This window comes from Acinetobacter sp. YH01010 (assembly GCF_013420775.1).
Classification (GTDB): domain Bacteria; phylum Pseudomonadota; class Gammaproteobacteria; order Pseudomonadales; family Moraxellaceae; genus Acinetobacter; species Acinetobacter amyesii.
The window spans coordinates 1-57,671 of record NZ_VOYF01000003.1; the positions used below are offsets into that span (position 1 = coordinate 1).

Genomic DNA, 57,671 nt, shown 5'->3' on the forward strand with positions numbered 1-57,671 from the left:
TGAAAACCTTCAAAATTCTTGCTGAGCGATATCGCAATCGAGGCAAAAGACTAGCATTAAGATTCAATCTAATTGCTGGAATTTATAACTTGGAGCTGAGTGAAAAATGACTTATGAAAGAAATCTAATACCTATATGATATAAAAGTTCAGGTGAATGACTAGAGCAAAAAATATATTTTATATTAGAATCTTCAAACAATGTTTGTGATAAGTCTATTTGTGAAGTTAAAAATAAGTGATTCTCAGGCTCTTCTAAAATCAGCAAAGGAATTTTTGATTTAATTTCTTTTCCTAAAAAATAATGCAGCATTGCATACATTATTTTTTTCTGCCTACCATCTCCAGATGCAGGGTATAAATAATCATAGTCATTTTCTATAGTATAAATTTTAAGTTGTTTATATAAGTCGTCAACTACAGACTGTGAAGTAATTTTTACTTTATAAGTTTCATCAAATAACTGTAAGTTATCATTTATTTCATCCTCAATTTTCACAACCGACGATAACTTTTGGATATTTTCATTTACTTTCTCAAAATTTTCTTTAATTTCACTACCTATTTTTAAGTCATCTTCTGTTGAAACAATATCCTTCAAAATCTCCTTTTTGATTTCATTAAATACTTTTATAGTTTCAACATGTGATGGAATATATATAACACTAAAAACATCATCTAAAATTAAATAATTTATCCCTTTCGTTTTTATTTCTTTTAAACCATTTAAATCATCTCCCCAATAAAACTCTTTTAAAATACCCTCTTCTTTTCTTTTTTCAATTTTCAACTTAATATAAAAATTTTTAGAGTCTTCCTTTGTTACAGCATCATGTGCTTTGGCTTTTAGTTTTTGTACATCCTCCTTCTCATCCTGAGAAATATCCAATCCTATAACAATTTCAATTGGTTCTTTATCATTTTTATTGTGAAAATCTGTTGAATGAATATCTTCTAGTCTCAATTTCTTATCAAAAACCCATCTTAAGGCATGTAATAAATTACTTTTACCAACATCATTCAAACCCAAAATAATATTTTTATCTTTTAGTTCTATATTAATTTCTTCAAAATTTCTAAAATTCTTTAACCGTAAACTTTTAAACATAAAATTACCAATGCACAATTTTTATACATTATTCATTTTATATTTTTATTTTTCAACAAAAAGACCCGCATTAAGCGGGTCTTTTTTAAATCAATTTAATCTATTACAGACGAACCAACTCAACAATTTTCTCAGCAACTTCTTCAGCAGACTCCACTGTATAAGTCACATCAGTACCTTCAGCTGTATCCGTAATCACAACTACACCAGTCTCACGAACCAGCGCAACTTGCTCTACAGTTAAACCTGCTTTCGCAATCGCAACCACACCTTGCTGAATCAACAAGCTTTCAATTGCTTGCGCATTTTCAAGGGCTTTAGCAGTCACAGTTACCGCAGCAGGTTTTTGACCTAAACGTGCAGCACGCGCTTCAGCAGTTACAGGCTCGTTGTGTGCAGTCCATTCAACCGCAGACTCAACCATACCCGCACCAACGGTCACGTTGCTTAAACGGTCAATAAAGATGAATGAACCTGTGTAACGGCTGTCTTGGTAACGGTCAAATACCACTGGCGCATCAAACTCAATCGTTACATCTGCAATCGCATTCAGTTCAAGCTGTTCAACTTCCGTTTTTTCCAATGTGTTTACATTGGTACGGTAGTTAATTTTAGCTACTTTCGCAGGAATAGTTTGTGTACCAAACTTCACATTATACAGTTTGCCAACTACTAAAGGCGCATCTGTCATCCATACCACAGAGGCACGTGCAGAACGTGAAATTAACGGCTGTTCGCCCGCTTTTACCAACACGTTACCGCGTGAAATATCAATTTCATCATTCAGTGTTAAAGTCACCGCTTGACCTGCAACAGCATGGTCTAAGTTACCGTCAAAAGTTACAATTTCTTTAACCGTAGACGACTTACCAGATGGTAATGCAGTAATGATATCGCCAACTTTCACTTCACCAAGTGCAATCGTACCGCAGAAGCCACGGAAATCTAGGTTCGGACGGTTAACATACTGAACTGGGAAACGGAATTCGTGCTTGCTCGTATCATGCGAAATTTCAACAGTTTCCAAAGTCTCCATTAAAGTCTGACCTTGGTACCACGGCGTATTTGGTGATTTGTTTACAACGTTATCACCATTCAACGCAGAAATAGGCGTGAAGATAATGTTCGCAGGTTTACGGTCGCCCAATTGGTTTACGAACTCATTGTACTCTGCTTGAATTTCATTGAAGCGCGCTTCAGAGAATTCAACCAAGTCCATTTTGTTCACTGCAACCACGATATTACGAATACCCAAAAGACTCGCAATAAATGAGTGACGACGAGTTTGCGTTTGAACGCCATAACGCGCATCAATCAAGATGATCGCTAAATCGGCAGTCGACGCACCAGTTGCCATGTTACGTGTGTACTGCTCATGCCCTGGGGTGTCAGCAATGATGAACTTACGTTTTTCTGTAGAGAAATAACGGTAAGCCACGTCAATGGTAATACCCTGCTCACGTTCCGCTTGCAGACCATCGACAAGTAAAGCCAAGTCAGGCGCATCACCCGTAGTACCGACTTTTTTAGAGTCACGAGTCACGGCTTGCAATTGATCTTCATAAATCAATTTTGAATCGTAAAGTAAACGACCAATTAAAGTCGATTTACCGTCATCCACGTTACCGCAAGTGAGGAAACGTAGAAGGTCTTTATTTTCGTGTTGTTTTAAATACGCCAAGATGTCTTGGCTAATTAAATCTGATTGATGAGACATTGCTCAAAGCTCCACATATTCTTTTGAAATCGGTTTCTTTTAATCCCCCTGTTCCCCCTTTATAAAAGGGGGACTTTCTCCTCTCTTTTTCAAAGATGAGCAGCACTGCTGCGCAAGGGGAGAGATTTTTTAGAAGTAACCTTCCTGCTTTTTCTTTTCCATCGAACCTGCTTCGTCATGGTCGATCATACGACCTTGACGTTCAGATGTGGTGGCTAAAAGCATCTCTTGGATAATTTCCGGTAAAGTTGTTGCAGTTGATTCAACCGCACCTGTAAGTGGGTAACAACCTAAAGTACGGAAACGCACCGATTTCATTTGTGGCACTTCACCTTCGTTCAAACGCATACGCTCATCATCAACCATGATCAGTGTACCGTTACGCTCAACCACTGGACGTTCAGCAGCCAAGTACAAAGGAACCAATTTAATATTTTCAAGGTAGATGTATTGCCAAATATCCAACTCAGTCCAGTTAGACAATGGGAACACACGAATACTTTCGCCTTTGTTCACTTTACCGTTGTAAAGATTCCAAAGTTCAGGACGTTGGTTTTTAGGGTCCCAACGGTGTTTAGTATCACGGAATGAGTAAACACGTTCTTTGGCACGAGATTTCTCTTCGTCACGACGCGCACCGCCGAAAGCCGCATCAAACTGATATTTATCAAGCGCTTGTTTTAAGCCTTGAGTTTTCATGATATCAGTATATTTTGAGCTACCGTAATCAAACGGATTCACGCCTGCGTCTTTACCTTCTTTGTTTTGATGCACGATTAAATCAAAGCCATGCTCTTTTGCCATGTTGTCACGGAAAGTAATCATGTCTTTAAATTTCCAACCCGTGTCTACATGCAGTAGTGGGAATGGAAGTTTGGCAGGATAGAATGCTTTTAAAGCAAGATGCAGCATGACCGCTGAATCTTTACCGATTGAATACAGCATGACTGGGTTTTCGAACTCAGCAGCAACTTCACGGATGATATGAATACTCTCAGCTTCAAGCTGTTTAAGATGAGTAAGTCTTTCCTCATTTAATGACATGGACAACACCAGCTTAGAATATGTGTACTTATTACACTTTTAAAGATATATATACATTATAGTGATTAAGCTTTCATAACGATTGCTTGTTTTGTGATATTGATATTCTTATTCGTCATATACAAATTGTCTGATACTGCTTATCAATTTTAATTAATTTAATACGATAGACTTATCAATTTCATTATTATTCTAGTCCGAGATCCGTAATTTTACGCAATTTTTTATCAATTAACTAATCGCTAAATCCTCTAAACAATCGGTATTCAAACTCGCTCAAAGTACCTAAAGTAGCTATATCACTCTCCAATAGTTATTGATATGCCATATAGTCACTATACGCTTGAAACCTTAAAGTCGCTGATTGAAGCCGCAGGTCTTGCTGGCTATATTTATCAGCATTCTTCACACATCCTCGTGCTCCAAGAAGCCCTAAATGATGACGGCAGCCCGCTGAATAACTTTATACAACATGAGCTGAGTGCTGACCAAATTGGCCTTCAGTTCGGCCTACGACTTTTGGACAATAAACTCGAGTTTTTGATTGGGGTGACTCACAGTAACCAAGATCGCGGCTACGAAATTGGCGCTGGCAATTTAAAGGCCGATCAACGTGCATTTAATCTGCTCTATGCTTTTTATAATTTTCCCAAAGCATTTCACTTAATCCATTTCCCGCTCGCAGCCAATAGCACCCAGTTAGAAGAAGAGATCGAAAAACAATTGTTTCAACTTGAAAGCATGGGCTTTTTAGACACTGCGATTAAAACCAATCCGATGGGCGAACAAGTGAAGTGGATGAAAACCTTTATTGTTCAAGCAGCTTTAGATATGAAAGTACGCATTCAAACTTCATTGTTATAAAAAGGGTTAAAGCCACCTAAAAAGCGCTCTATTGAACGTCAGTTCAAATCTTCATATGACATCGAAAGTCACGGCAAAGCCCTCAGCACTGCTGTGACGCTTATAAATTTACATTTCCTAACATTGTTTTCTGTGCCGTTTAACAGGCCATTTCTCTCCCTTGAGCACGACCACTTATATATCTGCAATTAGACTGAAAATTTGATTGATCACAATGACTTAAATCTTAAATGGGTAAAGTAGAAGTGCTATTCATTTTAGATTTAGATAATCCTGATTTAATTGATCAACTATTTTTAAAGAAAAACTTAGTAATAGCTCACATAAAAGCCGACTTTTTGTTAATCTGATCTGTAATTTTTTTACACAATTTCGACAGATAATGTTATTTTATTTACTGAAAAAAATTCGGCCAGAATTATTTTTTTTGATTTTTTATAAGCATAAATATAGAGATAAATATAATGTGGGAATTGTTTACTCACCCGTCTAATATCGTGTTTAGCATCAGTCTCTGCTTAATGTTCTTGTTTGGACTTTTTGAGATTGTGTTAACAATTTTAGGGGGTGGTTCTCAAGGCTTCTTAGATCAATTCCTACCTGAGGATGTTGGTCATAATGCAGAGCTAGGTGTAGATGCCGATGCAGGTATCGTGACACGTGTGCTCGATTGGTTGTATTTGGGTCGTATTCCACTGTTTGTATGGCTCATCATTTTCTTATGTGTCTATAGTTTGTTGGGCTTTGCTATTCAAGCCATCGTTAACCAAATGACCAGTATGATGTTCAGTGCATGGATTATTGCACCAGCCTGTATTTTTCTGTGCATGCCCTTCGTACGTTTTAGCGCAATGCTCATTGCCCGTATTTTACCGCAAGATGAAACAACCGCCATTTATAGTGATGAATTGATCGGTAGAACGGCCACGATCATTTTGGGTGATGCACGACCACAGTCTCCTGCTCAAGCCAAAGTCAAAGATCAACACGGATTGACCCATTATATTTTGGTTGAACCTGAACAAAATGAAATTTTCAGCCAAGGTCAATCAGTGGTTTTAACCCAAAAAACAAATGTAGGCTTCCAAGCCACCATGCTCTAAATTTTGAATGAATTGATACTCGGTCAGTTCTTCTAACACCATATAAATACATTTTACGCGTCATTCCTTCTGCAAATCTCGAAGTGATGATGAGTCAACAAAATACTGATTTTTAAATCAAACTCGTTAGCACTTTAGAGGGTTAACTTGAACTACAACAAAAGAGATAAACGTCCATGTTAGACATTATTCCAAGCGGTATCCTTGTTTCAGTCGGGATAATTTTTGCCGCACTTATTTTTATTGGTTTTATTATTGCTCGACTTTATCGTCGCTCAAGTAAAGAAATTTCATTTGTGCGTACAGGCTTCGGCGGTGAAAAAGTGATTTTAGGTGGCGGTGCTATTGTGCTTCCGGTGCTGCATGAAATTATCCCTGTCAATATGAACACCCTACGTCTTGAAGTTCGCCGTGCAGATGACCAAGCGCTGATTACACGTGACCGTATGCGTGTCGATGTGATGGCGGAGTTCTATGTCCGTGTGAAACCAACCGCAGATTCGATTGCTACAGCAGCACAAACGTTAGGTCAAAAGACCATGTCACCAAATGAGCTTAAAAATTTGGTCGAAGGTAAATTCGTTGACTCTCTACGTGCAGTTGCCGCAGAAATGGCGATGGAAGAATTGCATGAAAAACGTGTCGACTTCGTTCAAAAAGTTCAGCAAGTGGTGTCTGAAGATTTACATAAAAACGGTTTGGAACTTGAAACCGTTTCATTAACTGGCTTAGACCAAACAGGCTTTAAATACTTCAACCCACAAAATGCGTTCGATGCTGAAGGTTTAACTAAACTGACAGAAACCATTGAAGACCGTCGTCGTAAACGTAATGCGATTGAGCAAGATGCAGATCTTGCAATCAAGACCAAGAACTTAGAAGCAGAACAAGCACGTCTACAAATTTTGCGTGAAGAAGAATATGCAAAACTGCAACAAGAACGTGAAATTTCAGTTCGTCGTGCAGAACAGCTTGCAGAAATTGCATCACAAGAAGCTTCGAAAAAACGTGAAGCCGAAGAAGCGCGTATTGCTGCTGAACGTGAAGTTGACTTAAAGCGTATTACTGCTGCACGTGACGTTGAAAATCAAAATATTCAAAAGTCACAAATTATTCAGCAAGCCCAAGTGGAACAAAAGAAAACCATTGAGTTGGCTGAGCAAGACCGTGCCATTGCTATTGCAGAAAAATCTCGTGCTGAATCTGAAGCTAAAGCGCATGCCGATCAAGCCCGTGCTCAAGCGGTAAAAGCCGAAGAAGAAGTCATTACCGTTCGTCAAATCCAACAAGCTGAACGTCAAAAAGCTGTTGAATTGGTCTCTGCGAAAGAAAAAGCGGAGAAAGATGCGATTGCCATTACTGTCGCGGCAGAAGCAGGTAAACAAGCAGCAGCAGATGATGCAGAAGCGATTCGTATTGCAGCTGAAGCCGAAGCTGAAAAAGTTCGCTTAAAAGCCAAAGGTGAAGCTGACGCAAAAGTTCTCTTGGCTCAGGCGATGGAAAAACAATACCAAGTTGATGCTGAAGGTACACGTGCAGTGAACGAAGCAAACAACGTATTGTCATCTGAACAGGTTGAAATGCAAATTCGTTTAGCGATGCTGAAATACTTACCTGAAATCATTCGCGAAAGTGTGAAACCAATGGAAAACATTGATGACATTAAGATTTTGCAAGTGAATGGCCTAAATGGTGGTCATGCAGGTTCTTGCCAAGGTGATGCTCACCACGAAGGCAGCGGTAATGTTGCCTTGTCAGACCAAGTGGTGAATAGTGCCCTACGCTACCGCAGCCAGGCCCCACTGATTGATAGCTTGATGAGTGAGCTGGGTATCCAAGGTGGCGATATTAACGGTTTAACTCAGAGCTTAAAAACCAGCAAAAACTAAGTTTTTGATTGAGATAGGGCTCCATCAAATCTCTTTATTCAGAAGTGATTGCTTGAGCAACACATTCTAAATGAATTAAAAAAGCAGTGTCCGCACTGCTTTTTTTATGGCTTAGATACTTGTACTTATGGGCATACAATCTCCCAAAGAAATGAACAACATTTTCTGTCTTATCAGAGCGCTTTTAATGGTTTCTGACATTTATATTTCGCATCACAGCCTGATGTTAAATCAATGAACAAATGGCGTATTTCATAAAAATACTCATTTAGAAGCTATAGAGCAAACAGCATAAAATTATGAAACAAAATATTTAAAATCAATTAATTGATATATCCTTCTCATCTTACAGAATAAGATATTTACTTCTATATATTCAGCTCGATAACATTTTGTTCTATCTATTGTTTTTATAAAACTTGGAAATTGCTTATTAAATTAAAAATAGGGCCTAACAAGGTTTTTGCACTTCAAACCATCAACTAAAAAATAATAGCTGACTATAGATGTATATGCTCATGTAGATTTTCTTAAAAAAATTTCATCACTGAGATAGCAAATTTCACCAATTTTAAAGCTCCCCCTTCTCATATTCCTGATCTACCATCCTTTGTATAAGGCTTGAGAAAATTACAAATAAAATAATTTCTATTGAAAATATTAGGCTTCATCCAAGTAAAAAAGCTCTTTGATGATAAAGATCCATTAAAAATCTCAATTAAATTAGTTATTTTCCCTAAAATCAATATACTGCACGCTATACGAAATTATTTTTAAAAATCATAAACCTATGACCATCCCCGCAATCATCACATATTCGGATTATTATGTGTTCTTTACATTTCATAGTTATTGAACAACCAATATTCCATCCGTTTATGCAGCGTCACTGCACCCCAAAGCAGAACACATAGCCATGCCCTTATGGCTTTTGCATAGCGGCTGAAATACGCTTTTTTTTTGCGTAAAAAAAAAAAAGAGAATCCGAAGATTCTCTTTTGATGTTTAAGTATGGCGATTAAACCAAACCTTTTCCTTTCAGCACTTCGTACATGGTCGAACCTAATTCAGCAGGACTACGGGTATAAGCCATACCCGCTTTTTCAAAGGCAGCGAATTTCTCTTCAGCTGTGCCTTTACCGCCCGAAATGATTGCCCCTGCATGCCCCATACGTTTACCTTTAGGTGCAGTTACACCCGCGATATAACCAACAACAGGCTTTGTAACATTCGACTGGATATATTCAGCTGCTTCTTCTTCTGCTGTACCACCAATCTCACCAATCATGATGATCGCTTCAGTTTGCGGGTCGTCTTGGAACAGCTTTAAGCAATCAATTTGGTTCATACCCGGAATAGGGTCACCACCGATCCCAATACAGGTAGACTGACCTAGTCCCAGCTTGGTGGTTTGCGCTACAGCTTCATAGGTTAACGTCCCTGAACGCGAGATAATGCCGATTTTACCTGGTTGATGAATATGCCCCGGCATAATACCGATCTTACATTCACCTGGGGTAATAATCCCTGGACAGTTTGGCCCAATTAAGCGTGCGTTATTGCCATAGGTTTCTAGGTAACGTTTAGCTTTTAGCATATCGAGTGTCGGCACACCTTCAGTGATCACCACAATCAGCTCAACACCTGAATCAATCGATTCAATAATTGAATCTAGGACAAATGGTGCCGGTACATAAATCGAAGTTGCCGTTGCACCCGTTTCACGTACAGCTTCTTTCATGGTATTGAATACGGGCAGATTCAAATGTTGTGTGCCGCCTTTGCCCGGTGTTACACCACCAACAACTTTAGTGCCATAAGCAATCGATTGTTCTGAATGGAATGTGCCATTTTTACCAGTAAAGCCTTGTACCAATACTTTTGTGTCTTTATTTACTAATACGCTCATGATCTCTACTCCCTTAGCCTTTTACCGCAGCAACAATTTTTTCTGCAGCATCAGCCAAGCCATTTGCAGAAATCAATTTCAAACCTGATTCATCAAGTAATTTTGCACCCAACTCTGCATTGTTCCCTTCTAGACGAACAACCACAGGTACAGTCACATTTACTTCTTGAACCGCTGCAATAATTGCTTCAGCAATCATGTCACAACGTACAATCCCACCAAAAATATTAATTAATACACCTTGCACAGAACTATCCGCCAAAATGATTTTAAAGGCTTCAATTACGCGTTCTTTGGTCGCGCCACCGCCTACATCTAGGAAGTTTGCAGGTTGACCACCATAGAGTTTAATGATGTCCATGGTTGCCATCGCTAGGCCAGCACCATTGACCATACAGCCAATATTGCCTTTTAAGGCAACATAATTCAGATCAAATTCTGATGCTTTCAGCTCACGCTCATTTTCTTGCGTTTTATCGCGTAGTGCTGCGATTTCTGGTAAGCGATATAAAGCATTTGAGTCAATACCAATTTTTGCATCCACACATAAAATCTCGCCATTTTCACGTACGGATAACGGGTTAATTTCAAATAAAGCAAAATCATTTTCAATAAATGCTTGATAAGCCGCAGACATGATTTTGACAAATTGATTCACTTGACCATCTTTTAGGTTTAAAGCAAACGCCACTTCACGTGCTTGGAATGGTAACAATCCAACTAGAGGATCTACTTCAACTTTAATAATTTTTTCAGGGGTTTCTTCTGCAACTTTCTCAATTTCAACACCGCCTTCAGTCGATGCCATAAAGGTCACACGACGGCTAGAACGGTCAACTACAGCTCCTAGGTACAATTCACGCTCTACAGGATAGACATCTTCAGACACCAAAATACCACTGACTGGCTGACCTAATGCATCTGTTTGATAAGTAACTAAGCGTGAACCGACCATTTGGTTCACATAATCAGTGGCTTCTTGCGCAGATTTTACCACTTTCACGCCGCCCGCTTTACCACGACCACCTGCATGGACTTGGGCTTTTAAAACTGCAAACTTACCACCCAGTTGCTCAAAAGCTTTGACTGCTTCTTCTGCGGTTGTTACAAATACGCCTTCTTGGACTGGCATACCATATTTTTTTAATAACGCTTTAGCTTGATATTCGTGTAGATTCATTGAACAACCTTTTACTCTTTTTTCGCTTTGTTATGACCCATTAAAGCCCAGACATCCGTCAAAGCAGCTTTAACCTTTTTTAAATCTTAAAATATTTCTTATCTTTATTTTTAGATGATTATTCAAATTAAAACAACCATCAGAAACAAAAAAGAGCGGCCTAAGCCGCTCTTTTTACATCTTATTTACGTTTACGTTGAATCGCGTGAATCGCACGTCCATCGACTGCAAGCGCAGCTTCGTGAACGACTTCAGAGAATGTCGGGTGACCGAAAGTCATTAACTGAAGGTCTTCAACACTTGATACAAACTCAAGTGCAATCATACCTTGGTGTACGATATCAGACGCTGCAGGTCCAATGACATGCATACCAAGTAGACGATCCGTTTTTGCATCAGCAACAAACTTAACAAAGCCTGCGTTTTCACCAGCAGCCATTGCACGACCATTCGCAGCAAAGCCAAATTGACCAGTCTTCACTTCATGGCCTTTTTCTTTCGCTTGCTCTTCTGTTAAACCAACCCACGCCGCTTCTGGGTGTGTGTAGATTACAGAGATGATTGTGTCGTAGTTCACTTGAGCAGCGTGACCGTGCATACGTTCAACAGCCATTACGCCTTCTTCCATTGCTTTATGTGCAAGCATTGGACCACGTACCAAGTCACCAATTGCGTATACGCCTTCAACCGAAGTTGCACACCAATCGTTTACTTCAACTAGACCGCGTTCAGTGAGTTTAATGCCTGAATCTTCAGCCAATAAACCTTCTGCATATGCTTTACGGCCAACACAAACGATCAATTTATCGAAAGTTTGAGTTTTGTCTTCGCCACCTTGCGTATACTTAACAGTAACTTCACGGCCATTTACTTCTGTACCAGCAACTTTAGCGCCAACACGGATATCAAGACCTTGTTTAGTCAATACTTTTTGGTAGTCTTTTGCCAAAGCTTTATCAGCCATTGGTAAGAATGCATCCATTGCTTCAAATACAACAACTTCAGCACCTAGACGACGCCAAACAGAACCAAGCTCTAGACCAATGACACCCGCGCCAATTACGCCAAGACGTTTAGGCACTTCTGGGAACTCAAGCGCACCAGTAGAGTCAACAATAATGTCTTGGTCTACAGGAGCAACAGGAATATTTACCGGTACAGAACCCGATGCAAGGATTACATATTTAGGTTCTAAAATTTGAGTTTCACCTTCGTGAGATACAAACTCAACTTTCTTACCTGCAAGTAATTTACCTGTACCTTTTAACCATTCGATACCATTGCCTTTAAGTAGGCCATCAATACCCATCGTCAATTGGTTAACAATTTTGTCTTTACGATCAAGCAGTTTTGCAAGATCAAATTTCACTTCACCAGTTGTAATACCGTGGTCATCTAAGTGATGAACGGTATCTTCATAGCGGTGAGATGAATCAAGTAATGCTTTAGATGGGATACAACCCACGTTTAAGCAAGTACCACCTAAAGATGGTTTACCTTTATGAATACGTTTTTCAATACAAGCTACTTTAAAGCCTAATTGAGCAGCGCGGATAGCAGCCTCATAACCACCAGGACCGCCACCAATAACAACTAAATCAAATTGAGACATGTGTATCTCCAAAAATGGGCTTAGAGGATCGCTCTAAGCCCATTGCATTATTCTGAAGTATTAAAGATCAAGGATTAGCTTAGCTGGTTCTTCTAACAATTCTTTGATTGTTACAAGGAAGCCTACTGCTTCTTTACCATCGATTAGACGGTGGTCATAAGAAAGCGCTAAGTACATCATTGGCAAGATTTCAACTTGACCATTTACAGCCATAGGACGTTCTTGGATTTTATGCATACCCAAAATCGCAGTTTGTGGCGTATTTAAGATAGGTGTAGAAAGCAAAGAACCGAAAGTACCACCATTAGTAATAGTGAATGTACCGCCAGTCATATCTTCAATACCCAATTTACCATCACGCGCTTTACCAGCGTATGCACGGATACCATTTTCAACTTCAGCATAGTTCATGCGGTCAGTATCACGAAGAACTGGAACTACTAGACCACGGTCGCTTGATACAGCAACACCGATGTCGTAGAAACCGTGATAAACGATGTCATTACCATCAATCGAAGCGTTTACAGCTGGGTAGCGTTTAAGTGCTTCAGTTGCCGCTTTAACGAAGAATGACATGAAGCCAAGACGTGCACCATGACGCTTTTCAAAAGCATCTTTGTATTGCGCACGCATTTCCATGATTGGTTTCATGTTTACTTCGTTGAACGTAGTCAACATTGCAGTTTCTTGAGTTGCAGCAAGTAGACGTTCAGCAACACGCTTACGAAGACGAGTCATAGGAACACGTTTTTCGATACGTTCACCAACAGCAACGCTTAATGGCGCAGCAGCAGGAGCAGCTGGTTTAGCTTGATGGTTTGCAACATCTTCTTTAGTGATGCGACCGCCACGGCCAGTGCCAGCAACGTCAGCAGCAGCAATGCCAGACTCAGTCAATGCTTTACGCACTGCAGGAGCTTGATCAGCAACAGGTTGAGCACGTTCAACAACAGGAGCAGCGCCCGCTTGAGTTTGCGCAGCAGCTTGTTCTACTTTCTCTTCTGATTGAACAGCTTGAGTTTGAGCAGCGCCAGAAGCAGCACCTTCTTCAAAAGTCGCAATCACTTCGTTCGATAAAACTGTATCGCCTTCGTTTTTAACGATTGCAGAAATCGTACCGTCAGCAGGAGCTACAACTTCTAAAACAACTTTATCTGTTTCAATATCACAAATCACTTCGTCACGTGATACTGCTTCACCTGGTTGTTTATGCCAAGTTGCAACTGTACCGTCAGCAACTGACTCTGGGAATACCGGTGCTTTAATTTCGGTTGCCATTATTAAGAATCTCCTGTTATTCAGCTACGATAGCTAAAGCATCATTTATGAGCTGAGCTTGTTGTTTTGCGTGCAAATATGGTGAACCACAAGCCGGTGCAGCAGAAGCTTCACGACCTGCATAACTAATACGAACTTGTTTGCCCGCTTTCATCACGTCGTCATAAAGACGCGGAGCAATGAATAACCATGCACCTTGGTTCTTCGGTTCTTCTTGAGCCCAAACCAATTCTTTAACGTTTGGATATTGTGCCAGAACTTCAGCAAGACGTGCTTCTGGATACGGATACAATTGTTCAATACGAACGATTGCTGTGTTGTTCAATTCTTTTTCACGACGTTTTTCAAGTAAGTCGTAGTAAACCTTACCACCACAAAGCACTAGACGAGTTACGTCTGACTTGTTGATATTGTCGATTTCATCGATCACAGTTTGGAATGAACCATTTGCAAGTTCTTCTAATGTAGACGTTGCAAGTTTGTGACGAAGAAGAGACTTCGGTGAAGTCACGATCATTGGTTTACGGATTGGACGAAGTGCTTGACGACGCATCGCATGGTAAATCTGCGCTGGTGTAGTCGGTGTGATCACTTGCATGTTTTCTTCAGCACATAGCTGTAAGAAACGCTCTAAACGAGCTGATGAATGCTCAGGACCTTGACCTTCAAAGCCATGTGGAAGAAGCATAGTCAGACCGCATACACGTTCCCACTTAGTTTCGCCAGACGCGATGAACTGATCGATTACAACCTGTGCACAGTTTGCGAAGTCACCAAATTGCGCTTCCCAAATGACAAGGCTCTTCGGAAGAGTCGTTGCATAACCGTATTCGAATGCAAGAACCGCCATTTCTGACAATAATGAGTCATAAATAGCTGTACGTGGTTGGTTTTCTTTCAAGTTACATAATGGAATGTAAGTTGAACCATCTACTTGGTTATGAAGTTTTGCATGACGGTGTGAGAATGTACCACGACCAACGTCTTCACCTGTTAAACGAACAAGGAAACCTTCATCTAGAAGAGACGCGTAAGCTAATGTTTCAGCAGCACCCCAGTTCAATGGCATTTCACCAGTCTGCATTTTCAGACGGTCATCAATCACTTTAGCAACCTGACGTTGCATCACGAAGCCTTCTGGAAGCTCGCGCATTTTCGCACCAAGCTCTTTTAGACGTTCGATTGGGAAAGTGGTATCCCATTTGTCTGTGTATTCGTGGCCTAGGTAAGGTTTCCAGTCCACAAACATTTTTGTATTTGGCTCAAGTACCAACGCATTTGCAACGTGTTTACCTGCTTCAAGGTCAGAACGATACTGTTCAACCATTGCATCAGCAGAAGCACGATCAAGAACACCTTCTTGTACAAGCTTGTCAGCATAAAGCGTACGTGTAGTCGCTTTTTTATTGATGATTTGATACATCATTGGCTGAGTTGCAGCTGGCTCGTCGGCTTCGTTATGACCACGACGACGGTAGCAGAACATATCGATTACAACGTCTTTACGGAATGTATGACGGAAATCGTGTGCCAATTGAGAAACAAATAATACAGATTCAGGATCATCACCGTTCACATGGAAGATCGGTGCTTGGATCATTTTCGCGATGTCAGTACAGTATTCTGTAGAACGCGCATCACGTGGGTCAGACGTTGTGAAACCAACTTGGTTGTTCACGACGATATGAACTGTACCACCCACGGTATAACCGCGAGTTTGTGACATTTGGAAGGTTTCTTGGTTTACACCTTGACCTGCAAATGCAGCATCACCGTGAACGATGATTGGTAATACATCATCACCACCGATATCTTTACGACGTACTTGACGTGCGCGTACAGAACCTTCTACTACAGGTCCAACGATTTCTAAGTGTGATGGGTTAAACGCTAATGCCAAGTGAACTTCGCCACCCGGAGTCATGACGTTTGAAGAGAAACCTTGGTGGTATTTAACGTCACCAGAGCCTTTTTTATGCAGAGATTTGCCTTCGAACTCACCAAATAGATCAGCTGGGTTTTTACCCATGATGTTTACAAGAAGGTTTAAACGGCCACGGTGAGGCATACCGATAACCACTTCTTTACAACCTACCGAACCCGCACGTTGAATAAGTTCATTCACCATAGGAATGAAAGATTCACCACCTTCAACACCGAAACGTTTCGCACCAACGAATTTGTTACCAAGGTATTTTTCTAGGCCTTCAGCTGCAGTTAGACGTTCAAGGATATGTTTTTTCTGGTCTGCAGTGTAGCCAAATTGACCACGAGTACCTTCAAGGCGTTGTTGAATCCAACGTTTTTCTTTTGTATCAACAATGTGCATGTATTCAACACCAATCGAAGCAGTATAAGTTGCTTCCATTGCTTGAACCATTTCACCAAGTGTTGCTTCAGACTTACCGATTGCAAGGTTACCTGTATTAAATACAGTATCTAAGTCAGACTGAGTTAGACCGTGCGCAGCAAGATCTAAATCAGGCACGATTTCACGTTTTGCAAGACCAAGTGGATCTAATTTTGCGTTTTGATGACCACGGTTACGGTATGCAGCGATCAACTGTAATACACCGATTTGACGGCGTTCATGTTCAGAACTTACTGCACTTTGCACTACTGGCTGAACACGGCTTGAATTACGGCCTAATAATAGGAATTGCTCACGTACATTGCTGTGTGGTTGATCACCTTTCGGGAATTTATCGAAGTATTCACGCCAATCAGCCTCTACTGAGTCTGGAGCCGTTAGATACTGCTCATAAAGTTCTTCAATATACGCTGCACTGTCAGCGCTAAGTTCAGTGTCAAGACGCAGTGCGTCAGCAACTTCTTGCATGTGTGGACCCATTTCCTATTGCAAAACATTTCAGGATGCTTTTTAAGCGAACCCATGATTAGTAATGTCAAATTGGTAATATGACATTAGTCCCCATTAGGCTTAAGCCTTGAGGCGTTATCACTACATTAGGATTACCCAATGTGATTAATGAACAATAACGCCCTCAGCGGCATCATTACTCATTGAGAAATACCCGACATAAATCGGGCAATTTTTGCAAATCGTCTTAGAAAAAATAAAATTTGCACCATTATCTTTTCTAAAGCGACTTTATTAACATTTATATACCGTCTACAGCGCTTAAATTGTAGAAAAAATGTACCTAATTCAAAGTCATTTTTTACATATAGTGATGCTTTAAATGCTAACACGTTCGAGCATTTTCAATTGATTTTTTTGACACATACCTCTCATAAATTAGCGAAATACACTGTTTGTATTTTCATCTATGATATGGTGCTACATATAAAATGATCTTTCAATTAAGACAAAAGTCTACGTTCGATTTTTCCCTCATCTCATATACAAAAACAAAAGAGAGCTGACATTCCTATCCTCTCTCTTTTTACTACGTTACATAATAACATCTTCTAATCCTTTTGACAGACTTGAACGAGCGTTTCATCAATAAATAACCATTTATCTATCACTTTATACTTTTAATTCACTACGTTTCTATGAAATCCATTTATAGCACTCTGCAATGACAGCGAATAACTTTCACTATCATCATTTTTATATATGACAAAAAAAGCGCACCCAATGGTGCGCTTTTTTTTACTGCTAAATCTATTAACCAAGATCTAAAAGCATATTACGGATGTGACCGATTGCTTTAGTTGGGTTAAGACCCTTAGGACATACAGATACACAGTTCATGATACCTTTACAACGGAACAATGAGAATGGGTCGTCAAGACGAGCCAAACGCTCTTGAGTTGCTGTATCACGAGAGTCAATGATGAAGCGATATGCGTTCAACAATGCTGAAGGACCCAAGAACTTGTCTGGGTTCCACCAGAATGATGGACATGAAGTTGAACAACATGCACAAAGAATACATTCGTACAAACCATCTAAATGTTCACGCTCTTCAGGAGACTGCAAACGCTCTTTAGGAGGCGCAGGCTGATTGTTGATTAGGAACGGATGGATTTTGTTGTACTGATCGTAGAACTGATTCATATCTACAACCAAGTCTTTAATAACTGGAAGACCTGGAAGTGGACGAATTGTAATCACTTCTGGTAAGTCGTTTAGGTTCCAAAGACACGCTAAACCATTTTTACCATTGATGTTTACACCATCAGAACCACAAATACCTTCACGACATGAACGACGGAATGTTAATGATTCGTCTTGTACTTTTAATGCTAGAAGCGCATCAAGCAACATACGGTGCTTGTCAGTCAACTCTAGTTTAAAAGTTTGCATGTACGGAGCTGCATCCTTATCAGGATCGTAGCGGTAGATATTAAATGTACGAGTACCTCTACTCATCTTACTTCTCCCAATTAGAATGTACGTGGTTTAGGTGGAATAGCATCTACAGATAAAGGCTTGTAACGTACTGGTTTGTACTCAAGACGGTTATCTACAGAGAACCATAAAGTGTGTTTCATCCACTCATCATCACGACGGCCGTATGGGTAGTCAGCATGATCAGGTGGTAATTCGAAATCTACCACTGTATGCGCACCACGACATTCTTTACGTGCAGCTGCAGAAATTAATGTCGCTTTTGCAACTTCATACAAGTTTTCAACTTCTAGAGCTTCAACACGTGCTGTGTTAAATACTTTAGATTTGTCTTTCAAGTGAATGTTGCGTACACGTGGTTCGATCGCAAGAATCTGTTTCACACCTTCTTCAAGAAGTGCAGATGTACGGAATACACCAGCATGGTCTTGAACGATGTCACGGATTGCATCAGCAACTTCTTGAGCATTTTCACCAGAAGTAGATTCATCAAGATGACGAACACGATTCAAAGTGTTTTCAAGAACAGTTGTAGGTAATGGAGCGTATTCATCACCATGGTGTTTAGTTACGTAGTCAACAATATGTTCACCAGCAGCTTTACCAAATACAACCAAGTCAAGCAATGAGTTTGTACCTAGACGGTTTGCACCATGTACAGATACACATGAACATTCACCGATTGCATAAAAACCTTTCACTGGTTTAGTGAAATCACGGTCGCCCGCGTTGTGTGAGTACACATCAGTTTCTTTGTTGTAGTTCGCAACCAAAGCTTCAGTTTCACGAGAAACAGGAACAACCACTTGACCATGAATGTTTGTAGGAATACCACCCATTTGGTAATGGATTGTAGGTACTACAGGAATTGGCTCTTTAGTGATGTCAACGTTCGCGAATTTCTTACCAATCTCGAATACAGATGGAAGACGTTTCATGATTGTTTCAGCACCAAGATGCGTCATATCAAGCAAGATGTAGTCTTTCTTAGGACCACAGCCACGACCTTCTTTAATTTCTTGGTCCATAGAGCGTGATACGAAGTCACGAGGTGCCAAGTCTTTAAGTGTCGGAGCATAACGTTCCATGAACGGCTCACCAGCATCGTTACGAAGGATCGCACCTTCACCACGACAACCTTCTGTCAACAATACGCCTGCGCCCGCAACACCTGTTGGGTGGAATTGCCAGAATTCCATATCTTGTAATGGAATACCAGCACGAGCTGCCATACCAAGACCGTCACCAGTGTTGATATAAGCGTTAGTAGATGCACGGTAAACTCGACCAGCACCACCAGTAGCAAACAATGTAGCTTTACCTTGGAATACTGCAATTTTACCCGTTTCTTGGTCAATTGCTGTCACACCAAGTACATCGCCTGCTTCGTTACGGATCAAATCAAGTGCGATCCATTCTACGAAGAATTGAGTACCCATTTTCACGTTGCTTTGATAAAGCGTATGAAGAAGAGCATGACCTGTACGGTCGGCAGCAGCACATGCACGTGGAACTGGTTTTTCACCATAGTTCGCAGCATGACCACCAAACGGACGTTGGTAAATTGTACCGTCAGCATTACGGTCGAATGGCATACCTAGGTGTTCAAGCTCATATACAACTTGAGGCGCTTCACGAGTCATAAACTCAATTGCGTCTTGGTCACCTAACCAGTCAGAACCTTTAACTGTATCGTAGAAGTGGTAGTGCCAGTTATCTTCTTGCATGTTACCAAGAGATGCACCAATACCACCCTGCGCTGCAACAGTGTGTGAACGAGTTGGGAATACTTTAGTCAGTACAGCAACTTTCAAACCAGCTTGAGCAAGTTGGTAAGAAGCACGCATACCTGAACCACCACCACCAACGATGACTGCATCGAAAGTTAGGTGTGGAATATTTGTGTAATCTTCTTTAGGGGTTATAGCGCCCATGATATTTTCCTATCAATTTGCCCAAAAAATCTGGATCGCCCAGATCGCGTATGCAAATACTGCAACAATCACTGCAGAAGTCAGCACTAAACGCAGACCGTTTGCTGAAGGACCCATTTGACGAGTAGTCACATAGTCAGTGAATACTTGCCACATACCAATCCAAGCATGCGCAACAAGAGATAAGACAGACAATAAAGATAAAATCTTCATTGGTGTTGTCATCATAAAGCCATACCATTGCTCAAAAGTGAATCCGCTATTGCAAAGGATCCAGCCCAGTACAACAATAGTATAAACAGCCAATACAACGGCACTTACACGCTGGATAAACCAATCGCGAGAACCTGATCCTGTTAAACCTGTAGCACTTTTCATTAGAGAACAATCCATACAAATGCTGCAACAATACCGATTGCAGACAAGATCAATGAAATAGTAGCTGCGATACGACCACTTTGAAGTTCTTCAGCAACGCCAAGATCTGCAAATAGATGCTTGATACCACCAATAAGGTGATAAATTAAGCCGGCTACAAATACCCATACGACAAAACGCACAATAAAGCTATCAAACACAGCTTGAACTTGCGCAAAACCTTCAGGTGAAGATAAAGATTTGTCTAAAATCCAAAGAAGGACCGGTACGAGTAAAAATACGATAACACCTGATAGACGGTGTAAAATTGATGCAATAGCCACAGGGGATTTTAAGTTTACGTCTAAAACTTGACCCATGGACAAATTGACAGGTCTGTTGCTTTTCACAGCGGGCATCCTGTAAGTAAAAACTCCATCCGGAGTTTGTTGGAATTAATTCGTAGGAAAGCTAGCATAGTCAGACATTACAATATAATAAACTCTGCAGCTGTCTGATCTTATAAACGACAGGGAATTATAAAACGTGAACTTTCAAAACACAAACGAAGACAATTAGGAATTTTGCAAAATATCCTTAAATAAGAATCATTAACAATAACTTTTCTAAAAACAAATACCTTATTTATCTAAGAAAATCATACTATGTTGTTGGTTTTAATCAGTTAAATGTAAATCTCACTTATTGTTTTTGTGTGTATATGGCGATTTAAACTTTTAGACTAAAGATGAACAAATCTAAATCTTTCTTTTCCCACTACATTTTAAAATCTTCCAGCACATTCGCCAAGCCATAATCATAAAAATAAATATGCATCATTTTCTCAAATGATAAAACTGAAAGATCATGAAACGAAATAAGTACTTAGTCTGTGCATAAAAATCTCAACAACAGCAAATCTGTTTAATAAAACTCCATTTTTTACCTTTCCAATGACAAAAATGTTCATTTATTGATCTTTTAAAGGCGTTTAATTAACTATTTTTTAACCAAACGAACTTTTTTTTAAGTACGATTAAGTCGTTTTAATTATGAATAAGAAAAAAGCAATTTAGAGCCACAAATGTGTGTAAGTTACGAAAATTATAATAATTTAATGAAATAGCGGTCTTGTAATTCATATTTGTTTCAGAGTTTTTAAGAATTAAAAATTGCTTACAATTAAGGCAATAGGCTTTTTTTAATCTGCACCTCCCCTGCAAATTGACTTATTATACTGCGTCGGCACTGTGATTTTACTCATTTTTTAAGCGTATGAATTGTGCTTCATTTCAAGGAATGATCCTCAATTTATATCCATAAGTATAATTGACAAAATTTCAGTTCCCTCTAATCTTAGAGCAAATTTTTGATCTGTCTGATTCTCGCATTAAAAGATTAGTACTGAGTCAGATAAAACATTCACCAGGACAGGAGATCTATTGAATGTCTGAAGCAACTGGCAAAAAAGCCGTTTTACAGCTTGATGGCAAAGAAATTGACTTACCAATTTACAGTGGCACTCTAGGCCCAGATGTAATTGACGTTAAAGATGTGTTGGCCGCAGGTCACTTTACTTTTGATCCTGGTTTTGTCTCAACGGCTGCTTGTGAATCTAAAATCACTTTCATTGACGGCGGTAAAGGTGTTCTTCTACACCGTGGCTACCCAATCGACCAGCTTGCTACTAAAGCAGACTACTTAGAAACTTGCTACCTTCTTTTGAACGGCGAGCTTCCTACTGCTGAACAAAAACAAGAATTCGATGCTAAAGTTCGTAACCACACTATGGTTCACGATCAAGTTGGCCGTTTCTTCAATGGTTTCCGTCGTGACGCTCACCCTATGGCGATCATGTGTGGTGTTGTTGGTGCGCTTTCTGCGTTCTATCACAACGGTTTCGATGTTGAAAACATTGATCACCGCGAAATCACTGCTATTCGCTTAATCGCTAAAGTTCCTACTTTAGCTGCTTGGACTTACAAATACACAGTAGGCCAACCATTCGTTTACCCACGTAACGATTTAAGCTACGCAGAAAACTTCTTGTACATGATGTTTGCTACTCCTGCAGACCGTGATTACAAAGTTGACCCTATTCTTGCTAAAGCAATGGACCGTATTTTCACGCTTCATGCTGACCACGAACAAAACGCGTCTACTTCTACAGTACGTCTTGCTGGTTCTACTGGCGCTAACCCATACGCATGTATCGCTGCGGGTATCGCGGCTCTATGGGGACCTGCTCACGGCGGCGCGAACGAAGCTGTTCTTAAGATGCTTGATGAAATCGGCACTGTAGAAAACGTTGCTCCGTTCATGGAAAAAGTGAAAACTAAAGAAGTTAAACTTATGGGCTTCGGTCACCGAGTTTACAAAAACTTCGATCCACGTGCGAAAGTAATGAAAGAGACTTGTGACGAAGTGTTAACTGCACTTGGTATCAACGATCCACAACTTGCTTTGGCTATGGAACTTGAACGTATTGCGCTTTCTGACGAATACTTCATCAAACGTAACCTATACCCTAACGTAGACTTCTACTCAGGTATCATCCTTAAAGCGATTGGTATCCCAACAGAAATGTTTACTGTTATCTTCGCTCTTGCACGTACTGTTGGTTGGATCAGCCACTGGTTAGAAATGCACAGCGCACCTTACAAAATCGGTCGTCCTCGTCAGCTTTACACTGGCGAAACTCAACGCGATATCCAAGGTCGTTAATTCGAAAGAATTGTGCGAATCTAAAAACCGCCCCTTTAGGGCGGTTTTTTTATGCGGCTAGATTTATTTTGCACTTTAAAACAGACCCATCTGACTGAATTTTCCTGCTCAATCATTAGATAAAACGATGTCTCACAAGCTATAAAGTATGGTGTTTATTGCTGAGTGTATTTTAAATCGCCATTTTCTAGAAAATCTCACACTGTTTCATCAGATAGCGTCATAAAAAAGCCTAATTTCACGTAGAAATTAGGCTGTAAACAAAAGGCTTAAATATTGATGATGCTTTATTTTGGCTTATTGAGTTAGGCAACTTTTAATAAACAATATTTTCTAAGCAACCGTCTCATAGTCTGTCAAGTCCACCTGTTTAAGACGCTGCTTTAACTGTTTCAGTGACCACGGCCAAGCTGCAAAATTGCGCCCATTGGCATCTAAGTAATAACTCTTACAACCGCCACTATTAAAGACCGTAGTCTGTAAATGCGTCTGTACTTTTGCATTGTGATAGGCCAATACATTTGGCCCAAGCACCAAGAAGGCATTAGGTACTTGCGCGATACTGGTACCCAAAAACGCTTCAGGAGAACTGTTTTTCCAAAGTTCTGACAATAACTCCCCTTTGGCATTTTTTACACGCTGCCCAATCGGCGGATGAGAAACTTCAAAACCTGTGCCCCAAATAATGACATCGACTTCATGACGTTCACCATTTGCAGCAATAACAGTATTACCTTCTATTTCAACTAAACCATGTGGTACAAGTTCGACATTGGCTTGCTGCAAAGCAGGATAATAGTTATTGGCAAATAAAAGACGCTTACAACCAATAGAAAAGTTTGGTGTAACTTTTTCACGTAATTCAGCATCTTGAATTTGTGTTTTCAACAACTGACGACCCAAATAATTCACAGGCTCTAGTAGTGAAGGATTACGCAGCCCTAAATTAATACCATTTAATATACCGGCCACACTTTTGCGCCAAGTTTCTTGTACAGTTGGAAAGCGGGTAATGATGCCTTTCGCACGGTCATTCAGTGGCAAATCTGCTTTTGGCAATACCCATGGTGCGGTACGTTGAAACACCACCACATTTTTGGCAATAGGTTGAATCTGAGGAATAAACTGAATCGCAGATGCCCCCGTACCAATCACCGCAATACGTTTATCTTTTAAGTCATAGGCATGGTTCCATCGCGCAGAATGGAACATTTCACCTTCAAAGCTTTCAATACCTTTAATTTTTGGAATTTGAGGTTCAGTAATCGGCCCAGTGGAAAAAATTACCGTTCTCGCCGCATACTTACCTTTGCTCGTCTCTAATTGCCATTGCTTTAATTGCTCATTCCATTCCGCTGCAATTAATTCACAGTTGAACTGAATGTTGCGATACAGCGCATGCTGCTCCGCAACATCTTCTAAATAGTTCAAAATCTCAGGTTGCTTGGCAAATAAATGACTCCATTTATGACTCGGCGCAAATGAAAAAGAATACAACGCCGAAGGAACATCACATCCACAACCTGGATAGGTGTTGTCGCGCCATGTACCTCCCACGCGATTGGCTTTTTCCAAAACCACATAATCGGTATAACCTCGTTCATTCATTTGATGAGCTGCAGCTAAACCTGATATCCCTGCACCAATCACAATGGTATCGTAGACACGCACTTGATTTTCTACGCTTGGTTTTTCTAGGCTAGGCTCTGACTCTAATTGGTCTTGTGCTGCTTTTTTAGCTTTGGCAGAAGACGATGCAGGACGACGTGCAATAGTATTAGCAGTTGGCTTTTTAGTTTGAGTTTTCTCTTGATCTAAGGCTTTTACATCTTCGTCATGTAATTGTGTCGGCATGTTCATGCTTTTACTCCCGACTTTTTAATATAGTTGTTAAATATGGGATAACCCACCCCCAATAAGCGGGTATAGGTTTGCGGGGATAAACGCTTTAACCACCAAAATAATTTGGCATCAGGTTGCGGAATGGTATACAACTTCCCTGCATCTAAATTATTCAATGTCAAATTGACCACATCATGGCTCGTCGTAAATGCATGATTCATTAACAATTGATCGGCCAAGCCTGAATATCGATTAGGTAAGCGACCATTTTTCATAATATTGGTCGGCACCAAAGTTGGGCACAGCACATTCACACGGATATTTGCCGATCGCAGCTCAGCCGATAAAGTTTCAGACAATGCCAACACACTCGACTTCGTCACGTTATATGCTGTCATTTCTGGTGCAGCAGTATATGCCGCAGCAGAAGCAACATTAATAATCGCGCCACCCTGCTTATTTTGTTTCAACTTGGGTACAAAATAATGGCAGCCATGCACCACACCCCACAAATTGACATGCATACACCACTGCCAGTCGTCTAAACTCAGCTCATCAAATTTACCACCCAGCCCGACGCCTGCATTGTTGATCACTAAGGTCACAGCATGTCCCATCAACTGCTCAGCTTGCTCTGACAATGCTTTTACTTCTTCAGCCTTACCTACATCACACTGCACTGCATAAGCACTTGATGAGGTCATGGATTGAATTTGATCCACCGTTTCTTGTGCTGCCTCTAAATGAATATCGGCACAGACCACTGTTCCGCCACGACGTGCTAGCTCTAAAGCAAAGCTTCGTCCAATACCACTGCCTGCACCGGTGACCACCGCATAGGCGTTTTCACTTGGCTTGTTCTTTTTTCCAAATAGACCCATGGTTTTGTCCTTTTATCGTTTTAATGCTGGTGTAAATTCTTTGACAAAATAAGGTGTCAACACACCATCAACAGGGTTCAGCAGGCGCTTTTTGTAATATTCAAGAAATGCAGAAGTGTCATGGTCATTCGGGTGAAAACTTGGTCGTAGATAGTCAAAAATATGCCCGAGGCTGCTGCCATAAACACCATCTCTTAGCCCAAAAATCAGTTGGAAACTGCGCGGAACATCTTTCCAGTAGCTTAGGCTAATCAAATTTGATGGCTTTCTGTAGAAAGGGACAATCGATGCACCAATTGAAATCAAACCCAAAATGGTAATTAATGCAGGGAAAAAGCCAGCAATACGTAAAGCATAATTACCTGATAATTCTTGATAAACATCATAGGCAATGTCTTTGTGTTCAGACTCTTCCAACATATGCCACATCCAAATAGCGCGCTGCTTTTCATCTATTGAATTAAAAAAGATTTCTTCATGATTCATCATGTATTCCGCAAGCACTGCGGTGAAATGCTCAATTGCTGCCATTAAGGATAACTTCATTGGCTGTGGCATACGTTCAAAACCATAGGCAAAGACGTAGTGTTCTAACTTTCTAAAAAATTGCACAGGCAGATTTCTTGCGCGATACGCTTCATTCATTTCTTCATGCATACGTGAATGAATAGCCTCTTGCCCAATCAACGACGTGACACGTTGTCTTAATACAGGATCTTGAATAAAGTCGCGATGATATCGAGCAGTATCAATCACTAAATCTTCGCCACGGGTTAAGAAAATAGATAAAGATGCAAAATAGGCACTGGCCAATTCTGCATTCATATAAAATTTTGGATCAATTTTTTCTGGTTCAAAATCAAATTTCATATGACGAATAGGAACAACGGCAGACTGTTTTGTTGGGTCAAAGACAGGGCCTGCAAATACGCGTGCTAAAGTTTTTTTTATCGGTTGAAAAGCGCTCATGATTTTGCTCTCAATTTGGGTGTTTCCCCTTCATTGACTTCATGTCGATTGAAGTAAAAACACATAGATTGAGGATCAAATTAAGTGAGATAGATCACTAGGCCATTAGCAAAACCGACCTCTCGATTTGCAAAAACGCTCAAATATTTTCTTTGTCAGACAATCTTTAAAACATCGGTGTTGTATGGCTCAAAAGCTTGTCATTAAAGGTCATGGCGTATTTTGATTGAGTGATGATTATTGGATTTTTTGCACTTCACCGGTCGCAGATTGATAGACCCATTGATGATCAAACAGGCTGTCGTCTAAATGATCCAGTTTAAAATTACCAATCGCCACAGCATAGAATCCATTGCCCTGCTGCTTAAAATGTGTGATCTCTTGCATGAGTTCTTCAGTCAGTTGCCCCATGATAAAGTCTGAAATTACCACCACATCAGCATGTACAAAATTCGGTTGTTTCAACATGTCCACGGCATGATTCATCGCAGGGATAATATCCGTCCCCCCATGAAATGACTGCCCTAAAAAGTGAATGACATCATCCAAAGCACTATTATGTTGTAAATTCAGCGCGGTTAAATTGGTCGAGAAATTTACCAAATACATCGCTCGCTTTTCTTTTAACGCTCGAATGGATAAATATAGACAAATTGCTTTGGAAATCAGTTCAGGTTGTCCATTCATTGAGCCACTGGTATCTAAGCAGACAATCATCGGGCCTTTTTGTCCGACTCGACGCTGCGTATGGCGTGGGTCTTCGATCACTCGTCCCTGTTGCTGATCTTGTCGATTAAAACTCATCAGGTTAGATTCTAAATATTTCAAATCAAATAAAACCTGCAAGTCTGGATCGGCTAATAGCGCCAACTCGCTAGGTAAAGCCATACTGAGTTCTTGTGCCAATTTAATTCCAGTAATTTCCTCTTGCGCCATCGGGGTGTGAATAAGCTGCTGCGGTTCTTGTTCTAACTGAGCAGAAATCCGCTTACGTGGCATATTCGGCTGTGCGCTTCCGATCATTTGGCATAGACGTTTAAGCGCCCGATCTTGCTCGAGATAATTGGCCCATTGCTCAAAGTTTTGTAAGTCTTGCGCAGTTAATTGCCCTTTGGAATAGTCTAGAAAAATCCCAGTTTCAAACCCGACACTGTCATGGTGCTTGACCATTTTCGACAATGCTGCAAGAAAATCTTTGATTTCATCTAAAAAGGCATCGCGTTGTAAACGGAGTTGCTCAAACTCCCAATGCGCAATAGCTTCGGTCAATTTACGTTGCCATTTGCCTTTGAATAGCTCAATGTGTAATTGACGCTGCTGCTCGGTCTGCAACGACTGTTGGCTCTGTTGCCACATTTCAGTAAATTCTGGAATCCCCAAGGTTTGCATAAAGGCGGCATATTCAGTGTGGAATTGAACAAAATCGCCCTGTTCCCAATGCTTTAACGCAAGCCAATGTTCCAATTGCTGCTGCGCCACTGCATAGGGATGCTGCTGATCTAAACTCGACTTTGCCTGAAAGGCCCATTCCTGAATTTTTTGATCGAGCTTTTTTGCAACTTTATGATCATCCAACCAATGTTTTAAACTGGATTGTTTTAATTCATCATAAAGTTGTGAACTTAATTCATCGAGTGCCGATTGAGTTTGATGTCGTGTCGGTTTTAATTGCGACATAACTGTTCCAGACGCTCACAATCTTGCAACTGCAATTGATATCTTGCCAATTGCTGCTCAATAGATTGAATTAAATGTTGAATATCCTGTTCAGTGACAAAGACCGATTTAAACTGATGTTTTTGACTGTTAAAGCGTTCCGTCAACAGATCCAATTCTGTTTGAAACAGTGCTTTGAGCTGTTGAACCTCGTGTAACAGCTCATATTGGCTTTGTGCTGAAAGTGCACTGCGTGGACTGCCTTTGGTATGTTTTATATACGGCGTCACCACTTCCTCTAAGCCGTAATATCCACCTTTTAACGTACACACTCTTGAACCATTAAAATTACATACGATGCCACGCACTTCTTCACCGGTATCATCTAAGGCAAAGAAGTCCTTTTTCGTATCCATTTTATCCAGTTCGAGATACAACACTTTATCTTTATAGTGTCGATCTAGATTGGTCACTGCACGCAAGTAATCAGTGCCATGAATTAAATAACTCTCATAGACATCATCGGTATAATAAAAATGATTGAGCACCCGCTGTTCAAGTGCATCCTTCTCTGCCACATGCTGTTCGAACTGCAACCCATAATTTAAGCCATTTTCAGCCAATACGTCATCTATCTGCTGTGAAACAAAGGCAATGTCTTCAGGCTGATTCCATAAGCAATGTTTTAAAATTAATAAATCACTCAAAATCACCGATGGACGATCATTTAAAAATGCACAGGCTTTGACTAAATAAGCCACACGTTGCCAACGACGGTCAGAGACATAGACCACGTGATCTTCAAAGTTATGATTGAGTCGAGTTTTAAGTTGATCAAACAGATTTAAAATCGATTCGGGTAATTCCACCTGATAAATCTGTTCCCGCCAATCTTGCAACTCCGCTTTTTTTATTTTTAAGGTCGCATCGACTTCAACACTGACTTGACTCGGCTTGGCCTGTAATAGTGCATGAAAGTTTTCTGCAACAGCAATCGGCGGCACTTCTAAGCGCAAAATAAAACGATCATACAAGGCATCTAGACCTTGATTTGGTTCGGGAATTTCATTCGATGCACTGACCAAAACATTCAATGGAACTTTTTGGACAATGTCACCATTTTTAAAACTCCGCTCATTCACCAAGGTCAGTAAAGTATTTAAAATCGCAGGGCTGGCTTTCCAAATTTCATCTAAAAATGCAAAATCTGCCCGTGGTAAATAATGTTCTGTTTTACGAATGTATTGATCTTCTTTTAAGGCTTTGATCGATACCGGTCCAAAAATTTCTTCAGGCGTACTGAAACGATTCATCAAATATTCAAAATAGTCATGGACCTCAAAAGCAGAGGCGATTCGACGTGAAATCAAACTTTTTGCAGTGCCGGGCAAACCATATAAAAAGGTATTCATACCCGCAACACCAGCCAACAAACTCAAAGCAATAATCTGCTCACGTTCATACATATTTTTGCTGATTTCAGAAATTAAAGTATTGATCCGTGCTTGCATCTGACTATCTGTTTGACCGAAAACTAAATTGTAACGCCCTAACCGATTTTTCGCTGTAGCAGATGCAAAAATATCGCTTTTTAAATACAGCGCAACAGTGCGATATCTTTTTTTCAGGTTATAGTTAAACTGCACATCCCTTTAGAGATTTAGACACCTTTCATCATGTTGCCCTTTTTTCACACACTCATTCGACTATTAAAACTTGAAGGTTTTAAATATCGATCCCTCACGGCAGGTGAAATATCCATGTGTCGCAGTGTGTTTGGTGATTTGATTCAATATGAGCAAGTGAAAGTGATGAATCACCCTTTTTTGCCTTGGCAATCGGCGCATGTGGTCATGGCGCCTCAGGGGTATATCCATGCACGAAATTTACTGTTTAAAGCGGACTATGCCAAAGCGTCTTTAGGATATCGTGCCCTGTTTATTCATGAAATGGCCCATGTTTATCAATACCAGCAACAGATCAATGTTTTGGGTCGGGGTGCTATTTTGCAGATGGCGTATTTCTTCAGTTTTAAAAAATATAATCCATACCGCTATACCCTCAAAGCACACAAGGCATTTTTTGACTACAACATTGAGCAACAAGGTGACATTGCACGTGACATCTATTTAAAGCGAATTAAAAATATTATTTTATATCCTGAACTTGTTCATCAAATTGAGCTATAAAGCTTCCATGCTCTGTAGCGAATATTTTTAGATAAAATTGAATATCGCCTGATCATTCTATTTCACACTAGTGCTCGACCATTGACGCTATTTTGAGTACAAAAAAACAGCATTAATATTTACTTTATGGCACATAAGCTCAGCTAGGCTTTTAAAAGCTATGAATACCTCTAGTATCTCGCTTAAATTCAGATAAAATAGGCTCACCTTATTTTTTTGCTTTGCATCAAAACAAGTGAATTATCATACGATGATGGTGTTTTGTTTTCGCCTTTCGGCAGTATTTTTCGTATCTAAATACACTCGCTGAATAATCACAATAATACAAATCAGTGTGTTAAGTGTATTCACCTATAGGAATAGGATTTAGTTGGAATGAATAGTTTTAAAATTGCACTTGCTCAGTTCTCTCCGCATATTGGTAACCTAGAATCAAACGCAGCAAAAATGCTTCAACAAGCCAATGTTGCAAAAGAACAGAACGCAGATATTATTGTTTTTCCGGAACTTTCTACAGTTGGTTATCCTGCTGAAGATTTATTATTACGTCCAAGTTTAAATAAACGTACACAGCAAGCTTTTGAACAATTAGCGAGCATTAAGGACATCGTTTTAGTCTTTGGTTTTGTAAATCAAACTGAAGATGGTCAGCGCTATAACTCTGCTGCTGTCATGAAAAATGGTCAAGTTCTCGGGATTTACAATAAACAAAATCTTCCAAACTATAGCGTTTTTGATGAAAAACGTTATTTCAGTGAAGGTCATCAACACCTAGTCTTTGAATATTTAGGTCATAAGTTTGGTGTGTTGATTTGCGAAGATGTTTGGGCATTACCAACTGTTCAACAGCTTGCTCAGTTAAATGTTGAAACCGCTTTGGTGTTGAATGCTTCACCTTATGAAGTTGGTAAACCACAGCATCGCATTGAAACCATGACTGCATTGACCAAACAATTGAACATCAATCTGGTTTACTGCAACCAAGTGGGCGGTCAAGACGACCTTGTCTTTGATGGCACAAGCTTTGTGATGAACAATTCAGGTGAAGTTGCGTTGCAAGCACCAAGTTTTGTTGAAGATCTATATATCGCAGAATACGATGCTGAACAAAAAGCCTTTAAAACAGGTGCAATCACGCCTGTATTAAATACCATGGCTGAAATCTACCAAAGCCTTGTAATCGCAACCCGTGACTACGTACAACGTTCAGGCTTCCCTGGCGTGATTTTAGGTCTATCTGGTGGTATTGACTCAGCATTAACTTTAGCGATTGCTGCCGATGCGATTGGCGCCGATAAAGTTCAAGCGGTCATGATGCCATATACCTATACCGCGCAAATCAGCGTTGAAGATGCTGCTGAACAAGCCAAGAATATGGGCGTAACTTTTGGTATTGCCGAAATCAATCCAATTGTGAATGGCTTTATGCAAACCTTATTCCCTTTCTTTGGCGATGCACCGACTGATGCGACTGAAGAAAACCTACAAGCGCGTTCTCGTGGTACGTTGCTAATGGCCTTATCGAACAAGTTCGGTAATCTTGTACTTTCTACAGGGAACAAGTCTGAATTGTCTGTTGGTTACTGTACATTGTACGGTGACATGGTCGGTGGCTTTGCAGTTCTTAAAGACGTTTATAAAACGATTGTATTTGAACTAGCAAAATACCGTAACAGCATTTCAGAAACACCAGTGATCCCTGAACGTGTAATTACTCGTCCACCTTCTGCGGAACTTCGTCCAGATCAGAAAGACCAAGACTCATTACCTGAATACGAAGTATTGGATGCCATCTTATATGCGTATATCGAAGAAGACATGAGCCAAGATGACATCATTGCCAAAGGTTTTGATGCTGAAGTCGTGAAAAAAGTCATCCGTTTGGTTGATCTAAACGAATACAAACGTCGCCAAGGCGCGATCGGTCCACGTATTAGCTCACGTGCATTTAGCCGTGAACGACGCTACCCAATCGTGAATGGTTGGAAACCGGGTATCTAATTACTCAATTCAAATCAAAAAAGCCCAGTTCTATAACTGGGCTTTTTTATAGGCGCAAAAAACACAGCAGTAAATATAAAAAGTAATTGAGATGTGTATTTCAAAAGTTAGGACATCAATTCATAACATCAAAGATTTGAGTTCTCTTTTATTTCTACATTAACATCGTGAACAGATCATTTTATTAGTGCTGTAATTATTTCAATCTATTTGACTTTTTCTAGGCACAAAAAAAGAGACCAAGCTGAGAGCTTGGTCTATAAAAATGGTGGCTATGACGAGACTTGAACTTGTGACCCCCGCATTATGAGTGCGGTGCTCTAACCAACTGAGCTACATAGCCGTAAACTGTGGTGGCATTATCTAGATTTCACACATTATCGTCAAGCATTTTTGTTTGCAATTGTTCAGAGTTTAAACAAGCAAAGTTCAAGATGTTACTATTTAAGCAAATTATGCTATTTTTAGCCCTATTTACTATATTTTTTGATTAAAAATTAGAGTTTTATCATGCAATTCAATTCGATAAAAAAAGCCTGTCTGACCCTCAGCCTTGCCGTCATGACCTTAACGGGCTGCCAAATCGTCTCACCTATTTTTGTTGACTATAATGGTGTGCGACGTGATGTGGCGACTTGGATTAATAAACAGCCTTTACTGAGCATGCAACAAAAGCGCAGCATGGCTCAACTTAGCCGAGCACAGCAGCCTATCATTCGTCTCGACTTCAATGATCAGGAGAAATTAGTCAGTGTTGCTCGCGCCAATGAAGCTGCAATGTATTGTGCCAATCAGTATTTATCAGCTCAACAGATTCAACGCCTACAGAAACAGATCTTTCCTGAAGATACTTTGCATAAATTAAGCTTGCTTGAGCAACAAGCGTTGCATATTACCCTGACAGAGCAAGAGAAACGGTGTGATTGAAAATATGTCTGCTGTTGGATGAATTATCTAGGCTCAATTTTTCAGCACCAAATTGTCTTACAATCTAGACATAGCTGCTTACATTATTGAGCATTTTTGCTATCGCTAAGCATGGTGAAGACAAGTCCATATTTTTGCAATATTTTTATTACAAAATTCACAATATCCTTATGAATTTACTTGGTTTTATTCCAAAATAAAAAAGCGTATGATGAAACTATGATCAATGTAATAGCGCTTTTTTTCAGGTTTTTCCATCCAAATTCAATTGATCAGATAAGGAGAAATAAGATGGCTTTAAATAATATTTTAGTTCCAGTGGACGGTTCAGAAACTTCTTATGCTGCGGTGGCTAAAGCTGTCGAGTTTGCAAAAACTTTTGGCAGTAAAATTACTGTGGTTCAAGTACTGACGCTCGATCCATATATTGCTGCAGAGTATATTTCAGCAGCGCAAACCAATGATTTAATTGAACGTGCTCGTGCATCGATTTTAAATACACTTGAAGAAGCAAAAGCGAAATTTTCAACTGAAGGTGTCACTGTTGAAACTCGCTTACTTGAAGGTCAAGTGGTGCATACTGAACTGGTTAAAGCTGCAGAAGAAACACATGCGGACTTGATTATTATTGGTTCACATGGCCGTACAGGGATCAAAAAATTCTTCTTGGGCAGCGTAGCTCAAAGCGTACTAGGTGCTTCAGACATTCCTGTTTTGGTTGTACGCAAATAAGCCATTAGATTTATAGCGTGAAATAAAAAGCCTTCTGATCCTAGAGGGCTTTTTATTGACTACTTCATCAATTATAAAATTATAATTCTATGTTTAAGGCAAGGATTTTTTAGGGTAACCATTGATATTGTTTCAATGAGATGCGTCCATTCACCACAAAGACATTTTCAGCTGCCAATTTCAATTGCTGGATATTTTCACCTTTTTCATTGCAACGCTGCGTGCTGATTTTTCCCTGAGCATTCACCACCCGATGCCATGGGATCGTTGATGTTGTATCTAGATGCTTTAGTACATAGCCAACCAGTCGTGCATGTTTCGGTAAACCCGCTAATTTGGCAATTTGTCCGTAAGTGGCAATCTTCGCCTGCGGTATCAATTGAATGACCGACAAAATTTGCGTTGCCAATTCATCACTCTGCTTCATCTGATCTCCTTTGAGCCGCATAAAAAAGAGAACCCGAAGGTTCTCTTTGATTAATACTTAATTTTGACAGATTAGTACAGTAATTGGTTGTGATCGATTAGATCTTGTAAAGTCACATCGGTATTTTTCAAAGTGAGTAATTCAACTTTATCGACACATTTGGGCTATGACAACCATTTGTATAAATATCGCCCCTTGGTAGAGAGCGCATTTATGCAATTAAAAACATGGCGAGATATCGTATTTCTTATGCAAAAAGACAGCGTCATTTAAAGCAGAACTTCAAATAAACTTTATCATGATGTGACTAAAAGCTTCATGACGGCACACCTTACACGTCGGACTGTCTTTAAGAATTCATTTCTTCCCAAAGCCACAGTTTTTTGTCTTTTCATGGTTTCGCATTTTTTCTTTGAGGAATGACTAGAGTGCTTATAAATCTGAAATGATATGCCTACAGCATTTTGTGTCATATGCGCCATCGGTATAGCTAGAATTCATTGGCTCACTAGGTGAAATTTATGCAAGTAAGTTTTCTAGTACTTATGAACTGCTGACATTGTTGTCATGAGCTGAATTGTCCATGTTTGCAATGTTTTCAGCATCTATACCAATACGAAGTTTACGCCATTGTCGTCGACCTTCAGACTGATGTTTATTAGGTTTCGATTCACCTTCAGCTAATAACTTCAAACCTATAGAGTCAACAAGTAGATGTAGTCCATCAGAACTTTTTTGATAGCTAATCGCAATATCAATATGTTTTTATCTCCTGCTGAATGACCAGTCATAATTTCCCACATTTTGCTGTTTCATGATGGAACACAGCTAGAAATAAAAAAAGGAAATGCTCAAGCATTTCCTTTTTTTAAATCGAACAAAGCAATTTAGAAGTTTTCGGGATTTTCTAATCGACGAACTTCTTGCACTTTCTCTGGATTATGTACAGCAGCAACACCATCATCCGCTTTGGTATCTATTAATGCTTCTGGGTTATATACCGTGATGGTTTCATTACCATGTATATCTTCGCCCACGATATATTGGAAACCCTTTTTATTCATTTTATGGCACATTCTTTGATACCAACCTTTGAAACCTTTGGTTTCTTCATTCGGGTTGTAATAAAAAGCATTCATCACAGCGGGTAAACCTAGGCCACACACGAGGCCCGACATTAAGACTGCAATAAATGTATATCCAATCAAAATACTGCTGTATTCACTGAGTTCAGGAATATTGGCAACAGCAAGGATTAAGGCCAATGAAATACCGCCACGAACCCCACCCCACGATAAGATGGCAAGGCTACCGTTGTAACTTTTTTTGCGGAAACTTGGGAAGAATGCAAAAGATAAATAGTTTGCTGCAAAGCGCGATGCATGCAAAATGATAAACGCCACCATACCGCCTAAAATTAAGCTGATACTTAAATCTAAGATAAATAACTCGAGACCGATCAGGGTAAATAAGAAGGAATTGATGATTCCTTCCACGGTATGCCAGAAATGGTTCACTTCCCTGATTTCTCGGTCTTGGAGGATTTCTTTCCATTTATTCCCAACGATCAGACCACCAATAACACATGCAATTGGTGCAGATGCATGTGCGAATAAAGCGACTAGATATGAACCACTTGCCAATAATGCTGTGGTTAAAATCAAGGACTCCATTTCATGTTTACCGCGGAGTAAACGTAAAATCCCTAAACCAAATGCCCAACCAATAATGACTGCAACAACAATTTCATATAACAGTGTTTCAAGCGTACCAATGACGGTAAAATGTTCACCTTGCAAAACATTGAGTAAAGTCATAAACACAGCAATACACATGGCATCATTAAAGAGCGATTCGCCTTCTAATTTCACCATCAAATGATGTGGCGCACGCACCGAACTTAGTACACCTTTAACCCCAATCGGGTCAGTCGCACCTAAAGCAGCACCTAATAACAACAACACCAATAAATCAACATGATGACCAATTAAGAACTGATAACCATACAGAGCAACACCAAAGAACACCGCACAAAGCACCAAGGCTATACTGGCCAAAATACTGATTGGTTTCCAATGCAAACGTAAATCTGAAACTTTAAATTTCAAGGCAGAAGAGGTCAAAATAAAACAAATCACGCCATTAATTAAAAAGTCATAAAAGTCGATATGGCGAACGGCCTCTTCGATATTGTGCAAATTAATCGTCACAAATTGATTGCCATTGAGCAGGCTTGCACCCCATTGCAAAATAAAGACAAAAATTGCAGAAACAATGGGAACACCTATGGCTTGTGGAAAGCCCAAGATACGTTTATTAAAAATCGTGGTTGCAATCGAAAGTGCAAAAATAACGGTAAAAACCTGTAGAAAAAAATAATTTCCCATTTTGTTCCCAATTTTGGTGCTGTGTCGCCTACAGAGTGAGATATAGGTATTTTGAAAATAAATACTAAATTATTTAGTATTTGAAAATAAAATATTCTAACGAATTTTATCTAAATTCCGTGTATCAATTCAGTTTTTTTCACATCTTTTATCAAGATCATTTAACATAGCGAGCCTGCATAGATTTTATGCATTTTCATCATCTACATGATTTCTCCTATGCATCAGACTATTAAAACTGTTTTTCGACTCTTTTTCGCTGCTGTGATCTTTATCATTACGGCGGCCCTGATCCTCACTTGCTATAGCAAGACACAGGAAATTTTACGTGCTGAGCACTATTTTAGTCAGGCAAAAACCATCTCACTGGATTCAACGCCCAAAGAACAATTGGTTTTGGTCTCCAATAATGAATCACCCGATCGTGCGATTTTTATCATGCTGGCGAATAATGGTTATCTTGCCAAACTGAATTGTGAAAACTATGCACAAGATATTTGTCTCGATGAATTTAATCAGCAACACACTCGACAAATTCAACACCTCGATTTACTAAAAATTGGACAATTTCAATATATCCAAAATGTGAGTTTCACCAATAGCCGCACTGGACAAAAACAACAATTACGCTATAGCGATGCCCAATTAAAACAGTTCTATCAAAACGATATTTCAGGCCTTAAATATACTGTTTTTGGCGTGGCTTTATTTGCATTTGCCGCATTGTATGTCAGCTATCGTATTGTTCGAAACTTCAAATCCTTTCTCAACAAATAAGCTTCAATCTATTTTTCAATGAAAAAAGAGGATGTTTTGCATCCTCTTTTTTTACTTTAAATGGCTTGATTAAAGGTATCACAGCTGTTGATATTGCCTGATTTTAAGCCTGTCTGGAACCATTTCATACGCTGCTCACTGGTGCCATGCGTGAAGCTGTCAGGTACCACTTGCCCTGTTGCACTTTTCTGTAAATAGTCATCACCAATCTTATGCGCTGCATCCATCGCTTCTTCTACATCACCCTGCTCTAAAAATTGGGTACGCTGTTGATTATGATGGGCCCAAATACCCGCAAAACAGTCTGCTTGTAGTTCTTGCATGACCGAATAACGATTACCTTCAGCTTTAGACGCTTGTGCACGGGCCTGCTGAACTTGCTCAGAAATGCCTAAAATCGTTTGGATATGATGTCCAACTTCATGGGCAACGACATAGGCTTGCGCAAAGTCTCCCGCCTGATCTTGGCGACTCAATTCTGTTTGATTTTGTTCACCCGTGATGCCCATTTGCGTACGCATATCTTTAAAGAATGCAGTATCAATATAGACCTTCTGATCTGCTGGGCAATAAAACGGCCCCATTGCCGCTTGTGCTGTACCACAACCTGAATTGACCACACCATTAAACATAACCAATTTAGGCGCTTTATACTGAGCATTTAACTGTTCTTGAAAGACTTTATTCCACGTATCTTCCGTATCGGCCAAAACAGTGCCAACAAAATCCATCGCTTCTTGTTGTTCCGGTGTTGGATTATCCAGACCTTTGACTTCAGCCATTTGCCCCTGTGATGTCACTTGTTTGGTCGCCTGATAAGCTTGCTGCGGGTCTACACCAAAAAACTTCCACGCAACAAATGCCACAACTAAACCGAGAATACTAATACCACCCGCTTTTGCACCGCCACCACCGCGACGGTCTTCTACGTTTGAACTAACTCTTCGACCTTTCCAGCGCATAGTGATCTTCCTTATATAAAATAGTTGATATCCGTGCGTTTACAGATTAATCCTTTTGCGACTTTGGCCATACTTTTTGAACTAAAGATACGACGCACAGCACGATTAAACCTGCAATAAAACCTGTCACTAAATTGATTAAAGTCGGTGTTAATGCACCCACAATACTGCCAACTGTAGGAATATGTTCTGCATAATCTACAGAGCCTTCAATAAAATGGTGTAGCAAAGGCATACCATGGGTAATGATGCCACCACCCACTAAAAACATGGCAATCGTACCGACAATGGTCAATGTCTTCATCAACTTAGGTGCAAATGCTAACAAACCTTGTCCAACGGTCTTTTTAAATTGTGATGCTTGTTGAGTAAGATAAAGCCCTAAGTCATCAATTTTGACAATCATCGCGACAAAACCATAAACACCAACGGTCATTATAATTGCAATCACCGAAAGCACCATAACCTTAGTCCCAAATGCCGCAGTTGCAACCGTACCCAATGAAATCACCACAATTTCAGCAGATAAAATAAAATCGGTCCGGATGGCACCTTTGACTTTTTCTTTTTCAAAAGTCACCAAATCCGTTTCAATATGGGTCATCTCTTCACGAGCAACTTCTTCTGTTTTGGCTTTTTTATGATGCAAACTATGCAGGACTTTTTCCACACCCTCATAGCACAAAAACAAACCACCAATCATCAAAAGCGGTGTAATCAGCCAAGGTGCAACCACACTGATCAATAAAGCAGCCGGAACCAAAATTAATTTATTAACAAAAGATCCTTTGGCGACAGACCAAACGACAGGAAGTTCACGATCGGAACGGACACCACTGACTTGTTGTGCATTCAGTGCTAAATCATCTCCAAGGACACCCGCTGTTTTTTTGGCTGCCATCTTACTCATCACAGCAACGTCATCCAACACAGTTGCAATATCATCAAGTAAGATTAATAAGCTACTCGCCATTATTTTTATCCTTTAGGCATTTTTTAATATTCTAATTCTATTTAACGCTAAAATTGTATTTAGTTTTTTAATAATTAACAAAATATTCACCCATTTTTCAGTCAATTGTGCTGTGTCAGTAACAATCAAAAATAGAATGCCGTACAATGGGGACATTCTTTGAAAATCAGCCGTAGCTTTGACTACCACTTTGGAACAGATAATGAGTACTCAAGATAATCGTCCAGTGATTTTGACTGGCGACCGTCCGACTGGACAATTACATTTAGGTCATTTTGTAGGTTCTTTACGTTCACGTGTAGGTTTACAAGATTCGCATCATCAACATCTCCTTTTAGCTGATGCTCAAGCCTTAACTGATAATGCCGATAACTTCGAAAAAGTTCGTCGCAATATTATTGAAGTCGCAACCGATTATCTTGCTGTAGGAATTGACCCAACCAAAACCACGATTTGCGTTCAATCATGCTTACCAGCATTGAATGAATTGACCATGTTGTATTTGAACTTTGTGACGGTTTCTCGCTTAGAGCGTAATCCCACCATCAAATCTGAGATTCAAATGCGTGGATTTGAGCGTGATATTCCTGCAGGTTTCTTATGCTATCCAGTGGCTCAAGCTGCCGATATTACAGCGTTTAAAGCATCTGTCGTTCCAGTGGGCGAAGACCAAATTCCAATGATTGAACAAACCAACGAAATTGTTCGTCGTTTAAACCGTCAAATTGGTCGTGACGTACTTCCTGAATGTAAAGCTTTACTCTCTAATGTAGGCCGCTTACCAGGTTTTGATGGTAAAGCAAAAATGTCTAAATCTTTGGGCAATACCATTGTGCTTGACGCGACTGATAAAGATATCAAAAAAGCCGTAAACGCAATGTATACCGATCCAAATCATTTACGTATTGAAGATCCAGGTCAAGTGGAAGGTAACGTGGTATTTACTTACCTTGATGCATTCGACCCAGATAAAGATGCTGTTGCGGAACTGAAAGAACACTATCGTCGTGGTGGCCTAGGCGATGGTACGGTGAAAAAGCGTCTTGAAGGTGTGCTAAAAGAGCTCATCGGCCCGATCCGTGAACGCCGTTTAGAATTGCAAAAAGATCCTGACTACATCATGGATATTTTAAAAACCGGTACCGATAAATGCCGTGATATTACCCAACAAACGTTGGATGAGATTAAATCTGGACTGGGTGTATTCCACTTCTAAATTTAAAAAATTCCATAAAATTAAGCCTTTCCAATGTGAAAGGCTTTTTTATAGGCACTTTTTGTGAAAGTATTCACAAAATCTCCTTAGTTTTAACGTTAGATAACATCACTTAACGTGAACACCAATGAAATGACTGACCGTTCACTCTATTATCTATTTATGTTTTAGGAATACCTAAATTCATAACATTTCTCCTTTACCGAACCTGTGGAAACAGATTCGTTGTTATACGCAATGAACACCCCAATCATTGCGTATTTTTTTGTCTGAAAATTGGCAACTACCAATATCCAAAAGTCCACTATAAGCGGACTTTTCAATGAATACATCATTTTAAAAATGAATATAAATTAGTAACTGATGTTACGCAGTAACATCAGAAGCGCAATTTTCTTCAAATAAAAGAACGATACGCAGTAACGTCATCCGCAACTGTTCGAGGCAGGACTACTTCTAATCAAAAAAGTTTTTGCGATACTTTGAGTAATTTGACGCTAGTAAACGAGTTTTGCGGATGACAATGGTTTTGGGTACTTTTGCCGAAACAAAAGTACCTCCAGCCGAAGGCTAATCCCTTTATTCAAACCCTAGATGCAAGACTCCGTCGAATAGACTTAAAAAAATCATTTTAAAAATGCGTAATTACTTTTACGCGCGTAACATCAGTTAGTAATGAAATAAACGGTTATCTAATGGTAGTTCAATTCCAATTGACACTCCACCATCATTACCATTTAAATCTGAGTCACTTACCCAACCGTTAATTTTTAAAGGCATATCTGGACGTAAATAATGTGTCCAAGTTAAGTCTAGAGCTTTCAATTCATCTTTTTCAGGAAATGCTGCGTTATTCAAAGCAGCACGCTCTGTTTCAGAAACTTTTGCAAACAGTACACGACCATTTAGACGGTTTAGTTGATCAATACGTATATTTCCACCCACTGAAACCATTTGAGCATCACCACCTAAGGCATGACCTAGTGGATAGCCATGTTGATAGTAGCCATCTGTATATATGTGGTGGTTATAAGAAATGCCTTTAGCATCACCATTGGTTCGAGTATCGACCCATTCAGTATAGAGTTGATAAGGCATATTTTTCACACTTGAAGAATAATCAACCCCAGCAAGATACATGCTTTTTGCAGGCAAACCACCTGCTTCATCTTCACCAATATATTGGCCATACAGACTGGCTGGAACTTGCAATAATGGTTGTAAATTCAAACGCGCATCAAAACCAGCCAATTGATTTGAGGGATTTCCTTCACCCGCGCAACCCGTATCTGTACATTCATTATCTTTGCCAATGAATGCATTCCAATACGCCTTAGCACTTCCTGGTTGCCCTTCCCCATCAATTTGGAAAGTACGTGAAGCCCCTAACTCAAGATATGGTAATGGCTGTGCTGTAAGTCTAAAACCAATTAAATTCGTATCTGGAACCGCAGCATAGTCATCTAATCGACCAGCAAAAGCTTGATACTGCCAAGGGCCGATCCAAGATAACCACGGTGTTTCAAAAGCATTCTGTTCTGCACGCTGTGCAGTAAAACCATACACAGGGCGACTCGCATCACCACGGATTAAACTACCGTCATGACCAGGCCCCCAATAAGTCGGAATCTGACCTGCAATTAACCATTGGTTCCAAAGCTTCCCGGCAATGTATGTGCCTTCTACATTTACATCTTGATCATTATTAATTTGTTGTTTATCTTCAGCATTTACACGTAAACGACCATCCCAATTTTCACCACCAACGTTCAGTTCAAGTGCACCTTGATACTGCGCTTTTTGATGATCACCAAAATTTTACGGTAAATTATTTTTATCTGACTCAGCAAATAATTCGGCTTTTAATAGTGTATTTTCAGCAGTCAATTTATTTTGAATGTTTTGTAATACTTTTTGCTGTACAGATGTCGTCGCTTTTGCAGCAGATAAAGCGCGCTGTATTTCATCACCACTCATCGGCCATGTTGAGGTGCTAATTTGAATGACGCCTTGCTGATTTAACCAATTTAAATCTGCGCGTAATTCTTCATTATTTAATACAATCCCCTGAGCAAAAACAGGAACTGATAATCCAAACAGTACAGCAGCATAGAGTGACTTTCTTAAATACATGCTCTTTTTCTCAAGTTTAATTCACAGCCCACCTTAGATTTTTCAACTCATTTATTCAAGGGCGAAACTGTATCTACCCTAATTTTTTATCATTTCGATTAAAATGCTCAATAAAAGCACAAAATAAAAAACCCGCATTAAGCGGGTTTTTCATTTCAAAACTTAATTAGTTTTTATGATTAGTTTTTATGACGCATATGTGGGAACAAGATCACTTCACGAATACTTGCAGCATTGGCAAATAACATCACCAAACGGTCAATACCAATACCCTCACCCGCTGTAGGCGGTAAGCCGTATTCAAGCGCTTCAATGAAGTCTGCATCGTAATGCATTGCTTCATCATCGCCTGCATCTTTTTCAGCAACTTGTGCTTGGAAGCGTTCTGCTTGGTCAATTGGGTCATTTAACTCTGAGAAACCATTTGCAAGTTCACGACCACCAATGAAGAATTCAAAACGGTCTGTGATATGCGGGTTGTCATCGTTACGACGAGCCAATGGAGAAGTTTCCGCAGGATATTCAGTAATGAAAGTCGGTTGACGTAATTGAGTTTCAACAGTTTCTTCAAATACAATCGTTTGAAGTTTGCCTAAACCAAAACCAGGTTTTACTTGTTCTTTAAGTTCTTCACGAACAAAGTTTGCAAGGAATTCACGGTCAGCGACATTTTCAGCAGTAAAGCTTGGGTTGTGTTCAAGAATCGCATCAAACATCGAGATTTTTTTGTATGGACCTTTGAAGCTATACACTTCTTCGCCATAAGGAACATCTGTAGAACCTAAAATGTCGATTGCCAGTTTCTCAAGCATTTTTTCAGTGAGTTCCATCAAGTCTTTATAATCTGCATAAGCTTGATAGAATTCAATCATAGTGAATTCAGGGTTATGACGTGTAGAAACACCTTCGTTACGGAAGTTACGGTTAATTTCGAATACACGTTCAAAACCACCAACAACCAAACGCTTTAAATAAAGCTCAGGTGCAATACGTAAGAATAGCGGCATATCCAATGCATTATGATGTGTTTCAAATGGACGTGCAGATGCACCACCTGGAATCACATGCATCATTGGAGTTTCAACTTCCATGAAGCGTTCATTGGTTAAATATGCACGAATACCTGACACCACTTTTGCACGAATTTCAAAAGTTTTACGTGTTTCTTCGTTCATGATGAGGTCTAAATAACGCTTACGGTATTTAACTTCAGTATCAGTCAAACCATGGAATTTGTCTGGAAGAGGACGAAGTGATTTGGTTAAAAGCTCAAAATGTTCAATATGAACATACAGGTCACCTTTACCAGAACGACCAATATAACCTTCGATAGCAATAATATCGCCCAAATCGAGTGCTTTAATGGTCGCAAGAACGTCAGCATCCAACTCTTTACGTGGTACATAAAGCTGGATACGACCAGTCATATCTTGGATTACGATGAATGAACCGCGGTTCAACATCACACGACCAGCAACTTTTACATAAACCTTTTCGCCTGCTTCAATTTCTTCTTTTGATTTTTCAGCGAATTGGTCTTGTAAATCTTGTGCATAGTGTTCACGCTTAAATGTGTTAGGCCACGGGCTAACACCTGTTTCCTTGGCGTGCTCTTTGATGTGCTCTAACTTGGCATGACGCTGTGCAATTAAATCGTTTTCGGAAATGGCTTGTTCAGAAGTCGATTGAGCGTTATGTTGCGTCATCTCTGTCTCAAATAGTTAAAAAACGGAAGTTGCATAGCATAGCAGATTTCCTTTGAATTGAGCAGTAAGCAATGCGCGCATTTTTTTAATAAGTAGAAATTTATCGAAGTAAGATGTTTTTAATCGTTATACCTTCAGGTAGACATAGAACATACCTTACAGATGTGCAGTAGATAAAAATTAAATACTCAAGCTCGAAAACCTACATTTTAATGATATCAGATGATAACTAAAAGCTTTAAAATTACTTATAATTATCAATACATTAAAATATATATCAATAACTTAATTCAACCTTTTAATCTATTTTCTTTAAGACTAAAGTCTTTTAAATGCCTATAAATTAGACCAAAAGCTAAATTCTCTTTTTGACAATTCTCTCTACAATGAAGTCATAAAATTGTTGAAAAATAAAATATTCAACACATCCAAAAATGTTTGAAAACAGTGTGTAGAAAAACAATGACTTCCTGCTTATCGAAAATTCTGTTTTTACATGGATTGGATTCTTCCCGTGAATCTACGAAGTTCCATGCCATCAATGCAAAACAAAAATTCTGCATTGAAGTGGACTATCGCAACTTAAATTTTCAAACTGTTGCGGACTTTTACCACGAGAGTATTGAAACCATTAAGCCCGATATCATCGTCGGGCATAGTCTCGGGGCATATTGGGCATTAAAAATGTCGCTGTTTCATCGTATTCCGTGTGTAGTTGCCAACCCGAGTCTGCATCCAGACTTTCGCGACGACTACCCTGCAATTAATGAAATGGATTTGGATCACGATATTCCACAAATTGCATATATCGAACGTGGCGATGAAATCTTAGATATGTATGAAGCAGAACAACAACTCGAAGACTATATGCAAGTTCAAGTGATGGATGGCGGACACCATCGTCTACAATGCCCTGAAAATATTAATGATTTAATCCAACATCTCGAATTAAACTATTTAAAAAAATAAATCATAAGATTAATCATAAGTAGCAACGTCTTTTTTATCAGACATAAAAAAGCCCTGTCATAGACAAGGCTTTTTACATTTTAAAACTGACGCTTAGGCAGCATCTGCTTCAGGACGTGTTTTATCATCTAAAACAGACCAAATATTTAGTCCTAAATCTTTATGCAAGTCAGGCAAATCTAAGAAAATGCTTGCGCCTAAAACTTGGTGTTTACATTTTTCAGCCAATTGTTTCACTGCACGAAGCGTACCGCCCGTCGCCAATACGTCATCCACAATAATTACTTTTTGTGATTCGATTTCAGCTGACATTTCAAGACGATCTAAACCGTATTCAAGGCTATAACCAACACCAACAACAGGTGGTGGTAATTTTCCGGCTTTACGTACCAACACCAAACCTTTGCCTGTACGCTGAGCAAGTAAGCTTGCCAAAACAAAACCACGCGCTTCAACTGCAATAAAGCTATCTACTTCTGCCAATTGCTCAGCTGGAATACTTGCAATTAGGGCATCAGTTAACGATTCGATGTTATTCATAAATAACGGCGTAAGGTCAAAGAAGCAAATTCCTGGTTTTGGAAAATCTTGGACAGTACGAATGTTAGACCACAATGCCGCAGCAGTAGAATTACTCATAATAGGAGAAAATAAATTAAGGAAGGAATGTGTGAATTTTAACGCGATTTGAGAGAAAAGAACAGCTAACCCCCGACTAAAATGCATATTTAAGATACAGCAAATTTACATAAGTTACTGATTATTAATATTGTATTTATTTAAAAAATATCAAATATATATTTTCCTAATCATAAAATAAAAGATTTTAGAGTTTTTTTCTGCAAGACTTTAGTCTATGAATATAGAAAAAGCGGTATTTAGAACCCAATTCACGGAAATGAATTCCAATATAGCTTTCAATAGGCATAAATATTGTCAGACAATTTTTCCAAGATCTGGGGTTTTGATGATATTTATTGTCCCTCACTGCCATTCTGCTTTTAATTTCACTCATTAAACTCTTAGCCACTTTACTTTATCGTTAGAACTGCGTAAAAATTTAACATAAGAGTCTACTGTATAAGGCTAATTAACCTTAAGGTATAAACTTATACAGTTATGAAGTATTTACTGACTTAATTTTGTGTCAGTTTTTGGAGAATGGAATGAAAAAGTATCAGTGCATCGTTTGTGGATGGATTTATGACGAAGCAGAAGGCTGGCCACAAGACGGTATCGTGGCAGGAACGAAATGGGAAGATATCCCAGATGATTGGACTTGCCCAGACTGTGGCGTCTCAAAAGTAGATTTTGAAATGGTTGAAATCTAATAAATAGAATCTAAGGCCATCATCGTTATGGTCTTTTTTTTGTCTTTAAAAAATATGAAATGTGTTTGGAGTTGAGTATGCACCCTATTGTCATTATTGGTTCTGGTATGGCGGGATATGCCGTTGCACGTGAATTTCGAAAGTTAAATACTGAACTAGAACTTATTATGATCTGTGCGGATGATGCCATTAACTACGCTAAACCGACATTATCCAATGCGCTCGTTGGTAATAAAACTCCTGAGCAAATCCCTCTAGGGGATGCCGAAAAAATGTCGGCTCAACTCAATATGCAAATCATCAATAAGAGTTGGGTTAAATCCATTGATGCAGCAAAACATGAGCTTACTATTGAAAGCCAAAATGGAACTCAAACACAACTATATTCAAAACTCGTTTTAGCAGTCGGCGCAAATCCAATTCGCTTAGCTATTTCGGGTGATGGCAGTGAAGACATTCATGTCGTCAACAATTTGGATCACTACAAAGCTTTCCGTAAACAGCTTGCAGCACGTGAAGATAAACGTGTGGTGATTTTAGGGGCAGGCTTGATTGGCTGTGAATTTGCCAACGACCTCCAAAATACTGGGGCGAAAGTATCGGTGGTCGATTTAGCTCCGCAACCTTTGGGTCGCCTACTGCCGTCTCATGTTGCAGCTAAATTCCAAAGCAATTTAGAAGAAACGGGTATTAAATTCGTTTTAGGTACGACAGTCGACAAAGTGTCACGTATTGAAAATGGTGACTATCAAGTGAGCCTTGCCAATGGTCAAAGCTTAGTGGCAGATGTTGTGTTGTCTGCGATTGGTCTACAGCCTGAGATTAACTTAGCAAAACAAGCCGGCATTCACACCAGTCGTGGTGTATTAACCAATAAAGGCTTAGAAACCAACTTGGCAGATATCTATGCTGTCGGTGACTGTGCTGAAGTTAATGGTACCCTTCTGCCATACGTGATGCCGATCATGCAACAAGCACGTGCTTTGGCAAAAACCCTCAATGGTGAACATACCGCTGTGCATTATCCAGCCATGCCTGTAGCTGTTAAAACACCTGCTGCACCTTTAACTGTCCTTCCTGCGCCAATTGATGTAGAAACCCAATGGGAAACAGAAGAGCTTGAAGATGGCATGATTGCCCGTGCGATTGATCAAGATGGCGTATTACGTGGATTTGTACTGCTCGGTGCAACTGCTGGGAAGCAACGCTTAACTTTGACTAAGCAGGTTCCGGACTTGATTCCCGCTTCAGTTTAAGGTTTAAATACAAGGACGTCCTGATAATAATAGACGTCCTTTTTAAAGGAAAATAACAATGAATAGTGCCCTTCAGTTTAATATTTCACCTTATGCCTCTTTTATGCATGAAACTCGCGTAGAGTTAGGCAATGGCATTGAACTTCATGTCGAGGTGGGTGGTCATCCTGAAGATCCTGCAATCTTACTGATTATGGGACTCGGCGCACAAATGTTGTATTGGCCCGATTTCTTTTGTAAGTCCCTAATAGATCAAGGTTACCGAGTTATTCGCTTTGATAATCGTGATATAGGTCTATCCAGTAAAATTCGTAACCCAGGTCCACGTCTCAACACCTTTAAATTGATGGGACGTTTTGCCTTAGGTCTAGAGAATCAAGGCGCGCCCTATGATCTATACGATATGGCAGACGATGTTGCACTGTTAATTGATCGTATGGGACTGGATAAAGTCCATATTTTAGGTGCTTCGATGGGCGGCATGATCGCTCAAATCGTGGCGGCACGCTATCCCGACAAAGTCCACAACTTAAGCTTACTTTTTACCAGTAACATCCAACCCTTACTTCCACCGCCATTTCCAAAGCAATTATTTAGTCTAATTGAAAAACCTGAATCTAACGATGAAGATGGCATTATTAACCATAGTCTGAAAGTTTTTAATATTATAGGCTCTCCAGGCTATATTAATCAGCTTGAAGCGATACAAACTGCACGTAAACTCTATAAGCGGAGTTATTACCCAGCGGGTGTACTTCAACAGTTTTTAGCAATATTATGTACAGGTTCCCTGCTGCAGTTGGATAAACAAATTCAGCATAAAACCATTGTGGTTCATGGAGCTCGTGACCGTTTGCTGCCGCCAAGCCATGGTAAGGCCGTTGCAAAGGCTATTTCAGGTGCTAAATTTGAATTAATTGATGGAATGGGGCATGATATCCCACCGCATTTTATTCCATATCTTAGCGGTTTGTTTGCTGATCACTTTAAATCATAAATTAGGACACTATGGCTGCATTACCATCCTTAAGACAGCTGTCATATCTAGTAACACTGTCAGAAACGCTACACTTTACTGAAGCTGCGCGTCGTTCTTTTGTCACCCAGTCTACTTTGTCTGGCGGGATCATGGAACTTGAGCGTTTACTAGGTGGCGTATTGGTAGAACGCGACCGTCAAAACGTGCGTTTAACTCCTCTTGGCGAACAAGTTGTCGGACGAGCCCGAGTTCTATTGGCAGATGCGCAAGACCTAATGCGTTTAAGTCGTGAAATGAGCGAACCTCTAACGGGTGATTTACATCTAGGGGTCATTCCTACTATTGCGCCATTCTTACTTGCGCCATTATTAGAAGAAGTGCATAAGCAATTACCAAAAATTCAGTTGCATTTACACGAAGCACAAAGTGAAAAAATTGTTGAGAAACTCGAGCACGGTAATCTAGATATCGTATTACTTGCTCTTCCTTTCGATACACGTAGCTTGAAAGTTGCAGAAGTAAACAAAGAAAAATTGTTCTTGGTGTACAACAAAGCTGACCAAAATGCAGCTCAAGCAAAATCGTTAGACGACTTAGATTTATCTCGTTTAATGTTGCTTGAAGAAGGCCATTGCTTACGTGATCATGCTTTGAGTGCTTGCCCAATTGGTGAGCGTAAAAATGACCATCGTTTAAAAGCAAGCTCATTGCCAACTTTGGTTGAAATGGTTTCCGCAGATTTAGGCTTTACCTTATTGCCTGAAATTGCAGTTCATACCAATATGATCAAAGCCAATGAAGATTTGGCTGTGAAAGAAATAGAAGCTAGTCCTACACGCACATTAGCATTGGTAACGCGTAAAAGTACGCCGCTTCAAAGTGAATTTGATGTATTGCTTCAAATCTTGCAGAAAATCACCAGTAATCTGCACTAATTCAATCCATGAATATTAAAGAGAGCCCTGTGCTCTCTTTTTTATTTTGCAGAAATGAATAATCCAGAAATAATAATATTGAGATGAATTTAAAATTGAAAATAAAAATATAGTATCTAGAAAAAAGAAAAGGCTAACCCAAATAGGTAGCCTGATAAGGTAATATATGACTTGATGTATATCTCAATTCATCGCCTCGATAATATCTTCACACTAGCCAGATAAGTAAGAAGATTAATACATCTTAGTAAAATATAACTTTCGTTAAAATCACTAGTTTCAGGTATTTTAGATAAAGTACGTCTGATTCATTTTCAAAGGGCTTTTTTCATAATTATGTTTTGTGCTATAAAATAACCATACATGAGAAATAAATCACATTATTTTAAATAGTCACTAATATTCATGTTTAAAATAACTAAGCAATAGGTGAATATTAACTCACATCAGAAACAGTTCAATTTATTAGTTGTCAAAATACTGCTTTCACATTTCATTTATTATTTTCAATTCGAATCGAAATCTGATGATTATTTAATCAATATTCTAAAAATAAAAACGAAAAAACTATAAATCTTTGCATTCAACATAATGAAAAACACAAAAAACCATACATTAATTAAATTATATTATATCACAATAACTTAATTATACTTTGATGTATAAATCACTACTTCTAGGTATATTTTTCTAATTCACTTCCATGCACATTATGGAAATGCAATTTGATTAAAAATAATAAATGAGCGAAATGTATGATGAGTGAATTTTTATTACCAGTACCCGTTTTGATCATTGATCATCAATCAATGACTTCAAAAACAGTGCTGTTTAACATCTTAGGAGACCTCGGTTATCCTGAAGACCTCATTACATTTTCAGAAAATTTAGCAGATGCAGAACAACAAATTTTCAATCAATTGCCAAATTTAATCTTTTTAGTGGTCACGCAACAGTCTGATATCTCATTCATACATAAAATTAAGAAAATCTATCCTTCGAGCAATCTCATTATTTTAGTCAATGAACAGTCTGCCGATTTAACTTTACATGCGATTCAGTTAGGTGCAACTGCCTATATGTTGATTCAACAACCAATTGAAGACACTTATAACCAGCTGAAAACCATTTTAAGAGGTGGTGCTGCCCTGCACCCAACTTTTGCTAAATTTTTATTGAGTGAAACTTTTAGTCCGCAAAATGCAGCGCCGAAACAACTCAGTCTAAATCCAGCTGAATATCAAATTTTGGATATGGTCAGCCATAGTGCGACTCAAGAGCAGATGGTCAATGAATTAAAACTTTCAACGTATCAAATTGATGGTTTTGTCAAAAATATCTATAGAAAAATTTGTAGCTACAGCTAAATTTAGCTGAGATAAAGTATTCAAAAATAAATCTATACTTAAAAAATACCAAAGGGAGCATCTGCTCCCTTTATTTATAACCCACATCTATTTAAATGCATCTAAAAGCACATGCTGTGAATTATGTGCCTCCTCTCCCTCTTGAACATGGGTACGAATCCAACGACCATCACTTTGGAGCAACCAAGCTTGCTGATTATCTTTTAGATAATTCACTAAACCTAATTGATAAATACGCTTTTTCAAGGCGGGATCCTCAATTGGGAAACAAGCTTCCACACGGTTAAATAAATTACGATCCATCCAGTCTGCACTTGAACAGTAAATCCGAGCATCGCCATTATTACTGAAATAATATACTCGGGTATGTTCTAAGAAACGGCCAACAATAGAACGTACGCGAATATTTTCAGACAGCCCCGGTAAACCCGGACGCAAACAACAAATAGAACGAATAATTAAATCAATCTGTACACCCGCTTGTGACGCTTCATACAGTTTATTGATCAACTGAACTTCAGTTAATGCATTAACCTTGACAATGATTTGCGCAGGCTTACCTGCTTTAGCATTAGCAATTTCATTATCAATATAATTAATCAGTTGAGCATGTAAGGTAAATGGCGCATGCAGCAGTTTTTTCAACTTCGCCATTTTTCCCATACCAGTCAGCTCTTGGAAAATACGATGTACATCCTCACAGAGTTCTTTATCGGTAGTTAACAGACCATAATCGGTGTAGATACGCGCATTGCCCGCGTGATAGTTACCCGTACCTAAATGTACATAACGCACCAATTTATTATTTTCACGGCGTACCACCAAAATCATTTTGGCATGGGTCTTATAGCCCACGATGCCATACACCACCACTGCACCCGCTTCTTGTAATACATTGGCTACAGCAATATTTGATTCTTCATCAAATCGTGCACGAAGCTCAATTACTGCGGTGACTTCTTTGCCATTACGTGCAGCTTCTGCTAAAACTTGCACAATTTCAGAGTCTGCACCACTTCGATAAAGCGTTTGTTTAATGGCCAAAACTTGCGGATCACGTGCAGCTTCGCGCAGTAAATTAATTACCGGTGCGAATGATTCAAAGGGATGGTGCAGCAAAATATCTTGCTTTTGCATCGCACTAAAGATGTTTTCAGACTTCTTGAGTACTTTCGGAATAACCGGAATATGTGCGTCATAACGTAAATGTGGACGTTTAAAGTTTGACAGTAAACGTGCAAGGTTAACTGGCCCATCTACTTTATAGAGTTGCTCTTCTTCTAAATCAAACTCATCAAGCAAATATTCATAAATATGCTGCGGACAATTTTCTGTCACTTCCAAGCGAACAGCACGACCAAAACGACGTGAATTCAACTCACCTTTCAGGGCTTTAGCCAAATCTTCAACATCTTCATTCAAAGCCAAATCGGCATTACGCGTCACGCGGAATTGGTAGCAACCCGTCGCCGTCATGCCGGGGAACAAGTCAGAGACATGTTCATGAATAATTGCCGATAGCATCACATGATGCTCTTTGCCACCGGTTAATTCATCAGGAAGCCGAACGACACGTGGCAACGAACGTGGTGCAGGTACAACGGCTAAGTCAATCTGACGACCAAACGCATCCTTCCCTTCTAGAGTCACAATAAAGTTCAGCGACTTATTCACCAAGCGAGGGAATGGATGTGCGGGATCTAAGCTAATTGGCGTTAAGACTGGAGCAACTTGTTCTTGGAAATATTTTTTTACCCATGCCGACTGTGCAGGGGTTAACTCACCACGACGCAAGAAGCAAATATCTTCTTCACGCAGTTTGGGTAAAATTTCTTGATTTAAAATACGATACTGGCGCTCAATTGCCGCATGCGCTGTCGTAGAAATTTCATCTAATACTTGTTTTGGTGTTAAGCCATCTGGACTGCGGCTTTCATTACCTAAGTCTAGCTGTTCCATCATTCCCGCAACACGAATTTCAAAAAATTCGTCTAAGTTACGTGAAAAGATCAGTAAGAAATTCATCCGCTCTAATAATGGATGAATGGGGTCAACCGCTTGTTCGAGCACACGCAGATGAAAGTCGAGAATCGATAACTCTCGATTGATATAACGATCATTATAAGTATATTCAGTAGGTACTTGCGCGACTTCAGCTGCGGTATTCATCTCAAACCCATATAAAAAATGTGTGCTGTACTCAGTTTAGTATGCTTCAAATTTATGACAATTTCATAAAAAAAGCCCATAAAGATGAGCTTTTTGTTGTAATTCAAATCGCTGCCATGCCATTTGACGAATGTTTAGATCGTTCTTAATCTGGGATATGGCTATAACGCATATATTTTTGGATCATGCGCTTACGATAATTTAGCTTTCTATCATTTCGATTTTCATCATAATATTTTGGATTGGGTAAAATAGCCGCAATAAATGCCGCTTGTTCTCGACTCAAACTCCGTGAACTTTTACCAAAATAGTGCTGTGTTGCAGCTTCTACGCCGTAAATGTTGTCCCCAAACTCAACCGAGTTGAGATATACCTCTAAAATGCGTTGCTTCGTCCACATGCGTTCCATCATCCATGTTGCAACAGCTTCCTGCCCTTTTCGGATAAATGAACGCTTATTATATAAAAATAAGTTTTTTGCCAATTGCTGAGAAATGGTAGATCCACCTGCAACCACTTTGCCTTTATCTTTATTGCGTTCTAAAGCATTTTGCATGCCTTCCCAATCAAAACCTTTGTGTTGTAAAAACTTGCCATCTTCCGCGGCAACAACAGCATGTTTGACATAATCACTGATTTGGTCGTAATCACGCCATTCGTGTTTAATCGGTTTTGATGGCTCAGACCAATAATCTAAACGCATCATCATCGTCGATTCCACAGGATGTGTACGCCACCACACCAGACTACCAAAGATCCAAAGCTGTACCAAAAGCACAAGACTGACAAGAATTAACAATGTACGAACAATAAAGGCTTTCATGTCAGTGTGTTACTCCAGAAATTCTGTTTTTTCATGTTAAGCTTATTTTTAAATATTTTGACACAGTACAAGAATAGCATGTCTGAACTCAGCCCTCCTGCTGTATCAACCCGTAAGCTGCAAATCCAACTGTGGTGGATCACGGCACTCTTAATTACCATCAATGTTGGACTCTTTGGCTGGCAAGTGTTGCATGGAATGAACGTTAGCCAACCCGACACACTGGATGCTTTGCGTTGGGGTGCTGATTATGCACCTTTAACCTTTTTAGAGGAACCCATCCGCTTATTCAGCAGTATGTTTTTTCATTTTGGCCTGATTCACCTGATGTTGAATATGTGGGCTTTGTATATTTTTGGCAGTGTTGCCGAGCAAATGTTAGGTCGTTTCTACTTCCTCGGCCTGTATGTTTTAGCCGGACTCATGGGAAGTTTATTGAGTGGTTATTTAACCATTCAAGATAGCTATGCATTATTGGCCGAAGGTGCAGCCAATCAGCAACTTTTTCCGAGTATTGGTGCAGGCGCATCGGGTGCAGTGATGGGACTGGGTGCAGCGCTGACGATTATTTCGCTGCTCCCCATGTTACCTCAACAGCAATTTTATCTGGATAAAAAAACCTTATTGATGGTGATGGGGATTAACCTCGCGATGGGCTTTATGATTAGTGGGATTAACAATGCCGCGCATATTGGCGGCATGTTGATGGGCGCTGCCTTGGCTTTCATTTGGTATGTGGGACAAAAATTACATCAATCCCTAATCATTCAAATGATCGGTCTAATCACCGCAGCTGTCGGATGCTACCTGTTTTATCTGCATTGCCAACAATTAATCCAACCGATTTTACCGCTTTGGGAACACTTTATCCTGCTGATGAAGCAATCTCTCGCAGCACGTTAAACAGTGGAATGAACCCTGTGGCTATCAACACAGATATGTTGAAAACACATCAAATCATGTCTAAACCTGGACTGCGCACTGGGTTCCTGCTCCACTCTTAACTTGCTCGGCTGTTAACCATCTCCCCCCTTAACTATTTAGTTCACGTAAGCTTTCTAAGGGTGGGATGTCGCAAAGATAACTTAAGCGATAACGTCCGATCAATGTACAGACTAAGGTCATGACCAGTGGGAGGATCAACCAAATCTCTGCATGTAGCTGGATGGTCAGTTCCATTTTATAACTGACAATCGCACTGATCACTTCAGCAAAAATACATGCCACAACACCCGAAATTAGCCCCATCAAACCAACTTCCAAACTGAGCATCGACTTTAACTTTTGCTTGGAACTGCCGAAGGACCGCAGTAATGCCACTTCTTTTTTGCGTTCATCCATAAATAAGTTCAAACATGCGACCAAAACTAAAATGCCTGAAATACTGACCAACAGCGCCAAGATGGTAATAATCTGAACCAATACACTGACGATGCGTTTGATCTCATCCAAAATTAGACTGACATCAATAAACACGGTATTCGAAAACTGCTGAATTAGACCAATTAACTGATTTTTATCTTGCGGTGGAACATAGAAGCTCCCCAAGTAACTACCGGCATTTTCATCCATGGTTTGGGGAGAAAAAATAAAGAAAAAGTTTGGACTAAAGCTTTCCCACTCCACACTACGAAGGTTGATCACCTTGGCTTGTAAAATCCCTTCAGGAAGGCTAAAACTCAGTCGATCTCCAATTTGAATACCCAGCTCTTGTGCGGTTTTCACCTCTACCGATACTTCATTAACCTGTTGAAACTGCTGACTGCCCGCGATGATTTGATTATCTTTCGGAAAAGTTGCAGCCTGCGTAAGATTCAATTCACGGCGTAATGAATTATTGCTTTTAATTAAGGCATCCGAAAAAGGGAGATCATTTTTGGCAACTAATCGTCCACGAATATTCGGGTACATCGGCGTCCCTTGCCAGCCATGCTGCTTGAGTTGTTGATTAAAATCCTGCAACTCAAATGGCGGTAATCCATAGACAAATTGGTTAGGTGTCCCTTGTGGTAATTGTTGTTGCCAACGTTCCAGCAAATCTGTACGTAATACCGCTAAAACCGTAATCAGACTTAGACCCAATGCTAATGCGGTAATTTGAAATGCCGTTTGATACGGTGTGCGTATATACGCTGAGATTTTCGTCCCCCAACTTTTCAAAGCCTTTAAACTGAGCCAGACCATCATATATAGGCCAACACACAGGAAGATGATGGCGCAAATCAGCCACAGGGTGAGTTGTAAATTTTCAGTTAATACCCCACAAAACACCACCAAACTGAGTGTGCCGAAACTGAGCATCCAAAGTATGGAACGTACAGAACGCTCTTGTTGTCGTATCACCCGTGCTGGCGGTGTCCCTAATAATTGCCAAAGACTTGGAAGAACAAATCCTAATAGCACAATCGCACTGGTGAATATTGCAATTGGAAGCGGGCCAAGCAGCATAGACAGGGCTGAAAACTCTAATTGTAAATTTGGAATCAGCTGTAGCATCAGTTGCAATAAGCCAAACCCAAATCCCAGACCAATCAAACTTCCAAACAGGATTGAAAGCCCGAGTACAACCAACAGTAAAGCCAAATAAGCACTTAATATTTGCTGTTTGGTCGACCCAATACAGCGCATCAGTGCAATGGCATCCTGATTTTGTTGGACATAGCGCTGACTGGTTAATGCGATGGCGATACCACAAAGTAGAATGGTTAAAATATTCGCAAGTTGTAAAAACGTTTCTAGGTTGGCAATCGGCTTCATCAAGCGGGTATTGCCTTCACTGGCATTTCTCATTTTTAAACTGCTTTGAGCTGCATCCTGAACCTGCGCATGATCTGATTTAGCAGTACGGTTTTCGCTTTGATCACCAAATTTTTGCTTATACAGTTTTTCAAAGCGCTGGGTATTTTGTGCATCTCCAGCCATTAACAGGCGATATTCAATCCGACTCCCGACTTGGATGGCATTGGTTCTCGCCACCTCAGACTGCGCAATCATAACCGTCGGTGAAAAACCACTGAAGCCAAGC

Annotated in this window: 43 protein-coding genes, 1 tRNA gene and 3 pseudogenes (1 of these 47 running past the window's edge); 18 read left to right on the top strand and 29 right to left on the bottom strand. The window is 39.7% G+C overall.

What is annotated here, in order from left to right; translation table 11 throughout:
- Positions 1-110: pseudogene (locus FTT77_RS03245) on the top strand (IS5/IS1182 family transposase); the annotation flags it as partial.
- Between the two features lies 1 nt (position 111).
- Here FTT77_RS03245 and FTT77_RS03250 read toward each other — a convergent pair.
- The 3 genes from FTT77_RS03250 to cysD all read right to left on the bottom strand — a co-directional run bounded on the left by FTT77_RS03250 (position 112) and on the right by cysD (position 3,868).
- Positions 112-1,107 (bottom strand): ATP-dependent endonuclease, encoded by a 996-nt coding sequence (locus tag FTT77_RS03250; RefSeq protein WP_257224695.1) that lies wholly within the window; start codon positions 1,105-1,107, stop codon positions 112-114.
- Between the two features lie 103 nt (positions 1,108-1,210).
- Positions 1,211-2,824: a sulfate adenylyltransferase subunit CysN gene (gene cysN / locus FTT77_RS03255; protein WP_180108898.1), complete on the bottom strand. Its 1,614-nt coding sequence runs from the start codon at positions 2,822-2,824 to the stop codon at positions 1,211-1,213.
- A gap of 129 nt (positions 2,825-2,953) precedes the next feature.
- Complete coding sequence (gene cysD, locus FTT77_RS03260) at positions 2,954-3,868, bottom strand: sulfate adenylyltransferase subunit CysD (protein ID WP_078189893.1); 915 nt, start codon at positions 3,866-3,868, stop codon at positions 2,954-2,956.
- A gap of 321 nt (positions 3,869-4,189) precedes the next feature.
- On the opposite strand from cysD, the gene FTT77_RS03265 reads away from it, so the two are divergent.
- The 3 genes from FTT77_RS03265 to FTT77_RS03275 all read left to right on the top strand — a co-directional run bounded on the left by FTT77_RS03265 (position 4,190) and on the right by FTT77_RS03275 (position 7,724).
- Positions 4,190-4,732, top strand: a complete 543-nt coding sequence (locus tag FTT77_RS03265; protein WP_180049124.1) for a hypothetical protein — start codon at positions 4,190-4,192, stop codon at positions 4,730-4,732.
- A 464-nt stretch (positions 4,733-5,196) separates the two neighbouring features.
- Positions 5,197-5,835 carry a YqiJ family protein gene (locus FTT77_RS03270; RefSeq protein WP_180108899.1) on the top strand — a complete coding sequence of 213 codons (639 nt, stop codon included), beginning with the start codon at positions 5,197-5,199 and terminating at the stop codon, positions 5,833-5,835.
- Between the two features lie 176 nt (positions 5,836-6,011).
- The gene (locus tag FTT77_RS03275) at positions 6,012-7,724 is read left to right on the top strand and encodes a flotillin family protein (RefSeq protein ID WP_180011015.1); all 1,713 of its coding nucleotides are present in this window, start codon (positions 6,012-6,014) and stop codon (positions 7,722-7,724) included.
- A gap of 1,018 nt (positions 7,725-8,742) precedes the next feature.
- Here FTT77_RS03275 and sucD read toward each other — a convergent pair.
- The 9 genes from sucD to sdhC form a co-directional block, all read right to left on the bottom strand.
- Positions 8,743-9,633, bottom strand: coding sequence for a succinate--CoA ligase subunit alpha (gene sucD, locus FTT77_RS03280; protein WP_168379215.1), 891 nt, complete (start codon positions 9,631-9,633; stop codon positions 8,743-8,745).
- 13 nt (positions 9,634-9,646) lie between these two features.
- A complete protein-coding gene (sucC, locus tag FTT77_RS03285) occupies positions 9,647-10,813 on the bottom strand; it encodes an ADP-forming succinate--CoA ligase subunit beta (protein ID WP_180108900.1) in 1,167 nt (388 codons plus the stop codon).
- A gap of 181 nt (positions 10,814-10,994) precedes the next feature.
- Positions 10,995-12,425: a dihydrolipoyl dehydrogenase gene (gene lpdA, locus FTT77_RS03290; RefSeq protein ID WP_078189903.1), complete on the bottom strand. Its 1,431-nt coding sequence runs from the start codon at positions 12,423-12,425 to the stop codon at positions 10,995-10,997.
- Between the two features lie 60 nt (positions 12,426-12,485).
- Positions 12,486-13,703 carry a 2-oxoglutarate dehydrogenase complex dihydrolipoyllysine-residue succinyltransferase gene (odhB, locus tag FTT77_RS03295; RefSeq protein ID WP_078192990.1) on the bottom strand — a complete coding sequence of 406 codons (1,218 nt, stop codon included), beginning with the start codon at positions 13,701-13,703 and terminating at the stop codon, positions 12,486-12,488.
- 16 nt (positions 13,704-13,719) lie between these two features.
- Entirely contained in the window at positions 13,720-16,542 is a 2,823-nt protein-coding gene (locus FTT77_RS03300; protein WP_180108901.1) for a 2-oxoglutarate dehydrogenase E1 component, read from the bottom strand.
- Between the two features lie 795 nt (positions 16,543-17,337).
- On the bottom strand, positions 17,338-18,045 hold the full coding sequence (locus tag FTT77_RS03305; RefSeq protein WP_078189905.1) for a succinate dehydrogenase iron-sulfur subunit: 708 nt from the start codon (positions 18,043-18,045) through the stop codon (positions 17,338-17,340).
- Positions 18,046-18,059: 14 nt separating this feature from the next.
- On the bottom strand, positions 18,060-19,958 hold the full coding sequence (sdhA, locus tag FTT77_RS03310; protein ID WP_180003914.1) for a succinate dehydrogenase flavoprotein subunit: 1,899 nt from the start codon (positions 19,956-19,958) through the stop codon (positions 18,060-18,062).
- Positions 19,959-19,970: 12 nt separating this feature from the next.
- Positions 19,971-20,336, bottom strand: coding sequence for a succinate dehydrogenase, hydrophobic membrane anchor protein (sdhD, locus tag FTT77_RS03315; RefSeq protein WP_078189907.1), 366 nt, complete (start codon positions 20,334-20,336; stop codon positions 19,971-19,973).
- A complete protein-coding gene (sdhC, locus tag FTT77_RS03320; RefSeq protein WP_078192993.1) occupies positions 20,336-20,734 on the bottom strand; it encodes a succinate dehydrogenase, cytochrome b556 subunit in 399 nt (132 codons plus the stop codon). Before sdhC ends, sdhD begins: the two co-directional genes overlap by 1 nt.
- Before the next feature lie 1,027 nt (positions 20,735-21,761).
- Here sdhC and gltA point away from each other — a divergent pair.
- Positions 21,762-23,039 carry a citrate synthase gene (gltA, locus tag FTT77_RS03325; protein WP_078189909.1) on the top strand — a complete coding sequence of 426 codons (1,278 nt, stop codon included), beginning with the start codon at positions 21,762-21,764 and terminating at the stop codon, positions 23,037-23,039.
- Between the two features lie 333 nt (positions 23,040-23,372).
- Here gltA and FTT77_RS03330 read toward each other — a convergent pair whose 3' ends face one another.
- The 5 genes from FTT77_RS03330 to FTT77_RS03350 all read right to left on the bottom strand — a co-directional run bounded on the left by FTT77_RS03330 (position 23,373) and on the right by FTT77_RS03350 (position 30,033).
- Positions 23,373-24,893 carry an NAD(P)/FAD-dependent oxidoreductase gene (locus FTT77_RS03330; protein WP_257224700.1) on the bottom strand — a complete coding sequence of 507 codons (1,521 nt, stop codon included), beginning with the start codon at positions 24,891-24,893 and terminating at the stop codon, positions 23,373-23,375.
- Positions 24,894-24,895: 2 nt separating this feature from the next.
- Complete coding sequence (locus FTT77_RS03335) at positions 24,896-25,762, bottom strand: SDR family NAD(P)-dependent oxidoreductase (protein ID WP_180108903.1); 867 nt, start codon at positions 25,760-25,762, stop codon at positions 24,896-24,898.
- 12 nt (positions 25,763-25,774) lie between these two features.
- Positions 25,775-26,731 carry a metal-dependent hydrolase gene (locus FTT77_RS03340; protein ID WP_111884407.1) on the bottom strand — a complete coding sequence of 319 codons (957 nt, stop codon included), beginning with the start codon at positions 26,729-26,731 and terminating at the stop codon, positions 25,775-25,777.
- A 237-nt stretch (positions 26,732-26,968) separates the two neighbouring features.
- On the bottom strand, positions 26,969-28,408 hold the full coding sequence (locus tag FTT77_RS03345) for a VWA domain-containing protein (RefSeq protein WP_180020662.1): 1,440 nt from the start codon (positions 28,406-28,408) through the stop codon (positions 26,969-26,971).
- Positions 28,396-30,033 (bottom strand): AAA family ATPase, encoded by a 1,638-nt coding sequence (locus FTT77_RS03350; protein ID WP_373686698.1) that lies wholly within the window; start codon positions 30,031-30,033, stop codon positions 28,396-28,398. Before FTT77_RS03350 ends, FTT77_RS03345 begins: the two co-directional genes overlap by 13 nt.
- 30 nt (positions 30,034-30,063) lie before the next feature.
- On the opposite strand from FTT77_RS03350, the gene FTT77_RS03355 reads away from it, so the two are divergent.
- The gene (locus FTT77_RS03355; protein WP_180049135.1) at positions 30,064-30,576 is read left to right on the top strand and encodes a hypothetical protein; all 513 of its coding nucleotides are present in this window, start codon (positions 30,064-30,066) and stop codon (positions 30,574-30,576) included.
- A 375-nt stretch (positions 30,577-30,951) separates the two neighbouring features.
- On the top strand, positions 30,952-32,577 hold the full coding sequence (locus FTT77_RS03360; RefSeq protein WP_180108904.1) for an NAD+ synthase: 1,626 nt from the start codon (positions 30,952-30,954) through the stop codon (positions 32,575-32,577).
- A gap of 266 nt (positions 32,578-32,843) precedes the next feature.
- Here the strand turns inward: FTT77_RS03360 and FTT77_RS03365 are convergent.
- Positions 32,844-32,920 (bottom strand) — tRNA-Met (locus tag FTT77_RS03365).
- 167 nt (positions 32,921-33,087) lie between these two features.
- Between FTT77_RS03365 and FTT77_RS03370 the strand changes: the two genes are divergently transcribed.
- Together FTT77_RS03370 and FTT77_RS03375 are read left to right on the top strand one after the other, a co-directional pair.
- Complete coding sequence (locus tag FTT77_RS03370; protein WP_180026471.1) at positions 33,088-33,504, top strand: hypothetical protein; 417 nt, start codon at positions 33,088-33,090, stop codon at positions 33,502-33,504.
- A 291-nt stretch (positions 33,505-33,795) separates the two neighbouring features.
- Positions 33,796-34,236: a universal stress protein gene (locus tag FTT77_RS03375; protein ID WP_078189919.1), complete on the top strand. Its 441-nt coding sequence runs from the start codon at positions 33,796-33,798 to the stop codon at positions 34,234-34,236.
- A gap of 109 nt (positions 34,237-34,345) precedes the next feature.
- On the opposite strand, the gene FTT77_RS03380 is transcribed toward FTT77_RS03375, so the two are convergent.
- The 3 genes and pseudogenes from FTT77_RS03380 to FTT77_RS03390 all read right to left on the bottom strand — a co-directional run bounded on the left by FTT77_RS03380 (position 34,346) and on the right by FTT77_RS03390 (position 37,050).
- Entirely contained in the window at positions 34,346-34,663 is a 318-nt protein-coding gene (locus FTT77_RS03380) for an MGMT family protein (RefSeq protein WP_180011029.1), read from the bottom strand.
- Positions 34,664-34,995: 332 nt separating this feature from the next.
- Positions 34,996-35,428, bottom strand: a pseudogene (locus tag FTT77_RS17355) (transposase); the annotation flags it as partial.
- 122 nt (positions 35,429-35,550) lie between these two features.
- Positions 35,551-37,050, bottom strand: coding sequence for a sodium:proton antiporter (locus FTT77_RS03390; protein WP_078189922.1), 1,500 nt, complete (start codon positions 37,048-37,050; stop codon positions 35,551-35,553).
- 219 nt (positions 37,051-37,269) lie between these two features.
- Here FTT77_RS03390 and FTT77_RS03395 point away from each other — a divergent pair, with 219 nt between their 5' ends.
- Positions 37,270-37,827: a hypothetical protein gene (locus FTT77_RS03395; protein ID WP_180108905.1), complete on the top strand. Its 558-nt coding sequence runs from the start codon at positions 37,270-37,272 to the stop codon at positions 37,825-37,827.
- A 56-nt stretch (positions 37,828-37,883) separates the two neighbouring features.
- Here the strand turns inward: FTT77_RS03395 and FTT77_RS03400 are convergent, their stop codons facing one another.
- On the bottom strand, positions 37,884-38,789 hold the full coding sequence (locus tag FTT77_RS03400) for a neutral zinc metallopeptidase (protein ID WP_180108906.1): 906 nt from the start codon (positions 38,787-38,789) through the stop codon (positions 37,884-37,886).
- Between the two features lie 46 nt (positions 38,790-38,835).
- Entirely contained in the window at positions 38,836-39,762 is a 927-nt protein-coding gene (locus FTT77_RS03405; RefSeq protein WP_180108907.1) for a DUF808 domain-containing protein, read from the bottom strand.
- A 202-nt stretch (positions 39,763-39,964) separates the two neighbouring features.
- Between FTT77_RS03405 and trpS the strand changes: the two genes are divergently transcribed.
- Positions 39,965-40,978 carry a tryptophan--tRNA ligase gene (gene trpS, locus FTT77_RS03410; RefSeq protein WP_180007457.1) on the top strand — a complete coding sequence of 338 codons (1,014 nt, stop codon included), beginning with the start codon at positions 39,965-39,967 and terminating at the stop codon, positions 40,976-40,978.
- A gap of 669 nt (positions 40,979-41,647) precedes the next feature.
- Here the strand turns inward: trpS and FTT77_RS03415 are convergent.
- A pseudogene (locus FTT77_RS03415) lies at positions 41,648-43,111 on the bottom strand (capsule assembly Wzi family protein).
- A 179-nt stretch (positions 43,112-43,290) separates the two neighbouring features.
- On the bottom strand, positions 43,291-44,817 hold the full coding sequence (gene lysS, locus FTT77_RS03420; RefSeq protein ID WP_180108908.1) for a lysine--tRNA ligase: 1,527 nt from the start codon (positions 44,815-44,817) through the stop codon (positions 43,291-43,293).
- 462 nt (positions 44,818-45,279) lie between these two features.
- Between lysS and FTT77_RS03425 the strand changes: the two genes are divergently transcribed.
- Positions 45,280-45,786 carry a YqiA/YcfP family alpha/beta fold hydrolase gene (locus FTT77_RS03425; RefSeq protein WP_180108909.1) on the top strand — a complete coding sequence of 169 codons (507 nt, stop codon included), beginning with the start codon at positions 45,280-45,282 and terminating at the stop codon, positions 45,784-45,786.
- Between the two features lie 93 nt (positions 45,787-45,879).
- Here the strand turns inward: FTT77_RS03425 and FTT77_RS03430 are convergent, their stop codons facing one another.
- Positions 45,880-46,425 carry an adenine phosphoribosyltransferase gene (locus FTT77_RS03430; protein ID WP_078189930.1) on the bottom strand — a complete coding sequence of 182 codons (546 nt, stop codon included), beginning with the start codon at positions 46,423-46,425 and terminating at the stop codon, positions 45,880-45,882.
- Positions 46,426-46,952: 527 nt separating this feature from the next.
- Between FTT77_RS03430 and rubA the strand changes: the two genes are divergently transcribed.
- The 5 genes from rubA to FTT77_RS03455 all read left to right on the top strand — a co-directional run bounded on the left by rubA (position 46,953) and on the right by FTT77_RS03455 (position 51,654).
- Positions 46,953-47,117 carry a rubredoxin RubA gene (gene rubA / locus FTT77_RS03435; protein ID WP_005179369.1) on the top strand — a complete coding sequence of 55 codons (165 nt, stop codon included), beginning with the start codon at positions 46,953-46,955 and terminating at the stop codon, positions 47,115-47,117.
- Positions 47,118-47,194: 77 nt separating this feature from the next.
- On the top strand, positions 47,195-48,373 hold the full coding sequence (locus FTT77_RS03440; RefSeq protein ID WP_180107565.1) for an NAD(P)/FAD-dependent oxidoreductase: 1,179 nt from the start codon (positions 47,195-47,197) through the stop codon (positions 48,371-48,373).
- 58 nt (positions 48,374-48,431) lie between these two features.
- A complete protein-coding gene (gene estB / locus FTT77_RS03445) occupies positions 48,432-49,370 on the top strand; it encodes an esterase EstB (RefSeq protein ID WP_078189932.1) in 939 nt (312 codons plus the stop codon).
- A gap of 11 nt (positions 49,371-49,381) precedes the next feature.
- On the top strand, positions 49,382-50,287 hold the full coding sequence (oxyR, locus tag FTT77_RS03450; protein ID WP_078189933.1) for a LysR family transcriptional regulator OxyR: 906 nt from the start codon (positions 49,382-49,384) through the stop codon (positions 50,285-50,287).
- 755 nt (positions 50,288-51,042) lie between these two features.
- Positions 51,043-51,654 (top strand): response regulator transcription factor, encoded by a 612-nt coding sequence (locus FTT77_RS03455; protein ID WP_078189934.1) that lies wholly within the window; start codon positions 51,043-51,045, stop codon positions 51,652-51,654.
- Positions 51,655-51,741: 87 nt separating this feature from the next.
- On the opposite strand, the gene ppk1 is transcribed toward FTT77_RS03455, so the two are convergent.
- Positions 51,742-53,823 (bottom strand): polyphosphate kinase 1, encoded by a 2,082-nt coding sequence (gene ppk1, locus FTT77_RS03460; protein WP_180108910.1) that lies wholly within the window; start codon positions 53,821-53,823, stop codon positions 51,742-51,744.
- Between the two features lie 145 nt (positions 53,824-53,968).
- On the bottom strand, positions 53,969-54,646 hold the full coding sequence (gene mtgA, locus FTT77_RS03465) for a monofunctional biosynthetic peptidoglycan transglycosylase (protein WP_180063446.1): 678 nt from the start codon (positions 54,644-54,646) through the stop codon (positions 53,969-53,971).
- 78 nt (positions 54,647-54,724) lie between these two features.
- Here mtgA and FTT77_RS03470 point away from each other — a divergent pair, with 78 nt between their 5' ends.
- Positions 54,725-55,549: a rhomboid family intramembrane serine protease gene (locus FTT77_RS03470; RefSeq protein ID WP_180026476.1), complete on the top strand. Its 825-nt coding sequence runs from the start codon at positions 54,725-54,727 to the stop codon at positions 55,547-55,549.
- Positions 55,550-55,678: 129 nt separating this feature from the next.
- Here the strand turns inward: FTT77_RS03470 and FTT77_RS03475 are convergent, their stop codons facing one another.
- Positions 55,679-57,671, bottom strand: the 3' portion of a protein-coding gene (locus FTT77_RS03475; RefSeq protein ID WP_180073221.1) for an ABC transporter permease. Its footprint extends 509 nt past the window's final position; the window shows 1,993 of its 2,502 coding nt (coding positions 510-2,502); its start codon lies beyond the right edge, outside the window; its stop codon occupies positions 55,679-55,681.

Excerpts from the sequence above, each read along its gene's own strand:
- FTT77_RS03305 (WP_078189905.1), bottom strand. The coding sequence starts at position 18,045 with ATGAGTAGAGGTACTCGTACATTTAATATCTACCGCTACGATCCTGAT.
- cysN (WP_180108898.1), bottom strand. The coding sequence starts at position 2,824 with ATGTCTCATCAATCAGATTTAATTAGCCAAGACATCTTGGCGTATTTA.
- FTT77_RS03390 (WP_078189922.1), bottom strand. The coding sequence starts at position 37,050 with ATGGGAAATTATTTTTTTCTACAGGTTTTTACCGTTATTTTTGCACTT.
- FTT77_RS03335 (WP_180108903.1), bottom strand. The coding sequence starts at position 25,762 with ATGGGTCTATTTGGAAAAAAGAACAAGCCAAGTGAAAACGCCTATGCG.
- ppk1 (WP_180108910.1), bottom strand. The coding sequence starts at position 53,823 with ATGAATACCGCAGCTGAAGTCGCGCAAGTACCTACTGAATATACTTAT.
- gltA (WP_078189909.1), top strand. The coding sequence starts at position 21,762 with ATGTCTGAAGCAACTGGCAAAAAAGCCGTTTTACAGCTTGATGGCAAA.
- FTT77_RS03400 (WP_180108906.1), bottom strand. The coding sequence starts at position 38,789 with ATGCGCTGGAAAGGTCGAAGAGTTAGTTCAAACGTAGAAGACCGTCGC.
- estB (WP_078189932.1), top strand. The coding sequence starts at position 48,432 with ATGAATAGTGCCCTTCAGTTTAATATTTCACCTTATGCCTCTTTTATG.
- cysD (WP_078189893.1), bottom strand. The coding sequence starts at position 3,868 with ATGTCATTAAATGAGGAAAGACTTACTCATCTTAAACAGCTTGAAGCT.
- lysS (WP_180108908.1), bottom strand. The coding sequence starts at position 44,817 with ATGACGCAACATAACGCTCAATCGACTTCTGAACAAGCCATTTCCGAA.
- FTT77_RS03425 (WP_180108909.1), top strand. The coding sequence starts at position 45,280 with ATGACTTCCTGCTTATCGAAAATTCTGTTTTTACATGGATTGGATTCT.
- FTT77_RS03275 (WP_180011015.1), top strand. The coding sequence starts at position 6,012 with ATGTTAGACATTATTCCAAGCGGTATCCTTGTTTCAGTCGGGATAATT.
- oxyR (WP_078189933.1), top strand. The coding sequence starts at position 49,382 with ATGGCTGCATTACCATCCTTAAGACAGCTGTCATATCTAGTAACACTG.
- FTT77_RS03330 (WP_257224700.1), bottom strand. The coding sequence starts at position 24,893 with ATGCCGACACAATTACATGACGAAGATGTAAAAGCCTTAGATCAAGAG.
- FTT77_RS03250 (WP_257224695.1), bottom strand. The coding sequence starts at position 1,107 with ATGTTTAAAAGTTTACGGTTAAAGAATTTTAGAAATTTTGAAGAAATT.
- lpdA (WP_078189903.1), bottom strand. The coding sequence starts at position 12,425 with ATGTCTCAATTTGATTTAGTTGTTATTGGTGGCGGTCCTGGTGGTTAT.
- FTT77_RS03345 (WP_180020662.1), bottom strand. The coding sequence starts at position 28,408 with ATGTCGCAATTAAAACCGACACGACATCAAACTCAATCGGCACTCGAT.
- FTT77_RS03355 (WP_180049135.1), top strand. The coding sequence starts at position 30,064 with ATGTTGCCCTTTTTTCACACACTCATTCGACTATTAAAACTTGAAGGT.
- sdhA (WP_180003914.1), bottom strand. The coding sequence starts at position 19,958 with ATGGGCGCTATAACCCCTAAAGAAGATTACACAAATATTCCACACCTA.
- FTT77_RS03270 (WP_180108899.1), top strand. The coding sequence starts at position 5,197 with ATGTGGGAATTGTTTACTCACCCGTCTAATATCGTGTTTAGCATCAGT.
- sdhD (WP_078189907.1), bottom strand. The coding sequence starts at position 20,336 with ATGAAAAGTGCTACAGGTTTAACAGGATCAGGTTCTCGCGATTGGTTT.
- FTT77_RS03360 (WP_180108904.1), top strand. The coding sequence starts at position 30,952 with ATGAATAGTTTTAAAATTGCACTTGCTCAGTTCTCTCCGCATATTGGT.
- sucC (WP_180108900.1), bottom strand. The coding sequence starts at position 10,813 with ATGAATCTACACGAATATCAAGCTAAAGCGTTATTAAAAAAATATGGT.
- FTT77_RS03395 (WP_180108905.1), top strand. The coding sequence starts at position 37,270 with ATGCATCAGACTATTAAAACTGTTTTTCGACTCTTTTTCGCTGCTGTG.
- FTT77_RS03455 (WP_078189934.1), top strand. The coding sequence starts at position 51,043 with ATGATGAGTGAATTTTTATTACCAGTACCCGTTTTGATCATTGATCAT.
- FTT77_RS03430 (WP_078189930.1), bottom strand. The coding sequence starts at position 46,425 with ATGAGTAATTCTACTGCTGCGGCATTGTGGTCTAACATTCGTACTGTC.
- sucD (WP_168379215.1), bottom strand. The coding sequence starts at position 9,633 with ATGAGCGTATTAGTAAATAAAGACACAAAAGTATTGGTACAAGGCTTT.
- odhB (WP_078192990.1), bottom strand. The coding sequence starts at position 13,703 with ATGGCAACCGAAATTAAAGCACCGGTATTCCCAGAGTCAGTTGCTGAC.
- sdhC (WP_078192993.1), bottom strand. The coding sequence starts at position 20,734 with ATGCCCGCTGTGAAAAGCAACAGACCTGTCAATTTGTCCATGGGTCAA.
- FTT77_RS03470 (WP_180026476.1), top strand. The coding sequence starts at position 54,725 with ATGTCTGAACTCAGCCCTCCTGCTGTATCAACCCGTAAGCTGCAAATC.
- rubA (WP_005179369.1), top strand. The coding sequence starts at position 46,953 with ATGAAAAAGTATCAGTGCATCGTTTGTGGATGGATTTATGACGAAGCA.
- FTT77_RS03375 (WP_078189919.1), top strand. The coding sequence starts at position 33,796 with ATGGCTTTAAATAATATTTTAGTTCCAGTGGACGGTTCAGAAACTTCT.
- FTT77_RS03265 (WP_180049124.1), top strand. The coding sequence starts at position 4,190 with ATGCCATATAGTCACTATACGCTTGAAACCTTAAAGTCGCTGATTGAA.
- FTT77_RS03440 (WP_180107565.1), top strand. The coding sequence starts at position 47,195 with ATGCACCCTATTGTCATTATTGGTTCTGGTATGGCGGGATATGCCGTT.
- FTT77_RS03370 (WP_180026471.1), top strand. The coding sequence starts at position 33,088 with ATGCAATTCAATTCGATAAAAAAAGCCTGTCTGACCCTCAGCCTTGCC.
- FTT77_RS03405 (WP_180108907.1), bottom strand. The coding sequence starts at position 39,762 with ATGGCGAGTAGCTTATTAATCTTACTTGATGATATTGCAACTGTGTTG.
- FTT77_RS03340 (WP_111884407.1), bottom strand. The coding sequence starts at position 26,731 with ATGAGCGCTTTTCAACCGATAAAAAAAACTTTAGCACGCGTATTTGCA.
- trpS (WP_180007457.1), top strand. The coding sequence starts at position 39,965 with ATGAGTACTCAAGATAATCGTCCAGTGATTTTGACTGGCGACCGTCCG.
- FTT77_RS03300 (WP_180108901.1), bottom strand. The coding sequence starts at position 16,542 with ATGCAAGAAGTTGCTGACGCACTGCGTCTTGACACTGAACTTAGCGCT.
- FTT77_RS03380 (WP_180011029.1), bottom strand. The coding sequence starts at position 34,663 with ATGAAGCAGAGTGATGAATTGGCAACGCAAATTTTGTCGGTCATTCAA.
- mtgA (WP_180063446.1), bottom strand. The coding sequence starts at position 54,646 with ATGAAAGCCTTTATTGTTCGTACATTGTTAATTCTTGTCAGTCTTGTG.